Here is a 55519-nt window from a genome sequence, read left to right as displayed (position 1 = left end):
CTCGCTGCCGTCCGGTGCGGCACCGGCGGTCGGCGGAGGCAGCGGATTGCCATCGGCATCCACGCCGGTCACGCCGTCATCGGGCTGACCGAAATAGCTCTCCTCATCGGGCTCCAGCTGCCATTCGGGCAGCGTGACCTGCGTCTCGAACTGTTCGATCGGCCGGTTGGCGACCGCGACCTTCATATAATCGGCCCAGGCCTTGGCGGGGGCGGTGCCGCCGTGCAGCCCGGCGACCGGCCGACCATTGTCGCGGCCCATCCAGACACCGGTCGTGATCCCGCTGGAGAAGCCCAGGAACCAGCCGTCCTTGGAGTTGCTGGTCGTGCCCGTCTTGCCCGCGACCGGCCGGCCGATCTGCGCGGCGCGGCCGGTGCCGGTGTTGACGGCGGTCTGCAACAGGTCGGTCATCTGCGCCGCGACATAGGGCGCGACCAGCACATGGCTGCGATCCACCTCATGCGTATAGATCGTCTCGCCATTCGCCATGACCTTGGTGATGGCATAGGGGGTGACCTTCACCCCCTTGTTCGCGACGCTGGCAAAGGCGCTGGTCATGTCGATCACCCGCACCTCGGACGTGCCGAGCACCATTGAGGGGTGGGTGTTGACCGGCGTGGTGATGCCGAAACGGCGCGCCATGTCGGCGACCGTCTGGAAACCCACTTCCTGGCCCAGCTTGGCGGCCACGGTGTTCAGCGAATAGGCGAAGGCGGTGCGCAGCGTCACGCTGCCCGAATTGCGGCGCGAATCGTTGCGCGGGGACCAGCCGTCGATGGTGACGGGCTCGTCCACCACCCGGTCCTCGGGCTTGTGCCCCGCCTCCAGCGCGGCGAGATAGACGAACAGCTTGAACGCCGACCCCGGCTGGCGCACCGCCGTGACCGCGCGGTTATAGTTGGTGGCGACATAGTCCTTGCCCCCCACCATCGCGCGCACCGCGCCGTCGCGGTCCAGGCTGACCAGCGCGCCCTGCGTGCCCTCGGGCGCATCGGCGCGGATCGCGCTATCCGCCGCGCGCTGCATGTTGAGGTCGAGCGTGGTCCACACGTCGAGCGGTGCGGTCTGCTCGTCGATCAGCGTGTCGAGCTGCGGCAGCGCCCAGTCGGTGAAATAGCGGACCGAATTCTGCTTCGGCTCGGGCGCGAGTTTCAGCGCCTGTGGATCGGCCTGGGCGGCCTGCTCCGCGGTGATGAAGCCGTTGCGCTCCATCTGCCCGATGACGACGCCGGCGCGGCCGACCGCGGCCTCGGCATCGGCGGTGGGTGAATAGTTGGACGGCGCCTTGACCAGTCCGGCGATCACCGCCGCCTCGGACAGGCTCAGATGATTGGCGCCATGGCCGAAGAATTTCCGGCTGGCGGCATCGATGCCGTACGCACCGCCGCCATAATAGACCTTGTTCAGATACAGCTCGAGGATCTGGTCCTTGGAGAATTTCAGCTCCATCGCCAGCGCCAGGATCGCCTCGCGGAACTTGCGGCCGAACTTCTTCTGGTTGTTCAGGAAGATCGTGCGCGTAATCTGCTGGGTGATGGTCGAGCCACCCTGTTTCCAGCGGCCCTTTTCCAGCCGGACCTCGACCGATCGGGCGATGCCGATCGGGTCGACGCCGGGATGCTGGCGGAACCGGCGATCCTCGACCGCGATGGTGGCGTCGCGCATCACCCGGGGGATGCGGTCATAGGGCAGCCATTCGCCATAGCTCGGCCCGAGCGAGACGATCACCGTGCCGTCGGCGGCATGGACGCGGATCATCTGGCCGTTGGGCGAGGATTTCAGTTCGTCGAAGCTGGGCAGTTGCGACTTGGCGACGAAGACCGCGATGGCCAGCGCACCGATCGCGAGCACGGCCAGGCCGATCAGGACCTGCAGGGTTACGACGATCCGGCGCCGCCAGGGAGAGCGGGGCTTGGACGAACGAGGCCGGGAAGACCGGGAAGACGGTGCGCGAGGCATGGGACGCCCCGCGAATTACAGGGCTTTGCCGGCGACGACAAGCGGTGCGGTCATGGCCTTGCGACGGGCCGCCTGTCGACGCAGGGAGCAAGAAAGCGCGGTCGGCCGCCGGATATGGTGCCAAAGTTGGTATTTTTTTACAGTTGATCGATTAATAACGGCGGCGGGCCGTGTCGTGGGAGTTGGCGACCGGCGGAAAGGGCAGGGATGGAGCAGGTCGAACAACAGGAGGACGCCTCGGTCGAACGGCGGTCCGGCAAACGGCATTCGGCCGTCCTGTTGCTGGGCAAGCTGTGCGGCGACGTGCCGGGCGTCTGTCTGGTCCACAATATTTCGGCGACGGGTCTGATGGCGCGATTCGTCGAAGTGCCGTCGGTCGGCGATTCGCTGACCATCGAGGTGCGCGGTCTTCCGCCGGTGCGCGGCACCGTGCGCTGGGTGCGCGGCGCGAAGGCGGGCCTCGAATTCGATTCGCCCCAGCCCTATGAACAGATTTTCCTGCACGAGGACGACGAGGGCACGATCCCGCGCGCCCCGCGCTTCCCTGTCTCGCTGACCGCCGATGTCAAGCTGGGCGACCGCAAGCTGACGGCGGAGCTGCTCGACATCTCGGCCGGCGGCGCCAAGCTGCGCGCGGACGGCGAGGTCTTGGTGGGCGGTGCCGGGCAGATCATCGTACGGCCGATGGGCACCGCGATCTTCGGCACCATCTGCTGGGTGCGCGACGGACGATTCGGCTTTCGCTTCGTCTCGCCGCTGCCGATCGATACGCTAGCGGGAATCGTCACCCGCCGCTGAATCCTCCATCTCCCCGGCCGGGTCTGTTAAGCCGCCTTCATTCCTCCCCTGCAAGGGGAGGGGGACCAGCGAAGCTGGTAGAGGGGTATCACCCCTCTCGATAGCGGGACACCCCTCCGTCAGGCCTTCGGCCTGCCACCTCCCCTTGCAGGAGAGGAAAGGGATGGAGATGTCTGGCTTGCCATATGGCTGGCGACACCGCTTCGCGTACGATCCACCTGCGCTTGTGGGCAAGAGCAGAGCAGGCTCGCGCCCATCACGATGTCTGGAAAGATCCGCTCGCCCGGAGCGGAGATTGGTGCGGTCGAGAAGACTCGAACTTCCACGGCCTTTCGGCCACAACGACCTCAACGTTGCGCGTCTACCAATTCCGCCACGACCGCACTCGATAGTCACCACCGGCAAGCCGGAGGGCTGGTAGGCGGGTGCCCCTAGCAAAGCGATACGGGCAGCGCAAGGGGGCTTTCATGGGATATGACGGGTTTCCCCGCACGACCGGCCCGACTAGGCAGGCGGCATGACCGCGCCGCTTCCCCGCCGCCCTTCATCCCCACGCGCGGAAGTCTTCCGCCTGCTGGGGCTGGCCTGGCCGGTCGTGCTGACCAGCCTCAACTGGACGATCCTGCACGTCACCGATGTGATCGTGGTCGGCATGGTCGGCGAGCATGAGGTGGCGGCGCTCTCGGCCAGCCGGTCGCTGACCTATATCGCGATCGTCACCGGGCTGGCCTGGCTGTCGGGCGTGCTGGTGCGGGCGTCGCGCGCCGACGGGGCGGGCGACCTGCCCGCGACGGGGCAGGCGCTGCGCGACGGCATGGTGCTGGGCCTGATCCTGGGCGTGGCGGCAATGCTGATCCTGGGGCTGGGCGGGGCCGCCCTGTTGCGCGGGATCGGCGTCGCGCCCGCGCTGATCGAACCCGGCGCGCGGGTCGTGGCGGTCATGGCGCTGGGTTATCCGTTCCAGATGGTGCTGATCGCCGCCAGCTTCTTTCTGGAGGGGATCAGCCGCCCGCGCCGGGTGACGGCGGTCAATCTGTCGATCCTGCCGATCAACGCGGTGCTCGCCTGGGCCCTGGCGGGTGGGGAACTGGGCCTGCCGGCGCTGGGTGCGGTCGGTGCGGCGCTGGCGACCGTCATCGCCTCGGCATTGGGCGCGGTCGCGATGGTGGTCAGCGCGGTCACCCTGCCACGCGGCGCGGCGCGCGGCGTCCGCCGGCTGGACCGGGCCGCCTGGGCGCCGACGCTGAGTGGGGCATGGAGCCTGGCCAGGTTCGGTACGGTGCCGGCCATCGCCTCGGGGCTGGAACTGGCCGGCTTCGCCATCCTGATCGCGCTGTCGACGCGGCTGGGCGATGCCACCGCGCATGGCTTCCAGATCGTCTTCTCGGTCCATAACGTCACTTTCGCCCTGGCGCTCGGTCTGGGATCGGCGGCCGGCGTGCGCGCGGGCAATGCGGTGGGCGAGGGCGAGGCCGCGCGGGCGGTGCCGCGCACCCTGCTGGCGGTCGGACTGGCGGCACTGGCTATGGGGCTGTGCGGGCTGGCGCTGGTCCTGACGCCGGGACCCGTCGTCACCTTGTTCCCCGCGCTGCCCGAGGCGCATGCGGTGGCGATCGCCATGCTCGCCATCTGGGCGCCCTTCATCCTGTTCGACGGGATGCAGGTGGTGCTGGTCTATGCGCTGCGCTCGCTGGGGGATCAGGTGGCGGCGGGGATCAACAGCATCATCGCTTATTTCCTGGTAACCGGCGGCATCGGCTGGTGGCTGGTGGCGGCGGGCTGGGGCGCCAGCGCGCTCGCCTGGGCCTCGGCGGCGGGGATGCTGGTGGCGGCGCTGCTGCATGGCGCGCGGTTCGCCATCGTCGCGCGGCGGCTGGGTTCGTCGCTTGGCCTTCGCCTTCGCTCAGGTTGAACGGGGGGCGGTAAAAGGCCGCATCTCTTTTCTATTTAGAACAGGATGACATGTGATGGAGCCCCCCCTCCCCTTCAGGGGTGGGGCGTATCCGCAAGCGCGGCGTTTGTGGACAGGCCCCACCCCAACCCCTCCCCTGAAGGGGAGGGACAGGTATGGCTTCAAGCCATTGTCATCATAATTCAGGCCGGGCGACGTCCAACCCCATGCCCCAACGCCTCAGTTCGCGCCGATACCCTCGCCCGCGAAGCTCAGGTCCAGCCGCTTGGAGCTGGGCGGCACGTCGAGCTTGGCCGAATTGAAGTCCATCGACGCGCCGGGGCCGAGCGTCCGCTGCTGCGGTGCGATCGTCCAGGAGAAGACGACGCGGCCCTGCGCGTCCTTCAGCTCGGCGCGCAGGTCGGGCACGCGCTGCTGGCCCGAGGAGGGGTTGATGATCTGCCCCGAAATGGCGAACAGCTCCGATCCGTTTTCCAACTCGCGCCGCTCGATCGGGTTGGAGCGCAGCTCCAGCGCCGATTCGGTCGACCCGAAGCCCAGCCAGCCGCCGATGCCCGGCATCCCCGTCCACAGGATCGCCGCCGTCGCGACCAGCATCAACAGGCCGGCGGCGACCGCGCCGATCGTCCAGCGGCGCACCGGATTGCGCCGTGCGCGGAAGGGCGGGCGATGGGCGAAGGCGTCGAAGCCGGGATCGCCCGGCGACAGGATCGGGGGCGCGGGCGGCGGCACGAAGACCGGCGGCGGCGGGGGAGCGGGTTCGTCGACGACCGGTGGTTCGGCGGGCGGCACGGCCGGCGTCTCGCGAACCTCTTCGACCGGGGCCGGCGCGTCCGGATCGGCGGGCTCCTGAAACCAGCTATGCCGGCAATGGGCGCAGCGCACGGTCCTTCCCTCGGGCCCGATCGCGCTGTCGGGCACCAGATAGCGGGTGCGGCACTCAGGGCATTCGAGGATCATGCGGAACGGCACTTCAACGGACAGGGCGAGGCCATCCGGATCAGGCCCCCATGATTTCCAGTAAGCACGCCGCCCCCGGGCGTGGCAAGCGTGAAGCGCGGAACTTGAAGCGCGCGGCGCGCCATGCCAAGGCCAGCAGGGCATGGCGAACATCGTCCAGTTCGAGAATGTCGGTCTGCGATACGGCGCGGGCGAGGAAACGCTGTGCGACGTCAGTTTCACGCTGCGCTCCGGACAATTCTATTTCCTGACCGGGGCCAGCGGCGCGGGCAAGACCTCGCTGTTGCGGCTGCTCTATCTGGCCCAGCGGCCCAGCCGGGGCATCATCCGCCTGTTCGGCGAGGACGCCGTCATCCTGCCGCGCGACCGTCTGCCCGGCTTTCGCCGGCGGATCGGGGTGGTGTTTCAGGATTTCCGCCTGATCCCGCATCTGTCGGCCGCCGACAATATCGCGCTGCCGCTGCGGGTTGCGGGCATGGCCGAATCGGAGATCGCGCGTGCGGTGCGCGAGATGCTGGCCTGGATCGGCCTGACCGAGCGCGCCGGCGCGCGTCCCGCCACGCTGTCGGGCGGCGAGCAGCAGCGGGTGGCGATCGCGCGCGCGGTGATCGCGCGCCCCGAAATGCTGGTCGCCGACGAACCGACCGGCAATGTCGACCCCGCCATGGCCGAGCGGCTGCTCCATCTGTTCCATTCGCTCCACCGGCTGGGCACCACGGTCGTCATGGCGACGCATGACTGGCACCTGATCGACCGGGTGCCGGGTGGCCACCGGCTGCATCTCGATCGCGGGCGGCTGGTCGATCCCGAACCGGTGCCGCCCATGCCGGAGCCGCCGCCCTCGACGCTGGTGCGGAGCGGCCTGTGATGCGCGGAAGCAAGCGGAAGGGGGGCGGGGCGGAGGCGCGGGCGCTCGACGATGTCGGCGGCGCGCACGTCATGAGCTGGGTCATCGCGATCATGCTGTTCCTGACGCTGCTGACCGCCGCCGCCGGACTGGCGACCGCGCAGGCGGCGGGCGCGCTCGACCGGCAGATGGCGGGGCGGCTGACCGTGCAGATCGTCGAGGGCGAGGCACAACGGCGCGATGCCGCCGCCGCGCGCGTGCTGGCGGTGTTGCGCGGCCAAAGCGACGTCGCGCGCGCGACTCCGGTGCCGCAGGCCGATCTGGCGCGGATGCTCCAGCCCTGGCTGGGCAGCGATGCCGCCGCCGCCGAACTGCCCGTGCCGGCGTTGATCGATGTCGATCTCGACAGCGATGGCGGGGACGCGGTGCGGCGGGTCACGGCGGCGGTCACGCAGGCCAGCGCGGCGGCGCGGGTCGATTCGCATGCCACCTGGCTGGGGCCGGTTGGGCGGCTGCTCGACACCGCCGCATGGCTGGCCGGCGGCATCATCCTGCTGATGCTGGGGGCGACGGCGGCGGTGGTGATGCTGGCGGCGCGCGCCGGGCTGGAAGCACATCGCGGCACGATCGAGGTCATCCACATGCTGGGCGCGACCGATCGCCAGGTCGCCCGGCTGTTCCAGCGGCGCATCGCGCTCGACGCCGGGATCGGCGCGGGCGTGGGTAGCGTGATGGCGGCGATCGCGATCTGGATCGTCGCGCGACAGGTGGGGGCGCTGGAATCGCAATTGCTCGGCGGCCTGACGCTGGGCGCGCGCGATCTGGCGATGCTGGTCGCGTTGCCGCTGGGGTTCGTCGCGCTGGCGGTGCTGGCGGCGCGGCTCGCAGTGCTGGCGCAGATGCGGCGGATGCTCTGATGCTGCGGCTGATCGGTCTCGTCGCGCTCGGCTGGTGCCTGGGGTTCGCCGCCTTCATGCTCAGCCTGCCGCACCCGTTGGAGAACAACACCACCGATGCGATCGTGGTGCCGACCGGCGGGGCGGGGCGGATCGATCGCGGCATCGCGCTGCTCCAGGCGCATCAGGCCAAGCGCATGCTGGTAACGGGGGTCGCGCCCGGCGTGCGGCCGATCGACCTGGCGCGCACCTATCGCACCGCGCCGTCGCTGTTTTCCTGCTGTATCGATCTGGGGCTGGAGGCGGTCGACACGCGGTCCAATGCCGAGGAGACGGCGCGCTGGGTGCGCGAGCATGGCTATCGCACGGTGCGGCTGGTCACCTCCGACTGGCATCTGCCGCGCGCGCGGATGGAGCTGGTCGCGGCACTCGGGCCGCAGGTGGTGGTGCTGGGCGACGGGGTACCGTCGGAGCCACGGCTGGGCACGCTGGTGAATGAATATAACAAGCTGATCCTGCGCAGGATCGCGCTTTGGACGGGGATTGGCGCGTGATTCTTCTTCGCAACATCATGTTCGTCGCGATCTTCTATCCGGTGTCGGCGGTGATGGCGCTGCTGTCGCCGCTGATCGCGGTGGGGGGACGACGGGCGGTGATCCACTGGGCGACGAGCTGGACGCGATTTCATCGCATCTGCACGCGCTGGATTCTGGGTATCCGCGTGCGCGTCGAGGGCACGCGGCCGACCACGCCGGCGCTCTACCCCGCCAAGCACCAGGCGATGTTCGAGACGATGGAGCTGCAACGCATCCTGGGCGCGCCCGCCATGGTGCTGAAGCGCGAGCTGGCCAATATCCCGCTCTGGGGCTGGGCGGTACGCAAATACGGCGCGATCGTCGTCGACCGCTCGGCCTCGGCCAAGGCAATGCGCGGCATGATGCGGGATGCGCAGGTCGCGGTGAAGCAGGGGCGGGCGATCATGATCTTCCCCGAAGGCACCCGGGTGAAGCCCGGTGAGACGCCGCCGCTCAAGCCCGGTTTCGCCGGGCTGTACCGGATGCTGAACCTGCCGGTGGTGCCGGTGGCAACCGATTCGGGGCTGGTCTGGCCGCGAAAGGGGCTGAAGCGGCCGGGGGTGGTGACGCTGCGCTTCGGCGAGGTGATCCCACCGGGCCTGCCGCGCGCCGAGGCGGAGGCGAAGGTGCATGCGGCGATGAATGCGTTGGAATCCTCCCCGGCACGGGGAGGTGGCAGGGCGTAAGCCCTGACGGAGGGGGGCTTGCCACATAGGTCATCCCTTGCGGTGAGCCCCCCTCCACCACCGCTTCGCGGCGGTCCCCCTCCCCGTGCCGGGGAGGATTGTCACCCCTCGTGGCTGCGCCCGAAATCCTCGCGGGCATCGTCCTGGCCCTGGTCGATGATCGAGCGGCGAATGGCGCGGGTGCGGCTGAACAGGTCGAACAGCTCGTCGCCCTTGCCCCAGCGGATCGCGCGTTGCAGCTGGCTCAAATCCTCGGAAAAGCGCTGGAGCATCTCCAGCACCGCCTCGCGATTGGTCAGGAACACGTCGCGCCACATGGTCGGGTCGGACGCTGCGATGCGGGTGAAGTCGCGGAAACCACCGGCCGAATATTTGATGACCTCGGACTGGGTCACTTCCTCCAGGTCGCTGGCGGTGCCGACGATCGTATAGGCGATCAGGTGCGGCAAATGGCTGGTGACGGCGAGCACCCGGTCGTGATGGTCGGGGGCCATCAGCTCGACATCGGCGCCCAGCCGCCGCCAGAATTCCGCGACTCGCTCGACGCTGAGTGCGTCCGCACCCTCGGGGGGCGTGACGATGCACCAGCGCTTCTGGAACAGCGTGGCGAAGCCCGCCTCCGGCCCGCTGCGCTCGGTGCCCGCGACCGGGTGGGCGGGGATGATCGTCGCGCCGGGCAGTGCCTCGGTCAGCGCGGCCAGGACCGAGCCCTTGCAGCTGCCTACGTCGGACACGATCGCGTCTTCGGGCAAGTCGTCGACAAACTCGGCGGCGACCGCGCCCATCGCACCGACCGGCACGCACAGGATGACCAGATCGGCGTCGATCACACTCGCACCCGCCGTGTCGGCGACGTCATCGGCCAGATCGAGCGCGCGCACCGTCTCGCGCACCTGCGCGTCGGCGTCATAGGCAGTGATCCGCGCGGTCGGCATCGCCTTGCGCGTCGCCCGCGCGACCGAGGAGCCGATCAGCCCCAGCCCGATGATGGTGATCCGCGCGAAGGGCAGCATCAGGCCCCCTTCGCCTCCGACTCGACCATCTCGCGCAGCGCGGCGACGACGCCCTTCACCTCATCCTCGGTGCCGATGGTGATGCGCAGGCCATGGCCCAGCCCCTGGCTGGGCAGCCAGCGGACGATGTACCCGGCGTCCATCAGCCCGTGATAGGCGCGCTCGGCGGTCAGCCGACCCTCGAACAGCACCAGCGAGAAGTTGGCCTTGGACGGCACGCAGCGCAGGCCCGCATTGCCGAGGCTTGCGATCTGCGCCTCGAACCAGCCGAGCCACTTGGCATTGTGCGCGCGCGATGCCTCGACGAAAGCGCGGTCGCGGATCGCCTCGATCGCGGCGTTCTGGCCCGCGATGGTCACGTTGAACGGCGCGCGGATGCGGTGCAGCGCGTCGATGATCGGCGCGGCGGCATAGCCCCAGCCGATCCGCTCGGCGGCCAGGCCGTGAATCTTGGAGAAGGTGCGCGACACCAGCACGTTGGTCGCGGACTCGGCGAGCGCCAACCCGCCATCATCCTCGCCCACGTCCAGATATTCGGCATAGGCCTGGTCTAGGACCAGCAGGACATGGGGCGGCAACCTGGCGTGCAGCCGCGCGATCTCGCCCGCGCCCGCATAGGTGCCGGTCGGATTGTTGGGGTTGGCGACGAAGACGACCCTGGTCTTGTCCGTCACGGCGGCCAGGATCGCGTCGACATCGGTCGCGTAATCATGATCGGCGACCACCACCGGCTCTGCACCGACACGGCGGGTCGCGATCTCATAGACCGCAAAGCCGTAGCGGACATGGATGATCTCGTCCCCCGGCCCCGCGAACGCACCTGCCGCCAGATGCAGGATCTCGTCCGAGCCGGTGCCATAGATGATCCGCGCCGGGTCCAGCCCATGGACCGCGCCGATCGCCTGGCGCAATTCGGTCGCCCCCGCATCCGGATAGCGTTCCAGCTTCGCGGCGGCGGCGGCGAAGGCGGCGCGCGCCTTTTCGCTGGTGCCCAGCGGATTCTCGTTGGACGAGAGTTTGGCGACCTTGCGCCCGTCATCGGTCGTCGCGCGGCCGGGAACATAAGGCGCGATGGCCTTGACCCAGGAGATCGGTTCGGGGGCGGTAAGCTCGGTCATGGCACCCGCCATAGCGGCCTCGCCCTTGCGTTGCCAAGCATCGCGGCCTAGCGGATAGGGTTCCATGGCCGCTTCCGTTTCCGCTTTCTCTCCCGGCGACGACCGGCGTTTCGGTCTGTCGCGCCATATCGTCCTGCCCGGCCCCCTCCGGCTCGATGGCGGTGCGCTGCTGTCGCCGGTCGAGATCGGCTATGAAACCTATGGCACGCTGAACGCCGATGGCTCCAATGCCATCCTGATCTGCCATGCGCTGACCGGCGATCAGCATGTCGCCTCGCCCCATCCGCGCACCGGCAAGCCCGGCTGGTGGACGCGTCTGGTGGGGGAGGGCAAGCCGATCGATCCGACGCGACATTTCATCATCTGCTCGAACGTCATCGGCAGCTGCATGGGATCGTCCGGCCCCGCGACCATCGACCCCTCGACCGCCGAGCCCTGGGGCATGCGCTTCCCGGTCATCACCATCCGTGACATGGTGCGCGCGCAAGCCATGCTGCTCGACCATCTGGGCGTCGGCCAGTTGAAGGCAGTAGTCGGCGGATCGATGGGGGGGATGCAGGCGCTGAGCTGGGCCGCGACCTTCCCCGAGCGGGTGCGCGCCTGCGTCATGGTCGCCTCGACCGCGCGGCATTCGGCGCAGAATATCGCGTTTCATGAGGTCGGGCGGCAGGCGATCATGGCCGACCCGAAATGGCGCGGCGGCGCCTATTACGAGTCGAACGATCCCCCCGCCGCCGGCCTCGCGGTCGCGCGGATGGCGGCGCACATCACCTATCTGTCCGAGGCTGGCCTCACCGAGAAGTTCGGGCGGCGGCTCCAGGCGCGGCCCGACCGGCCCGATGGCGCCAAGAGCTTCGGCTTCGACGCCGATTTCCAGGTTGAGAGCTATTTGCGGCATCAGGGATTGAGCTTCGTCGACCGGTTCGACGCTAATAGCTACCTCTACATCACCCGCGCGCTCGATTATTTCGACCTCGCCGAGGAACATGGCGGGCTGCTCGCCAATGCGTTCCGGGGCACGAAGACCCGCTTCTGCCTTGTCAGCTTCGACACCGACTGGCTCTACCCGACCTCCGAGTCGCGCGCCGTGGTGCAGGCGCTCAACGCGGCGGGCGCGGCGGCCAGTTTCGTCGAATTGTCCAGCCCGTACGGCCATGACGCCTTCCTGCTCGAGGCGCCCGAGATGAACCGGGTGATCGACGGCTTCCTGCGGGCCGAGCCATGAGCGAACCGCTGCGCCCCGACCTCGCGATCATCGCGCGCCATGTCGCGCGCGGTGCCCGCGTGCTGGATGTCGGATGCGGCGACGGGCAGTTGATGGCGGCGCTGCGCGACGACGCGGGAGTGGATGCGCGCGGGCTGGAGATCGATCCGGCCAATGTCGCCTCGGCGGTGGCGCGCGGGCTGGCGGTGGTGCAGGGCGATGCCGATGTCGATCTGGCGGGCTATCCCGACAAGGGGTTCGACTATGCGATCCTCAGCCAGACGCTCCAGACCGCGCGCGCGCCCGACCAGGTGCTCGACCATCTGCTGCGCATCGGCGGGCGCGCCTTCGTCTCCTTCCCCAATTTCGCGCATTGGCGGGTGCGGCTGTCGCTGCTGTGGGGCGGGCGGATGCCGGTGACGACGCTGTTGCCCGAACAATGGTATGACACGCCCAATATCCACCATGTGACGATCGACGATTTTCGCGCCTTCGTCCGCGAACGACGGATCACTGTCGAGGGAAGTTGGTTCCTGTCGCGCGGCCGCCCGACCAGCGCGGCGGCGGCGAATTTCCGCGCCGAACATGCCGTCTTCCTGTTGCGTCACTAAAATCACGACAGTTCAGGAACTTTATCTGGATCAAGACTGTTGATGCGCAAAGTGACAGGAATCTAACATGAGCAAAACCGCCTTGATCGTGGAGGACGAAATCTTCGTCGCTCTCGATCTGGAGCGCATCCTGACCGACGCGGGCTATCAGGTGGCGGGGATCGCGGCGGACAGCCGCACCGCCTTCGAGGTCGCGCCCGGATGCGCCTTTGCCTTTGTCGACGTCAATCTGCGCGACGGCGCCACCGGGCCCGAGATCGCGCGCCGGATCGCGCAGGAACACGGCGTCAAGATCGTCTTCGTCACTGCCAATCCCGCGCAGATCGCGACCGACATCCAGGCGCTGGGCTATATCCGCAAGCCGTTCAGCGAACAGTCGATCCTGGCGGCGGCGGCGCTGGCGACGGGGAATGGCGCGGTGCAGACCAGCGACGTCATCCCGCTGGGCGCCCACGCCTGAACGTTCGAGCCGGTCGCCGCATCAGCGGCCGATCCCGATCCCGGCCTGCCGACTGAACGACGCCAGCGGCACATCGATCGTCACCCTCAGCCCCTCGGGCCGCCATTCGCGCGCGACCTGACCACCCAGCTGACGCACCGCCGACAGTTCGACCAGTTGCGAACCGAATCCCGCATGGGCCGGTGGCGTCGTGACGGAGGGGCCGCCATGCTCGCACCAATAGAGCCGGACCATATCCTCATGCCGTTCGACGCGTAGATCGACCGCGCCGGTCATCACCGATAGCGCGCCATATTTGGCGGCATTGGTCGCCAGTTCGTGGAACAGCAGCGCCAGCGGCGTCGCCGATCGATCGTCGACACGCACATCGTCACCCGAGAGATGGACGCGCGGCGCTTCGTCCTGGCGATAGGCGTCGAAGAGATCGCCGAGCAGCCCGTGCAGGCTGTCCTGTCGCGCCTTTGGGCGAGACTGCGGGCTGTGCGGACGGACGAAGTCGTGCGCGCGGCCCAGCGCCATGATCCGGTCGCGCAGGTCGCTGGCGATACCGGCAAAGGCGGGATTGTTGCGCGCGGCAAAGGCGATCAGGCCGGAGATCACCGCGAAGATGTTCTTGATCCGGTGGCTCAGCTCCTGACTGACAATTTCACGCTCTTCCAGCGCCAGCTTCTGCTCGTGGATGTCGGTACAGGTGCCGAACCAGCGCGTGATCCGCCCCTCGTCGTCGCGGATCGGCAGCGCACGGCCCAGGACCCAGCGATACAGGCCGTCACGATGCCGCAGCCGGTACTCGATCTGATAGGGATCGCCGGTGGACAGGCTGTGCCGCCAGGATGCCCAGGCGCGGGCCTGATCGTCCGGGTGGAACATGCCGTTCCACGCCTCACCATCGGTCGACCCCTCGGGCATGCCGGTGAAATCATACCAGCGCGCATTGTAATAATCGTGGAAGCCATCGGGCAGCGTCGACCACACCATTTGCGGCATGGTGTCGGCCAGCGTGCGGAAACGCTGTTCGCTGTCGGCGATGCGGGCGTCGGATGCCGCGACGGTCTGGCGATGCTCCAGCCGGGCGCGGCGATCCTGCAGCCGGCCCATGACCGCCGTCGCCAGCACGGCCAGCCCGCGCCGTTGAAAATCGGTTAGCCCCTCGCGGCGCGGCGTGCCCGAAATGACGCAGATCGCGCCGAGCGGCACACCCTCGCGCGAGAGCAGTCGGGCGCCGGCATAGAAGCGGATATGCGGCGGCCCGACGACCAGCGACATCTGGGCGAAGCGCGGGTCGTCGCGCGCATCGGGCACGACCATGACCGCCTCGTCGCCCAGCATGGCATGCGCGCAGAAGGAGGTGTCGCGGTGGGTGTCGGGCTGATCGAAGCCGATCGCCGCCAGGAAACGCTGTCGCGCTTCCTCGACCAGGCTGACCAGCGCGACCTCGGTCTGGCAGAGTTCGGCCGCAAAGCCCGCCAGATCGTCCAGCCCGCCGGCCTGATGATAGCCGGCCAGGTCATAGGACTGGATGACGTCGGCACGCTCTGCCTCGGACACCGCCAAGGGGCAAGGACGAGTCCCATCTGCCTGGCCGGTCGCCATCCTGTCCTGCGCCTCCGTAATCAGCATCCGCGTATCGTGGCCGTTATCCGCGTCCGATCAGAACGGCACGTCGTCGTCCAGATCGTCGGCGAACCCGCCGCCCTGTCCGAACCCGCCACGGTTGCCGCCGTTCCCGGCGCCACCGCTCTGGCCACCCGCGGCGCCACGATTGCCGCCGCCATAGCCGCCACCCGACGAACCGCCGCCATAACCGCTCGACCCGCCACCGAAGTCGCCGCCGCCGAAATCATCGCCGCCGCCAAAGTCGCCACCGCCGCGCGAACCGCCGCCGCCCTGGCCGCCGCCGGGGCCATCGAGCATGGTCAGCACCGAGTTGAAGCCCTGCAGCGTCACCTCGGTCGAATAGCGGTCGTTACCCTGCTGGTCCTGCCACTTGCGGGTGGTCAGCGCGCCTTCGATGTATACCTTGGAGCCCTTGCGCAGGAAACGCTCGGCGACATTGGCCAGGCCTTCGTTGAAGATCTTGACCGTGTGCCACTCGGTCTTTTCCTTGCGCTCGCCGCTGTTGCGGTCCTTCCACGATTCGGAGGTCGCGATGCGCAGCTCGACGACCTTGCCGCCATTCTGGAAGGAGCGGCTCTCGGGATCGCGTCCCAGATTGCCGACGAGGATCACCTTGTTGACGCTGCCCGCCATATATCAGTCCCGTTTGATGTCAGAGGCCAGCGAAAACCGCCAACCAGTACGTGATCCCTGCCATGACATAGGCGGTCACGAAAAGGTACCCCACCATGAAGGCCGGCCATTTCCAGCCGTTCGTCTCCCTGCGCGTCACCGCGATCGTCGAGATGCATTGCGGCGCGAAGACGAACCACATCAGAAAGGCCAGCGCGGTGGGCAGCGACCAGTTGCGCTTCAGATTGTCGGTGATCGCCTTCTGCCCGCCCTGGTCCTCGGTATCGTCGATGGCATAGACGGTGCCGATCGCCGCCACCGCCACCTCACGCGCGGCCATCGCCGGGACCAGCGCCAGCGCGATGTCGCGGTTGAAGCCGATCGGGCGCACCGCGACCTCGATGCCGTTCGCGATGCGGCCCGCGATCGAATAGTCGACCGGCGAGATACCCGACCCTTCCGGCGGCTTGGGGAAGGACAGCAGCGCCCACAGGATGACGGTGGTCAGCGCGATGGTGGTGCCGGCGCGCTTCAGGAAGATCAGCGCACGGCTCCACAGCCCGATCAGCACGTCGCGCATATGCGGCCACTGATATTTGGGCATCTCCATCATGAAGCCCGACGACGCGCCCTTGGTGACGGTCCGGCGGAGCAGCAGCGCAGCGACGAACGCGCCGACGATGCCCATCAGATAGAGGCCCAGCAGCACCAGCCCCTGCAAGCCGACAAAGGGCAGCACCTGACGATCGGGAATGAAGGCGCCGATGATGATGGTATAGACGGGCAGCCGTGCCGAGCAGGTCATCAGCGGCGCGATCAGGATCGTGGTCAGCCGGTCCTTCTCGTCATCGATCGTGCGCGTCGCCATGATGCCGGGCACCGCGCAGGCGAAGGAGGAGAGCAGCGGGATGAAGGCACGCCCTGACAGCCCGACCTGCGCCATCAGCCGGTCCATCAGGAAGGCGGCACGGACCATATAGCCGGTCGCCTCCAGCACCAGGATGAACAGGAACAGGATCAGGATCTGCGGCAGGAAGACGATGACCGCGCCGACACCGGCGATCAGGCCGTCGGTGATGAGACTCCGGACCCAGCCCTCGGGCAGCAGCGCGCCGACCTGTGCCTCCGCCCAAACGAAACCCTGCTCGATCCAGCCGATCGGCGCCTCGGACCAGGCGAAGACCGCCTGGAACATGATGAAGAGCAGGCCGACCAGCAGGATCGGTCCGGCAATGGGGTGCAGCGCGACCGAGTCGAGCATGTGCGTCCAGCGGCGCGTCGGCGTCTCGGCCACGGTCGCGGCGGCGGCCAGCTGGCGCGCGCGGCGTTGCAGCGTGACGATGTCGTCGATCCGGTCGGCGGCGGTGACCGGCTGCACGCGCCCTTCGGTCACCAGCCGGTCGATCTCGGCCTTCAGGGTATCCAGCCCCCGGCGGCGCACCGCGACGGTGGGGATCACGGTCACGCCCAGCTCGCGGGCGAGAATGTCGGCGTCGAGCGTCAGCCCGTCACGCTCGGCCAGATCGACCATGTTGAGCGCGACGACGACCGGCAGGCCGAGCGCGATGAGTTGCAGCGCGAAACGCAGGTGGTTGTCGAGATTGGCGGCGTCGACCACGACGACCAGCGCATCGGGGCGGCGCTCGCCCGCCTGCGACCCCATCACGACGTTGCGCGTGACCTGTTCGTCCAGGCTGCCGGGATCGAGGCTATAGGCGCCGGGCAGGTCGACCAGCTCGACCGGGCGGCCATCGTCGAGCACGAGTCGGCCCGAATGACGCTCGACCGTGACGCCGGGATAATTGCCGACCTTCTGCCGCGCGCCGGTGAGCGCGTTGAACAGGGCGCTTTTGCCGGCATTGGGATTGCCGACGAGCGCGACCAGCGGTGCGGCGTTCATTATGTCTGGCTGGGCCTCAAGCGCCCGTCGCGACGCGGATGGAGGCGGCGACCCGGCGACGCAGCGCCACGGTCATGCGGCCGATCCGGCAGGCGATGGGACCGCCACCCAAGGTCGCGCGGTGCAGCACCTCGATGCCGACGCCTTCGTCGAAACCCAGTTCGCGCAGACGCCGCGCCTCGGGGATCGCCAGCTGAGCCCAGTCGATCGCGGCCACGGTCGCCGGTTGCCGGCGGGGAAGGGTTTCGAGACTGCTCAACATCGCCATGCGGTGTACATAACCCCCGTGCGACTGATTATCAATTACCCGTTGATGAAATGGGTGTCGGGTTTGGGGGTGGGGTTGGGTTCGGGGCGTGCACTTCGACTTCGCTCAGTGCGAACGGAGGACGGTATTCAGAACCATTCCCTGCTCCGTTCTGCCATTCCTACGCTCCGTTCAGCCTGAGCGAAGTCGAAGGCCAAGGGAATTCCTCACCCCAATGGAGTCTCTCACCCCGCGTCCCCCTCAAACCGCCGGATACCGCAACCGCCCGATAAACCGCGACAGGCTGGGCATATTCTCGCCGCGCTTGACCATGCCGGCCTTCCACTTCTCGAACCGCATGATCCCCTCGATCCGGCGGGCAAGGAAGGCACGCGTATCCGCATGGCCTTCGCTGTCGTCGTTCAGGAAGGCGGCGATCGTCGCGGCATAGACGGCGAACAGCGTCGCGCGCTTGGTGTAATGATTATAGTCGGTCGCGGTGTCGCCCGCCTGCGCCCAGATCGCATCGACCGTCCGCCAGCCGAGTCGCGCGCCCGTAGCGGCGTTCTGCGGCATCGCCAGGATGGTCAGCGCACGGCGCAGCGCCTCGCGATTCGGCGCGGCGGCGTCCAGCCGTGCCTCGACCAGCGCGGTGATGCGCTGGCGGATTTTCATCGCGGCGGCCTGTTCGACCGGCACCGCCGCGACCATCGCCCCGTCGATATGCGCGAACCAGGCGTCGATCATCGCGACCGGCCCGTCCTTGAAGGCGAGGCGGGCGATGTCGCGGTCGACGCCCGCCGCATCCGCCGCCATGTCGCGCGCATCGTCGCCCCAGCCATCGAAGGCGGCGTTGGACGCGATTCCGTCCGCCAGCAGCGCGCGCACCTCGTCGAGAGTCAGGTCCTGAACATCGGTCATGGCAGCCTCGGTCATATGCGTCTCTCGTCGTCCATGTCGGCGGGCTTGGCAACAGTCTTACCGGGCGTCTTGCCCGATCCGCGCCGTACCAGCACCAGCGCCACGGCGACCATTGCCACGCCGATCAGGTCGGGCAGGGCCAGCGTCTCGCCATAGACCAGCCAGCCGATCGCCGTCGCCACCATCGGCTGGACCAGCAGGGCGAGGCCGACGACCAGCGGGCTGAGCAGCCCCAGCGCGTAGATCATCAACCCCTGACCGATGATCTGGCTCCCCAGCGCGAGCAGGATCAGCGCGCTCCAATGCTCGGGCCAGACCCGCTCGCCCAATAGCGTGGCGAAGACGAACAGCGGCACGATGCTGGCCACGGTCGACCAGGCGAGCGCCGGGACCGGGGGCATGAGGCTGCGCACCCGCGACATCAGGATGAAATAGACCGCATAGAGCAGCCCGGCGAGCACGCACAGCAGATCGCCGACCAGATGGCGTGGATCGACCTGATAGCTGCGTCCCATGAGCAGCCCCGCACCCACCGCCGCCAGCAGCAGCGCGATGCCTTGCGTCCGCGAGGGCCAGGCGCGCGCGACCAGGAAGCCGTAGAGCGGGAAGATGAAGGTCGCCGAATTGCCGAACAGCGTGGCATTGGCCATCGTCGTCTGGCGGATGCCGATATGCCAGGTGCCCAGATCGCCGGCAAAGGCGATGCCGCTGATCAGCAGGACCGACCACAGCATCGCCTGCCCCTTGCCCGGCATGCGCGGGCGGGCGGGCGAGAGGAACGCGACGATCGCCAGCACGGGCGCGGCCAGCGTGATCCGCCAAAAGGCCGAGGCCACCGGCCCCGTATCGGCCATGCGCACCAGAAGCGGACCGAAGGCGAGCGCGACATTGGCCAGGATCACGGCGGCGAAGGCGAGCGGCGGCGGCGCGGCGGGTGGCGTCACGATGGTGCCGTCCCGGTCCGAAAGACGTTCGCTTTCAGCGTGTTCACTTTTTCTTGGGGGGCGGGACACGGGCATAGGGTCCCTTAACGCCCTATCTGCGTTGCGTCAGGCCGGAAAGGCCGCAAAAGGATTGCAATTCCATGCCAACGCTGTTCGATCCCATCGATCTCGGGGCGATCCACGCCCCCAACCGTATCCTGATGGCGCCGCTCACGCGCGCCCGTGCCACCCGTGAGGCGGTGCCGACCCCGATCATGGCGGAATATTATGCCCAGCGCGCCGGTGCGGGCCTGATCATCTCCGAAGCCACCGGCATCAGCCGCGAAGGTCTGGGCTGGCCCTATGCGCCCGGCCTGTGGACCGATGAGCAGGTCGCGGCCTGGAAGCCGGTGACCGACGCCGTGCACAAGGCGGGTGGACGCATCGTCGCGCAGCTCTGGCATATGGGCCGTCAGGTCCACAGTTCGGTGACGGGGATGCAGCCGGTATCCTCCTCGGCCACCCGTACCGAGGGGCAGGCGCACACCTTCGAGGGCAAGCAGGATTTCGAAACCGCGCGCCCGCTCGAACTGTCCGAAATCCCGCGTCTGCTCGACGACTATGAACGCGCGACGCGCAACGCGCTGGCCGCCGGGTTCGACGGGGTGCAGATTCATGCCGCCAACGGCTATCTGATCGACGAATTCCTGCGCGATGGGGCCAACCACCGCGAGGACGAATATGGCGGTTCGCCGGAAAACCGCATCCGCCTGCTGCGCGAGATCGCCGAGCGGGTGATCTCGGTCGCCGGCAAGGAGCGTGTCGGCGTCCGCCTCTCGCCCAACGGCGCCAGCCAGGGCGTGGACGACAGCGATCCCGCCTCGGTCTTCGTGCCCGCCGCCCGGATGCTGTCGGATTTGGGCATCGCCTTCCTCGAACTGCGCGAAATCGGCCCGGACGGCACCTATGGCCGCACCGACGTGCCCAAGCTGTCGCCGCAGATTCGCGAGGTCTTCCAGGGCCCGCTGATCCTGAACAGCGATTTCGACAGCCGCGCCAAGGCGCAGGCCGCACTCGATTCGGGTGTGGCGGACGGCATCGCCTTCGGCCGCACCTTCCTGGCGAACCCCGACCTGCCCGAGCGCCTGCGCATCGACGCGCCGCTGAACCAGAGCGACATGGCGACCTGGTATAGCCAGGGTCCCGAGGGCTATATCGACTATCCGACGCTCGACGAACAATCGCGCGCGGCGTGATGGAAGGGGGGCGGGTGCTGCGGCAGCCGCCCCTTTTTCTTTCCTCCCCTTGCAGGGGAGGTGGCAGGCCGAAGGCCTGACGGAGGGGTGTCCCGCTATCGAGAGGGGTTACACCCCTCCACCAGCTTCGCTGGTCCCCCTCCCCTTACAGGGGAGGATTTCGAGCTGTATCAGCCCCGCCGCGCGATACCCTGCGCGATGATCGTCGCTTCCGCCTCGGCCAGCACCGCGCCGGCATTGCCGGGTGCCATCACCGCGCGTTCGGCGGCGCGGATGCGGACCAGCGCGCGGGCCAGCATGGCGGGCGTCCAGCGGCGCAGCGCGCGCGCCGTCTTCGCCTCGTCGCGGAAGAAGACGCGGTGGCGCTTCATCACCGCCTCGACCGGTTCGCCCTTGTCGATATCGGCGCGCATCTCGGCCAGCGTGACCAGCCGCCGCGCCAGTGCGCGCAGCCAGGGGATGGGCGATGCCCCGCCTTCGTCCAGCAAGGCCAACTCGCCGCCCAGATCGCCGACGCGGCCCTCGACCACCGCCTCGACCGCGTCGCCCATCTCCGCCTCGCCCAGATCGGCGCCGATCGCGTCCATCGCGGCGTGATCGACCTCGCGCGGGCGGTCGGTATCGGCGTCGAGATAGAGCGCCAGCTTCTCCAGTTCGCGGGTGATGACCGCACGGTCCGCGCCCGCCGCCTCGACCAGCCGGGCGGGCACGCCGGCGGCCAGCCGCAATCCCATCTCGCCCGCCATGGTCACGGCCAGCCGTTCGGCATCGGCGGCGGTCGGCGCATAGCAGCCGAACGCCATCGCCCGCGGCGAATCGAGCGCGAGCTTGACGATCTTGGCGGTGGTCTTGACCATGGGGGCGATGGCGACGACCGGATTGCCCGCCGATTCCGCCTCCAACAGCGCGGTGAACGCCGCCAGTCCTTCCTCGCCGACGCTGGCGATGCGGATGAAGCGCGGGCCGCCGAACAGCGACAGCGCCGCCGCCTCGTCGGTCAGCCGTGCAGGGTCGCTCTTCAGCGTCGCCGAGTCGAGGTCGATCCGCTCCGCCTCGCGCCCCATCGCCTGGGCGAGCAGCCGCGCCAGTTCGTTCGCACCGGCCTCATCGGGACCGTGCAGCAGATAGAGCCGGACATCGGCCGACGGGCGGCTTAGCGCCTGACGGATTTGCCCGGCATTGGCTTTCATGGGCGGGCGACCGGCGCCTCGCCGGCGGGACGCGCCCGGGCATAGGTCGCCAGCCGCGCGACGATCTCATCCGCGACGATCACCGCCAGCCGTTCGAGCGCGGTGTTCTCCGCCGCGATGGTGGCATATTCCGAGCGGACGACGTCGATGCCGGCATCCGACCCGGCGGTCGAATCGACCAGCACCGCGTTGCTGGTCTGGTCGATCAACTGATAGCGCGCGCGCAGCACCCGGCGCTCACGCGTGACCGAGTCGTCGCGCCGCACGCCCAGGCCCTTGATCTGGTCGTCGAGCTTGACGTCCAGCCGGTAACGTGCGCTCCCGCCCTGGCCATTGCCCAGCCGATCGCGCAGCGCATTGGCCATCAGCCAGCCCGCCTTGCCCTGAATGGGGGCGACCTCGACCCCCGACAAGGCGGTCGCCACCGCGCCCTGGCTGCCCCCGGCATAAAGCGGGTGCAGGCCGCAGCCCGACAGAGCGAGCGTCAGCCCAAGGGCGGCGGTGAGCAGGATGGGCGCGCGCATCATGCGACGATGTTTACCAGACGATCGGGCACCACGATCACCTTTTTCGGGGTGGCGCCGTCGAGCGCGCGGACGATCTTGTCCGACGCCAGCGCGGTCGCCTCCAATTGATCCTTAGGCAGTCCCTTGGCGACGGTCAGCGTGTCGCGCAGCTTGCCATTGACCTGCACCGCGACGGTTACCTCGTCCTCGACCAGCAGGCTTTCGTCGACCGCCGGCCAGGCGGCGTCGGCGATCAGGCCATCCTGACCCATCCCGGCCCAGGCTTCCTCGGCCAGATGCGGGACCATCGGTGCGACCAGCAGCATGGTGGTACGGATCGCCGCGTTGCGCGACGCCGAAGGCTTGGCCTTCTCGATCGCGTTGACCAGCTCGTACAGCTTGGCGACCGCCTTGTTGAAGGCCAGCGCCTCGATATCCGCCGCGACGCCCGCGATGGTCTGGTGCAGCTTGCGGGACAGCGCCTTGTCCTCGCCCTCGGCCGCTTCCGAACCATCGAACAGACGCCACAAGCGCTGGACGAAGCGCCACGACCCCTCGATGCCCGATTCGGACCAGGGCAGGTCGCGCTCGGGCGGGCTGTCGGACAGCATGAACCAGCGTACCGCGTCCGCGCCGTACTGATCCACGATGGGCTCGGGATCGACGGTGTTCTTCTTGGACTTGGACATCTTCTCGACGCGGCCGACGGTGATCGGCTGTCCGGTCGCGATCTCGATGCCGTCGCGGATTTCACCCGGCGCGAGCCAGCGGCCGTCCGAGGACTTGTAGCTCTCGTGCGTCACCATCCCTTGCGTGAAGAGCCCTGCAAAGGGCTCCGCCACGTCGATCAGGCCGATATGCTTGAGCGCGCGGGTCCAGAAGCGGGCATAGAGCAGATGCAGGATCGCATGCTCGACGCCGCCGATATACTGGCCGACCGGCAGCCACTTCTTGACCACCTCGGGATCGAACGGGCGATCCTTGGGCTGGCTGGCGAAGCGGATGAAATACCAGGACGAATCGACGAAGGTGTCGAGCGTGTCGGTCTCGCGCCGGGCGGGCTTGCCGCAGGCCGGGCAATCCACGTGCTTCCACGTCGCATGACGGTCGAGCGGATTACCGGGGACGTCGAAGGTCACGTCCTCGGGCAAGGTGACCGGCAGCTGGTCCTTGGGCACCGGCACCGCGCCGCAATCCTCGCAATGGATGATCGGGATCGGCGTGCCCCAATAGCGCTGGCGGCTGACGCCCCAGTCGCGCAGGCGGTACACGGTCTGGCCCTGGCCCCAGCCTTCGCCCTCGGCCCGCGCGATGACGGCGGCCTTGGCAGCCTCGACATCCAGCCCATCGAGCGGGCCCGAGTTCACCAGCTGTCCGCTACCGGTATAGGCGGTGTCGCCCTCGAACACCGGCGCGGTCACATCGCCATCGGCGACGACGCGGGTGACGGACAGGCCGTATTTGCGCGCGAAATCCAGGTCGCGCTGGTCATGCGCGGGCACGCCCATCACCGCGCCCGTGCCATAGTCCATCAGCACGAAGTTCGCGATATAGACGGGCAGCGTGATCGCTGCGTCCATCGGATGCTGCATCCGATAGCCGGTGTCGAAGCCCAGCTTTTCCTGTGTCTCCAGCTCGGCCGCTGTGGTGCCGCCCGCCTTGCACCGCTCGATGAACGCGGCGGCATCGGCGTTGGTCTCGGCCAGTTCGCGCGCGATCGGATGATCCGCCGCGATCGCGACGAAGCTGGCGCCGAAGATCGTGTCGGGACGGGTCGAATAGACCTCGATCGGCGTCGCGAAGGGCGCGACGGGTGCAAAGCGGAACTGGAGGCCCTTGCTGCGGCCGATCCAGTTTTCCTGCATCAGCTTCACCTTTTCGGGCCAATGCTCGAGCGTCGTCAGCCCCTCCAGCAGCTCGTCGGCAAAGTCGGTGATCTTCAGGAACCACTGGTTCAGCTTGCGCTTCTCGACCAGCGCACCCGAGCGCCAGCCGCGCCCGTCGATCACCTGCTCGTTGGCCAGCACGGTCATGTCGACCGGGTCCCAGTTGACCGCCGATTCCTTGCGGTACACCAGCCCGCCCGCATACAGGTCGAGGAACAGCGCCTGCTCATGCCCGTAATAATCGGGCTCGCAGGTCGCGATCTCGCGCGTCCAGTCGAGCGCGAAGCCCAGCCGCTTCAGCTGCGCCTTCATCGTCGCGATATTGTCGCGGGTCCAGCCGCCCGGATGGACGCCCTTTTCCATCGCGGCATTCTCGGCGGGCATGCCGAACGCGTCCCAGCCCATCGGGTGGAGCACCTCATGCCCGATCATCCGCCGATAGCGCGCCAGCACGTCGCCCATCGTATAGTTGCGGACATGCCCCATATGGATGCGCCCCGACGGATAGGGGAACATCTCGAGGACATAGGAACGCGGCTTGGAGCTGTGATCGTCGGCGGCGAAGGTGCGCCGCTCTTCCCAGATCCGCTGCCAGGTCGAATCCGATTTCAGGGCGTTGAAACGCGAGGCCATTCTTCTCGTCTTTTACTTCGTGATCGAGGCACGGCGCAGGTCGCGCGCCTTGGTGAGGATGATGTCTTCCAGCTTCTGCGTGGTCGCGGCCTGGACGGGGGCGGCGACCCACTGGCCACCGCGATTGACCTCGCGCAGCGCGGTCACGCGCAGCGCGTCGGCGCGCAGATCCTGATCGAGGATGGTGACGGTCACCTTCATCCGCTCGGTCGGAACCTGCGGGTTGATGTACCAATCGGTTACGATCACGCCGCCGTTCGAATCGGTCTCGGTCAGCGGCATGAAGCTGAGCGTGTCGAGGCTGGCGCGCCACAGATAGGAGTTCACGCCGATCGTCGTCACCTTCGACGCGGCCAGATCGGCCTGCGGGCGGTCCTTCTTGCCGGCACAGGCGCCGAGCGACAGGGCGGCGATAACCGCGAACGCGGTGGCGGAACGGCGAAGCATCGGCATTATCCTGACTGCGAATAAGGACTGGGAATAAGGGTTGCCTATCGCTCTACAGGGGCCCCGCCACCCCGGCAAGCGCGCGTGCGATGAGGGCGATTCTGTGGATACCGGGCAACAGTCGGACAAGATTCGCGATCGGGCGCGTAACAATGGGATCACTCCGACATGATTCCATGTTAGGACCGATCTCCAGAGGGATTGTCATCTAAAGGGGTGGATCGTGTCGTTCGGGCGTGTGGTGATCGGACTTGCTATCGGGGCGCTGGCCGCCACGACGGCGATGGTCGCGCCCGCCATCGGTGCGGTCGATCAGGGCACGCGCGTGCCGAAGCGGACGCTGAGCCTGCGCGGCACCGGGGGCTTCACGCCGGCATCGGCCGATCCCCGCCTCGCCGCCATCTTCGCGCGCGGCGGCCTCGACGCCGGCGACCTGCGCTTTACGCCTGCCGAAAGCCAGCGTGGCACCAGCCGCCCGGTCACCGTCGCGGTGCGCGCCCGGACCAGCCGTACCAATGACGAGCGGATCGCCGCCAATGTCGCGCCGACGGTCGGCCTGGCGCCGATCTCGTACAATCTGGGCGTCGCGGTCGGCTGGAAGCGGCTGGCGGTGTCCAGCGACATCGCGCGCATCGACCTGGCCGGCATGCCGGGCAGCCGCGAGACCGCCGATGTCGCGGTCAGCTATACCGCCAATCGCTTCACGGGTCGCGTGAAGGCCTCGACCGATCGCCCGATCGAGGGCGTGGCCAAGCTGATCGACACGCCGTCCAGCTATTCGCTCGACATGGGCGGCTCCTATGCGCTGACCCGCAATCTCGATGTGACGGCGGGCGTCCGCTATCGCTCGGACCGCGAGCGCCTGGCCCGCCTGGACGACGATCGCCGCAACAGCCAGGCGGTGTATCTGGGAACCGCCTTCCGGTTCTGACCCTCGTGTAATGCGGTTTTGCGGGTGTGACGCTCCGTCGGAGCGTCGCTGCTTTGTGCCTTGCGCGTCTTCTGCATGATCGCCGGGGGCAACAAGACGCTCGTCCATGAGCGGATGATTGCCGGCGTTTGGTTTGCGTCTTCAAAATAAGATTGTTCGCGCAGAGGCGCAGAGGACGCGGAGGGGTCTCGCGCGGGGCAACGGCTTGCCTTCCCATCGGGCATGGTAAGTGCGCGGACATTTGATCTAGGGCCTGTGGGGATTCACAAATCGTGATGGATGTGATTCACACTACGGATGGATCGGGACATACTGACGGACGCTCAATGGGCGAAGATCGAGCCGCATTGTTTAGGCAAGCGGACTGACCCTGGCCGAAGCGGCCGAGACAATCGGTTATTTGTGGAGGCGGTGTTGTGGATCGCGCGCACGGGCAGCCCGTGGCGTGATCTGCCGGAGCGGTTCGGCAACTGGAGTACGGCCTTCCGGCGCTTTCGCGACTGGCGCAAAGCCGATGTCTTCAAACGGATATTTGATGAACTGTCGGACGAGCCGGACCTCAAATATGCCATGGTCGATGCGACGATCGTCAAGGTCCACCGCCACGGCCAGGGCGCAAAAGGGGGACTCAGAGCCAGGCCATTGGACGCTCCAAAGGCGGCATGACGACCAAGATCCTCGCGCTGACTGATGCGCTGGGCAACCTCGTGCGCTTCCACCTGATGCCGGGACACCGCTTCGACACCGTCGGCGTTCCGCCGTTGATCGACGGGATCGCGTTCGATGGCCTGATCGCGGACAAGGCATTCGACAGCAACGCGATCATCGCCGACCTCGACGAGCGTGGAGCGGCGGTGATTATCTCGCGGCACCCACGGCGCATCGGCGCGCGCAAAATCGACCCCGCCATCTATGCGTGGCGGCACCTGATTGAGAACTTCTTTTGCAAGCTCAAAGAGTTCAAACGCATCGCCATGCGTGCCTGCAAAACCGATCGCAGCTTCGAGGCTATGATCTACCTCGCCGCCGCCATCATCAATTCACGATGAATCCCCACACGCCCTAGTCCCGCACCCTCTGCGTCCTCCGCGCCTCTGCGCGAACAAAATCCATTTGCGCCGAGGGTTGGCCATCAACGTGGTACGACTCGCATTGGCATGGCGGGCCCAGCCACTTCGCTTCCATTGGCACGTCGAAATCTCGCCGGTGATCGGATGCGATCCTTCGCGCTCGATCCAAGCAGTTCGGAAGACGTTGTTGTTCGCGCGGAGGCGCGGAGAACGCGGAAGGTGCTGGGCCAGATCGAATGTCTGTCCTCTTTCCACGCCTGTGGTGAGGATCTGACGTTGCCCAACGCCGGACACCTCCGCGTATTCGCGTCTCCGCGCGAACACATTCATTCGCGCAACGAGACTGCCGGCAAAGAGAGCGCAGTTCGCTTCTGAATGACTCAGCCCGCACCGCCCCAGGCATCGATCGCGGCCCAGCCTTCGAATCGCCCCCGCAGGCGACGAAAGCGCTGCGTGTTCATGCCGCCCAGCGCGATCAGGGGCAGGCCCAGCCTACGCCCGATCCGTGCCGCGCGCGCCGGGCCGATGCCAGGCGCGTCCGGATGCGACCGGGTGGCGAAAAGCGGCGAGACGAACAGCAGATCGGCCCCGGCCTGCCACCCCGCAACCGCTTCCGCCCGGTCATGCGCGGGCCAGCTGCGCAATCCCTTGCCTCTGCCCGACTTGTGCACGCCGTCGCCGGGCAGACCGCCGCCGGCCACCAGCAGCACCAGCCGCCGCGCCCGCGCGATCCGCCAGACCCTTCGGTGGATCGCCCGGCGCGCGGCCGGGGGCGTCGCGTGGTGACGGAACACGACCCCCGACCCCGGCGGCAACCGTCGCAGCGCGGTCCATAGCCCGTCGCCCAGCCGCTCATCGGTCATCAGCCATGTCACGGGGTATCGGTCGGCCATGCCAGCGACTATAGCGCCGGGCATGACCGACGACAGCGTTTCCCGCCTTGCCACCGTCTCCGCCGAGCTTCAGCGTGCCGCCAAGCTTGGGGACCATGCGACCCCGACCCTGATCGCGGTGTCGAAGACGCATGATGCCGACACGATCCATCCGCTGCTGGAGGCCGGCCACCGCGTGTTCGGTGAGAACCGCGTGCAGGAGGCCGCCGCCAAATGGCCCGCGCTGCGCGACGGCTATGACGGCGTCGAACTCCATCTGATCGGGCAGTTGCAGTCGAACAAGGCGGCCGACGCGGTGGCGCTGTTCGACGTGATCCACACCGTCGACCGCCCCTCGCTGATCACCGCGCTGGCCGAGGCGATGGACAAGAGCGGACGGCGGCCCGATTGCTTCCTCCAGGTCAATATCGGCGAGGAGGAGCAGAAGGGCGGCTGCGCCATCGCCGAGGCGCCCGTCATGCTGGAACAGGCGTGCGCCGCCGGTCTGCCGATCGTGGGGCTGATGGCGATCCCGCCGCACGGGGTCGACGCCGCGCCCTATTTCGCGCTGCTCGCCAAGATGGCGCGCGAGTTGGGCGTGGAAAAGCTCAGCATGGGCATGTCCGAGGATTACGAGGTCGCCGCGATGCTGGGCGCCAGCCATGTCCGCATCGGCAGCGCGCTGTTCGGGGCACGCGGATGACCCGCTTCGCCGCGCTGCTGTTCGATTTCGACGGCGTCCTGATCGACAGCGAATATGAGGGCAATCGCCATCTCGCCGAATGGCTGACCGCCAATGGCCATCCGCATACGCCGGAAGAGGCGATGCATCATTATATGGGGCTGGCGGGCAAGGACTTCATCGCGACGATCGAGGGGCGGATCGGCCATGTGCTCCCGGAGTCCTTCTACGAGGCGCGGCGAGTCGAGGATGTCCGCGCGATGGACGAGGGCGTGATGGCGATCGCCGGCGCGATCGACTTCGTCCGGTCGCTGCCCGCCGACTTTCCCAAGGCGGTGGTGTCGTCCAGCCCGACGGTGTGGATCGACCGCCATTTGCGCCATCTCGGCCTGCGCGAGGCGTTCGGCGAACATATCTATAGCGGCCGCGAGCATGTGACGCGCGGCAAGCCGGCGCCCGACCTGTATCTGTACGCCGCCGACCGGCTGGGCGTGGCCATCGCGGATTGTGCGATCCTGGAGGACTCTCCCGTCGGTGCGACCGGCGCGGTGGCGAGCGGGGGTTATGTCATCGGCATGTGCATGGGCACGCATTGCGCGGTCGGGCACGACCAGCGGCTGCGCGACATCGGCGTGTCGGCCATCGCGCAGGATTATGCGGACGTACGGCGCGCATTGGGGGTCTAGAGCGAGATGACGTCGTACTGAATGAACGCGAGCCCCTCCCCTTCAGGGGAGGGGTTGGGGTGGGGCGTCACCGCAAACTGTTGGCCCGTGGAAGCGCCCCACCCCCTGCCCCTCCCCTGAAGGGGAGGGGTGAGTTCATCTCACGTCATCCCGCTATAACGCTCCGCCACCGTTGAGCTTGAGCGACGTCGAAGGCCAAGGGACTGACCTTTGTGGCCAAGCGTGGAACGTGCACTTCGACTTCGCTCAGTGCGAACGGAGGGTGGGGCTTGGACGTGCGGGCTCGGGAAGCGCGGCGTGCATGGGATGATATGAGAGATTGAGCCTCCCTCGCCCCATCCCCAACCGCCGTTCCCGCTGAGCGAAGTCGAAGCGCACGCCCGGCGATTTCCCGATTCCCTTGGCCTTCGACTTCGCTCAGGCGGAACCGATGTTCGAGGTGGTTCCCCTACAACTGGTGCCCGGTCCGGTCCCGCTTCGTCGCCAGATAGCGTTCGTTATGCGGATTGGGCGGCAGACTGTGCGCCACCCGCTCGACCACGCGCACGCCCGCCGCGTTCAGCCCGGCCACCTTGGCGGGGTTGTTGGTCAGCAGCCGCACCTTGTCCTGTCCCAGCAGCGTCAGCATCCGCGCCGCCACGCCGAAGTCGCGCGCGTCGATGGCGAAGCCCAGCCGGGTGTTGGCGTCGACCGTATCGAAGCCCTGATCCTGCAACTGATAAGCGCGCAGCTTGTTGACCAGCCCGATCCCGCGTCCTTCCTGGCGCAGGTACAGCAATATGCCCCAGCCCGAGTCGGCGATGGCATGGATCGCGGCATGGAGCTGCGGCCCGCAATCGCATTTCAGGCTGCCGAGCACGTCGCCGGTCAGGCATTCGCTGTGCAGCCGCACCAGCGGCGGCTGGCCATTCGGCTGGCCGATCAGCAGCGCGACATGCTCGCCCGCCGCATGGGGCGAGCGGAAGGCGACGATCTCGGCATCCTCCGCCCCCGCCACGGGCAGGCGCGCGCGGGTGGCGATGGCCAGCGCCTCGGCATTTTCATGCGCGACGATGTCGGCGACCGTCAGCGACGCCTCCACGCCCGTTCCGCCGACGAAGAAGGCCGGCAGCAGCCCCGCGATCCGCGCGAACCGGATCGCCGCCGCCGCGACCGCCGGATCGGGCAGGGGAAGCGCGCGATAGGGGCCTTTGAGCGGTGTTGCGAGGTCGAATTGCGGATCGGCGAGCGCGGTCGCGGCCGGAAAGTCGATCCAGGGCGCGCGTTCGACCAGCACGGCGGCATCCGGGTCGGCGGCCTCCATCTGGTTGGTCAGCTTCAACGTCGCGGCGCGGCCCGCCGAGATCAGGACCGGCGCCTGCCGCTCGGGATCGAAACCGGCCAGACGCATCGGATCGGCCGTCTCGACCGCCAGCAACGCGACGCCGTCGATCGCGATCGGCCACCCCCGACGCAGCGCGTCGATGGCGCGCGCCGCCGCCCGCGCATCAGGTACCTTCGGATCGGCGCTCAAAAATCGAATTCCGTCATGATCGGGATATGGTCGGAGGGCTTGAGCCAGCTGCGGCACCCCTCGAACACGCGGTGGCCGGTCGCCTTGTCCGCCACGTCACGCGTCGCCCACATATGGTCGAGCCGCCGCCCGCGATCCGACGCCGCCCAATCCTTCGCGCGGTAGCTCCACCAGGTATAGAGCCGCTCGGGCGCGGGGATGAAGTGGCGGCCGAGGTCGACCCAGTCGTTCGAGGCCTGCAGCCTGGCCAGCGTCTCGACCTCGATCGGCGTATGGCTGACCACGTCGAGCAACTGCTTGTGGCTCCACACGTCCGACTCGAGCGGGGCGATGTTGAAGTCGCCGGTCAGGATGGTCGGGCAGTCGAGCCGGCCCGACCAGTCGATCATGCGGCCGAGGAAATCGAGCTTCTGGCCGAATTTCGGATTCACCTCGCGGTCGGGCACGTCGCCGCCCGCCGGGATATAGACATTCTCCAGCCGCACGCCGTTCGGCAGGCGCACGCCGACATGCCGCGCCTCGGCATTGGCCTGCCAGTCGAGGCGGTCATCCTCGACGATCGGCACGCGGCTGGCGATCGCGACGCCGTGGTGCATGCGCTGGCCGTGGATGACGATGTGGTCGTAGCCGAGCGACCGGAATAGCTCGAAGGGGAAGTCGTCATCGACGACCTTCGTCTCCTGAAGACACAGGATGTCGGGCGCAGCCTCGGTCAGAAACTGTTCGACGATGGCGGCGCGGAACCGCACCGAATTGATGTTCCAGGAGGCGATTTTCACGCGACGCGATGTAGCGGGGGGCAGGGGGTGAGACAAGGTTACCGCCACCCTCATTCCTCCCCTGCAAGGGGAGGGGGACCATGCGCAGCATGGTGGAGGGGTGTCCCCAGTCGTTAGAGAAGGCTGCTCATCCCGCGGGGACACCCCTCCGTCAGGGCTTCGCCCTGCCACCTCCCCTTGCAGGGGAGGAATAGATGTACATACGGAAAGGCCCTCGCTCCGGGGGCATGGAGCGAGGGCCGACCTAGCGTTCGTCACGCAGGCGGGATGAGGGTGCTCATTCAAGCAACAGGGGGGAATCTCGAATGCCCCTCAACCGCAACGCCCTGATAGGACAGGAAACCTGTCGCCCGGATGAATGAAATTGCCCGGAAGCGTTCAGTTACGCGCCGCCGACCTCCGTGGGTCGTTGAATCGGAACGCCTTGTCGTCCACCGCGACGCCGTAGCGCTGATTCGACAGGCGAATCGTGGTCCGGTTGTTCTGGCTGTCGAGCGCAACCCAACCCTGGAGCATCAGCCCGCCGGGCGCGGCGGCGTCGCGGGCGAAGACAAGCGTGATCTTGCCATATTCGGGATGCTTGGGGTCGTTCGCCTCGACCGAGAGCAGCCGCGAGTCGGCGCTGGGCACGACCTTGGCATAGCGACCGATGTCGCGGCTGGGGTCGATCAGCACGCCCAGCGGCGAGTTCTTGATCGGCCAGCGCTGCACCTGCCGCACCGAATAGTCGATGAAGGTCAGCGCGCCGCCATCGGCGACGATCAGCAGCGGCACGCCCTTTTCATATTGGAAGCGGATCTTGCCCGGCTTCTTCATGGTCAGCGTCCCGGTCAGCACCTTGCCGGCGCGGTCCGTCTGGGTGAAGTCGGCGGTCATCGTCGTCAGCGCCTGAAGCGAGCGCTGCACCGCCGCCAGATCGCCGCCGGCCTGCGCCATGGCGGGCACGGGCGCGGCGACCATCGCCATGGCGGTCGGCGCCAGCAGGGCGGACGCCATCATCGAACGGATCATCAAAACACTCCTTTGGAGCCGTCACTCATGCGGGCGGCCTATTGAACGGGTCGTGAATCGCGGAATCAGGGTCGGCTTGGGAACTCGCTGAAAGCGAGTGTCGGACCGCTCCCCCAAAAACGTGCCTCCGGCATGTTTTCAAAAAGTCTCTTACAGCGTCAGCGCGGCCTTCAGGCCCAGCGCGGTGACATCGTCCGCCTGGGCATAGCCGCCGGGATGATGGATGAACTGGACATTGGGGCGCATCTCCAACCAGTCGGCGGGGTGGATGCTGTAATACACCTCGGCGGCATATTCCGATCCCTGCACCGCCCGCCGCGTGGGATCGAGCCGTTGCCCGTCCGCGACCCGTCCGTTCACATGGGTGCGCGCGACACCGATGCCCAGCACGTCGCCGGGCACGGCGGGGACCAGCCCCTTGTAGAACAGCCCGGCGGCGACCTGATTGTCGGTGACGCTGGTCGCACGGTCCGCTTGGGTGGCGTTCAGGAAGACGCTCAGGCCGTTCTCCGCCTTGCCGTCCTTGGTCTCGCCGGTCAGCTGCTGCTGGATATTGATATAGACGCCGTAGCGGCTACTCCGCTCCAGCGGGGCGAGGCCGGTGATCGCGAGCGGGCGACGGTTGATGTCGAGGAAGACGTCGGCCGCGTCGGCGGTGCTGACCCAGCCGCCCAGCTTGTACGACCCGATCCGCCCGGCGGTGGGATGGTTGATCCAACCCACTTCGGCAGGGACCAGCACCCCGGTCGCGCCCCGGAAATGGCCGATGAAGAAGTCGGTATCCAGATTGCGCGGATTGACCTCATAGACCGCGCCCTGGGCATACAGGTCGTCACGCGGTTCGTAGCGCAGCCGTACGCCCCATTGGCTGACCGGCCAGTTCTGCCAGTAATCGCCGACCAGATTGCCTGGCTGCGCGCCGCAGAAACTGAGATTCATGAAGTGGCAGGAGAAGATTGCGAAATCCTCGCCCGGATTGGTGCGGCCCAGCTTCACCTCGAACCGCTCGCCGATCCGCTGTTCGTACCAGAATTGGGTGAGGCGCAGAGTCTGGCCCCGGCCATAGACCTCCTGCACCTGTTGCAGCGTGCCCAAATTTGCATCGTCGCTGAGGTTGCGGCCCCGGCGATAGGTGAGCGTGGCCTGGAACGCCCCGCCCTTCAGCCCCATGACCTTTTCCAAGTCGAACAGCGCGCCGGCGTCGAACTGCCCGGTTTCGCGGAACAGCGTCTTGCGCCCGCCCGTCACATTGACCGCGCTTTCCGAGGCATAGCGCGCGGTGACGGTGATTCCCCGCCGGCCCAGCCGGGTGCGGATGTCGTGCCAGTCGCCGATCAGCCCGGGCGGCGGCGTGCGGCGCGTGTCGGCGGTGATCGCCGAGGGCGCGCTGTCGGAGGGGCGCACCGCACGGCGCCGGGGCGGGCGCTGCGTATCGCCGGTGGCGGCTTCTGGTACGACACGCGAGGCCGAGGGGACGGGGTCGGTGGTCTGCTGCGCCCAAACCGGTGCGGCGACCAGTAAGGGGGCCCAGCCCCAGATCATCGCCTTCATCATAGCCCCTTTCCCCGACCCTTATCGTTTCGCGTTGCAAACGATCGATCCGGGGAAAGGTGCCGTATGCGTCAAGCGCCTATTCCTCCCCTGGCAGGGGAGGTGGCAGGGTAAAGCCCTGACGGAGGGGTGTCCCACGCCCGAGAGGTAACTCTATCCTCGCAACCGGTTACACCCCTCCACCAGCTTCGCTGGTCCCCCTCCCCTTGCAGGGGAGGAAAGAGGTCACCCCTGCTCCGCCGCGCGGACCTGGTCGACATAGTCGCCATAACCTTCCGCCTCCATATCCCCCAGCGGTACGAAGCGCAGCGAGGCGGAGTTGATGCAGTAGCGCAGGCCGCCACGATCGCGCGGGCCGTCGGGGAAGACATGGCCCAGATGGCTGTCGCCATGCGCCGAGCGCACCTCGGTGCGGATCATGCCGTGCGTGGTGTCGCGCAGTTCGTTGACATGCGCCGGCTCGATCGGCCGGGTGAAGCTGGGCCAGCCGCAATGCGAATCGAACTTGTCGGCCGAGGCGAACAGCGGCTCGCCTGAGACGATGTCGACATACAGGCCCGGCTCGCGGGTGTGCAGATATTCGCCGGTGCCGGGACGCTCGGTGCCGCTCTGCTGGGTCACATAATATTGTTCGGGGGTCAGCCGCGACAGGGCTTCCTCGGTCTTGGCATAACGGGTGTCGGCCATGGGGGCTCCTTTCGAAAGGGGATCAGGCTTGAACGGGTTCGGCGGCGATCTGGCGCAGCGCCTGCTCGAACGATTCGGGCGGTTGGCCGCCCGAGATGAGATAGCGATTGTCGATGACGATCGCGGGCACCGACTGGATGCCGCGCCCCTGCCACAGCCGCTCGGCCTCGCGCACCTCGGTGGCATAAAGGTCGGAGGACAGCAGCGCGCGGGCCTGCTCGGCGTCGAGCCCGGCGCGGGTGGCGGCGGCGATCAGCACGTCATGGTCGGAAATATCCTCACCGTGCGTGAAATAGCTGTCGAACAGCGCATGCTTCAGCGCCGCCTGCCGCCCCTCGATCCCCGCCCAGTGGAGCAGGCGATGCGCGTCGAAGCTGTTGTAGATACGCGATGTGTCGGTCATCGCCATGGTGAAGCCGACCGAGGCGGCGCGCTCGCGGATATTGGCGCGGTTGGCCGCCGATTGTTCGGGCGTCGCGCCATATTTGCGGCCGATATGCTCGACGATATTCTCGCCCTCGGGCGCCATCGCCGGGTTCAGCTCGAATGGCTGGAAATGGATGTCCGCCTCGACCGCGTCGCCCAACCGCTCCAGCGCGATCTCCAGCCCGCGCAACCCGATGATGCACCAGGGGCAGGAGATGTCGGAGACGAAATCGATACGGATCGGGCGGGGCATGGATGGTCCTGACTGACGCGACGGGGCGCGGGGGGATGGACCATGATGTGGGGAGGGGGCTTGCCCGTGCAAAGGGGCGGCCCGGGAAACGCTGCGTCAGTAAATCCGCGTCCACCGCTCGGGGCCGTCGGGCGCGCGCGGATAGACGACATGCAGCGGTTCGTCGTCCGCCGGGGTCATCTCCCCGGCGGGCCGGAACAGGCACCGGCCACCCTGCGCGCGCGGCGACAGCGTTTGGCCGGCGGGCACGCGCGTCAGGTCGGTATTGGCGACATAGCCCATGATCCGCTCCCTTCGGCCGATAGAGTGCGATACCCGGCAAAGGGATGCCATCCGGGAAAAGCCCGGAAAACAAAGGGCTGGAACGAAGCGGGGGCTGACCGCTTTCGTGGCGGTGCCATTTGCGCCACATCAGGCGCGCCTAAGCCTTTCCATGGAGATCGACCGATGACCCGAACCGCCCTCATCACCGGAGCCACCGCCGGAATCGGTGCCGGCGCCGCACGCGCCTTTGTCGCGGCTGGCTGGCGGGTGATCGGGACGGGGCGGCGCGCCGACCGGCTTCAGGCGCTGGCCGACGAGCTGGGGACGGCGTTCCATCCGCTCGCCTTCGACATTACCGACGAGGGGGCGCTCGATGCGGCGCTGGCGGGCTTGCCGGAGGCGTTCGCGGACATCGACCTGCTGGTCAACAATGCCGGACTCGCGCTTGGCACCAAGCCGGCGCAGGACAGCGATCTGGCCCAGTGGCGAACGATGATCGCGACCAATATCGACGGGCTGATCACCATCACCCACCGGCTGCTGCCGCGCCTGATCGAACGGCGCGGGGGGATCATCAACCTGTCCTCGGTGGCGGCGAACTATCCCTATACCGGCGGCAACGTCTATGGCGGGACCAAGGCGTTCGTGAAGCAATTCTCGCTGAACCTGCGCGCCGACCTGCATGGCAAGGGGGTGCGCGTCACCTCGATCGAGCCGGGCATGGTCGAGACCGAGTTCACCACCGTCCGCACCGGCGGCGACCAGGCGGCGTCGGATGCACTCTATGCCGGCTCGGACCCGATGACGGCGGACGACATCGCCGCTACGTTGCTCTGGGTCGCCGAGCTGCCGCCGCACCTCAACATCAACCGGCTGGAGCTGATGCCGGTCAGCCAGTCCTTCGCCGGCTTCCAGGTCGCCCGCACAAGCTGAACCCTACAGCGGTCGGTGCATCACCAGCGCATCGACCGCCCCCAGGCGCGGATGCCGGAAGGCGCCGGGCACCCGCCCGACCGTGGCGAAGCCCAGCGCCGTCCACAGATGCACGGCGGCGGCGTTGGCGCTGACCACGAAGTTGAACTGCATCGCCACAAAGCCCCGCGCCCGCGCTTCGTCGAAGGAATGCAGCGCCATCGCCCGCGCCACCCCGCGCCCGCGCGCGGCGGCACCGGTCATATACCCCGCATTGGCGACATGATCCCCGCCCCCGGCCTGATTGGCGCGCAGATAATAGGTGCCGAGAATCTCGCCCCCCTCTTCGAACACGAATGTCCGCTTGTCCTCCCCCAGCCAATAGGCCAGCGCCGCCGCCTCGGTCATGGCGGGATCGAGCGCATAGGTCTCGCCCGCCCGGATCACCGGCAGGATGATCGCGGCGATGGCGGGCGCGTCGGCAGGGGTGGCGGGGCGAATCGGCATGGGCACTCCGATGGCGAGGACAGGGATGGCAATCCGGCTTTCTCCCGGATGGTGCCGGACCAAAGCCCGCTCCTAACGCCGCGCGCGGGAGGAAGATCATGCCATATTCAAACGATGTTCGCGCGCAGTTGCTGGCGGAGGCCAAGGCGGACGTCCGCCGCTGGTGCTGCCCCAGGGATCAACGCGTCGAGGGAGGGCGCTTGCCGGATACGCACTGGCTGGCGTTGTTTACCGGTGAGGTGACCGAGGATGATGCACATCGCTTCCTCATCACCTTTCAGTTGAACCGCGTGGCGTGGGAAAGGGCGGGCGTCGCGCGGGAGATTGCGCGTTTGCGGTTGCTATCGACTTTCGATCCGCTGACGGACGTGCCCGAATTGGCTGAAAAACTGCCAACAAAAACGAAGCAAAGTCGGCGGCATAGTTCCGCGGCGAGCAAGATCGCGACGTTTGCCCGGCCAGAGGCCGATGTCTTCATCTGGGACCGTTTAGCCAGCAAAGCAGCGCGCTATCGGGACTGGCATCGCGCTGGAGGCACCGGATGGAAACGATTGAGCAGCCTGTATCGTAACGCCGACGGCCATGACTATCCCGCCTTCTGGCAGGCCTGCGCACAGGCGCGCGAGGATGAACGGCAAAAGGTCGATTTCCAGGCAGCACGCGATCGGCTGATCGCGGATTTCCGTGCCGGCGCAGGGGGTGCAGAGATGGCCGATCCCGTGCATGTGCCCGATGGTTTCATCGAACGCCGACTGCTCGACAAGTTGATGTTCGCCGAAGGGCGCTGGATCGAACGCCATCGTCCATAACGGGGAAGCGCCGGTGGGGCGGGGCTATCCGCCCCGCCGGCCATTCTGCGCAACCGCGAGCACCACGGCGGCCAGCAGGCCGAGTGGGAACCACAGCCCGAACTTGCCCGTCAGCAGGCCGATGAACCCGAAGATCAGAAGCGCGCCGAAGGGCGACAGGTTTTTCATCGCCTGAGTGTATGCGCAGGCCGACAAAACACGCCATGCCTGATGCATGCGATCCAGGTTATATTCGGTGGGTTGTGATGGACCGTCCCTGACGATCGGGCGACTTGCTAAGCAAATCGCTGGAGCGGGCGAAGGGATTCGAACCCTCGACCCCAACCTTGGCAAGGTTGTGCTCTACCCCTGAGCTACGCCCGCTCTGGCGTTTCCGAACCGGCTGACCGGCTGGGGTGAGGCGGGCTATTAGATGTGGGTTTCGAATCCGGCAAGCACTTTTTTCAGAAATTTTACATTGGCGACTCCAGCAAGAGAACATTACAAGAACATATATGGAGGAACCCTTTGCCCTGATCGACCGTCTGCGTCGTGCCGCCTGTCTGGCGACGCGGATGGAGGAGGGTGAGCGGGGGGCGGGTGACGCGCTGACGCGGGGCCTTGCCCCCGCGCAACTCCATGAGATCCATGCGCTTTCGCAAGGCGAGGCGGCCAGCGGCGCGGGCTTTGCGATCGGATGCGTGCTGGCCGCCGGGGCTCGGCCGATCCTGTGGCTGCGCACCGAAGCGGCCGAACGGCAGGGCGGGCGACTCCATGGGCCGGGGCTGATCGCGATGGGGCTCGACCCCGCCGATCTGGTCGTGGTGGTGGTCGGTGATGATTCGGCGTTGCTGCGCGCGGCGGCGGATGGCGCGCGCTGTCCGGGGCTGGGCACGGTGATTGCGGAGGGCTGGGGCGCGATGCGCGGGCTGGACCTCACCGCCTCGCGGCGGCTGATGCTGGCGGCCGAGGCCTCGGGCGTGGTGATGATCCTGCTGCGCGTCGGCGGGCAGGTGGTGCCCAGCGCGGCGACGACCCGCTGGGCGGTGGCGCCCGCCCCGTCGCGCGCGCTGGCGGCGGAGGCGCCGGGCGCACCGGCCTATGATCTGGAATTGCTGCGCCGACGGGGAGCGCCCGCGGGCACCCGGTGGCGTGTGGAGTGGAACCGTGACACGCAAAGCTTCGATCCCGCGCCGCTATCTGGCGCTCGTCTTCCCCTGGTTGCCGATCGAGCGGCTGCGGATCGGCCGCCCGCACCTGTTCGTGGGACGCGATGAGGCACCGATCGCCTTTGCCGAATCGGTGGGCGGTGCAGTCCGCCTGGCAGCGCTCGATCCGGCGGCGCGGGGGGCGGGGCTGTCGGTCGGGCTGACGCTGGCCGATGCGCGGGCGCGGGTGCCGGCGCTGGAGATATTCCCGCATGACCCCATCGCCGATGCCGACTGGCTGGAGCGGCTGGCCGAGGGCGCACGGCGCTATAGCCCGGCGGTGGCGCTCGATCCGCCGCAGGGGCTGGTGCTCGACAGCGCCGGCGCGGATCATCTGTTCGGCGGCGAGCGAGGGTTAGCCGAGGATATCGAGACGCGGATGGCCAGGCGCGGCATCACCGTGCGACTGGCCTATGGCGACACGCCCGAGGCGGCGCGCGCGCTGGCCCGCTATGCCGGCACCCCCGCCCCGGACGAGATGGGGGCGATCCGCCGCCTGCCCGTCGCCGCGCTGGAGCTGGACGAGGATGCGGGCGCGGCGCTGATCGCGGCGGGGCTGAAGACCATCGGCGATGTGCTGGCGCGGCCGATGGCGACGATCGCGGCGCGGTTCGGGCGCGAGGCGGCGACCGCGCTCAGGCGGCTGACCGGCGAGGAGGACAGCCCGCTGACCCCGCGCGTGGTCGCCGCTCCGATCGGGGTGGAGCGGCGCTTCGCCGAGCCGGTGGCCCGGACCGAGCATATGCTGGGCGTGCTGGAGGAACTGGCGGGGGAAGCCGCACGGGCGCTGGAGGAGCGGCATGAAGGCGGCCGTCGCTGGGATGCGCGACTGTTCCGCGCGGATGGCGAGGTGCAGGCGCTGCGCGTCGAGACCGGGCAGCCGACGCGCGACCCGGCGGTGCTGTTGCGGCTGTTCCGCGAGCGGATCGAGGCGCTGGCCGATCCGCTCGATCCCGGTTTCGGATACGATCTGATCCGGCTGGATGTCGGGCTGGCCGAGAAGCTGGATGCGGTGCAGCTGCGGCTGGAGGGGGGCGAGGCGAAGGCGGAGGCGGTCGCCGCGCTGATCGACCGGCTGGGGACGCGGCTAGGGCGCGAGCGGGTGCGGCGAATCCATCCGCGCGACAGCCATATGCCCGAACAGGCCGAATTGCTGCTGCCTGCGACCGAGGCCGCGCCCAGGGCGGAGTGGACCCGCCCCGAACCGGGCGAGCCGCCAATGCGCCCGATCCATCTGTTCGACCCGCCCCAGCCGATCGAGTCGCTCGCCGCCGAGACGCCCGATGGTCCGCCGGCGCGCTTCCGCTGGCAGCGGAAGATGCATGACGTGGCACGCGCCGAAGGGCCGGAGCGGATCGCGGGCGAATGGTGGCGACGCGCCGACATGACGCCGCCGACCCGCGACTATTACCGGGTCGAGGATGTGCGCGGGCGGCGTTTCTGGATCTTCCGCCATGGGCTTTATTCGGAGACCGAGCGGCCGCGCTGGTATGTGCACGGGCTGTTCGCGTGAGGGGACTCGCTCCAATCCTCCCCGGCACGGGGAGGGGGACCATGCGCAGCATGGTGGAGGGGGCGTGCGGCAAGGGATGCCCTTTGTGGCACTCCCCCTCCGTCAGCGCTTACGCGCTGCCACCTCCCCGTGCCGGGGAGGATTAAGTGTCCGACTTCGCCGAACTGGTCGCGGCGACGCATTATTCCTTCCTCGACGGGGCAAGTCCGGCCGAGGACATGGTCGCGCAAGCCTATGCGTTAGGCCTCAAAGGCATCGGCATTGCCGACCGCAACACCGTCGCAGGGGTGGTGCGGGCGCTCAAGGCGTGGCGAAAGACTTGCGCCTCGGCGAAGGAGATCGGCGCTCCGCCACCGCCGACCCTCGTCGTCGGCGCACGCCTCGTCTTCGCCGATGGCACGCCGGACATCGTCGCCTATCCGGTGAACCGCAAAGGCTGGGGACGGCTGACCCGGTTGCTGACGCTGGGCAACAAGCGGGCGCGGAAAGGGGGCTGTATCCTGGGGCTGGGCGACCTGAACCGGCATGCCGAGGATCTGCTGCTGATCGCCTTGCCAAAATCGAGCGCCCGGCCCTGCGAGCCGATGGCGGACGCGATGCTGCCCCCTCAGCGCGCCGATCCGGGACTGGCGGCGACGCTCGACCGGCTGGTGGCGGTGGCGCCGGGGCGGGTCTGGCTGGGGGTGACCATGCCGCGATCGGGGGCGGACCGGCGGCGGCTGGTGGCGTATGCCGCACTGACCGAAGCGCGGGGCGTGCCGCTGCTCGCCACCACCGATGCGCTGTTCGCGACGCCCGCCGACCGACCGGTACAGGATATACTGACCTGTATCCGCGAAGGCCTGACCATCCGTACCGGCGGGCGCCGGCTGGCGGCCAATGCCGAGCGGCATCTGAAGCCCGCCGCCGAGATGGCGCGGCTGTTCGCCGATCGCCCGGCGGCGGTGGCGGAGAGCATCGCGATCCTCGACCGGATCGAGTTTCGGCTGGATCATATCTCCTACCAATATCCCGACGAGCCGATTCCACAGGGGTGGAACGCGCAGGACTGGCTGGAGGAGCTGGTTCGACGTGAAGCCGCGGTGCGCTATCCGGGTGGTGTGCCGGTCAAGCTGCGCGGCTTGCTGGACGAGGAACTCGCGCTGATCCGCCGGTGCGGATATGCCCATTATTTCCTGACCGTGCACGACGTCGTCCGCTTTGCGCGTAGCCTGACGCCGCCCATTCTCTGTCAGGGGCGCGGGTCGGCGGCCAATTCGGCGGTGTGCTGGGTCCTGGGCGTCACCTCGGTCGATCCGGTGCGGTACGACCTGTTGTTCTCGCGCTTCGTCTCGGAGGAACGGCGCGAGCCGCCCGATATCGACATCGACTTCGAGCATGAGCGGCGCGAGGAGGTGATCCAGTATATCTACGAGCGATACGGCCGCCACCGCGCGGCCATCGCCGCGACCGTCATCCATTACCGCCCGCGCAGCACGGTGCGCGAGGTCGGCCGCGCGCTGGGCCTCAGCGAGGATGTCACGCAGCGGCTGACCAGCACCGTCTGGGGCAGCTTTTCCAAACAGTTCGAGGAAAAGCGCTTCCACGAAACCGGCTTCTCGCCCGACAATCCCGAGATCGCGCGGCTGCGCACCCTGGTCGACCGGCTGCTCGGCGCGCCGCGCCATTTGTCGCAGCATGTCGGCGGCTTCGTGCTGACGCAAGGGCGGCTCGACGAGACGGTGCCGATCCATAACGGCGCGATGGAGGGGCGCACCTTCATCGAGTGGGACAAGGACGATATCGACGAGCTGAAGATCATGAAGGTCGACATATTGGCGCTGGGGATGCTGACCTGCATCCGCAAGGCATTCGACCTGATGGAGGCCCATGGCCTGCCGCGCCCCGATCTCGACACGCTGGCCCAGGATGAGGACCACCGTGTCTATGAGATGCTGCAACGGGGCGACAGCATCGGCGTATTCCAGGTGGAGAGTCGGGCGCAGATCAACATGCTGCCCCGGCTGAAGCCGAAGGAATTCTACGACCTGGTCGTACAGGTCGCGATCGTCCGGCCGGGGCCGATCGAGGGCGATATGGTCCATCCCTATCTGCGGCGGCGGGCGGGAACGGAGGTCGTGACCTATCCCTCGCCCCATCCCGACCATGGCCCAGCGAAAGAATTGGAAGAGTTGCTCGGTAAGACCTATGGCGTGCCGCTGTTCCAGGAACAGGCGATGAAGCTCGCCATCACCGCCGCCAAATTCACCCCCGACGAGGCCAACCAGCTTCGTCGCGCCATGGCGACGTTCCGCAAGGTTGGGGGGATGGACAATTTCCAGCAGAAGATGGTCGGCGGGATGGTGCGACGCGGCTACGAGCTCGAATTCGCGGAACGCTGTTTCAAACAGATCGAGGGGTTCGGCTCCTACGGTTTTCCCGAAAGCCATGCGCTGTCCTTCGCGCGGCTGGTCTATGTCTCGGCCTGGCTGAAACGGCATCAGCCCGCGATTTTCACCTGCGCGCTGCTCAATGCGCAGCCCATGGGATTCTACGCCCCCGCCCAGCTCGTCCGCGACGCGCGCGAGAATGGCGGGGTCGAGGTGCGGCCGGTCGATGTGAATTTCAGTGGCTGGGACAATCGGCTGGAGGCCTGCGCGGACGGGGCGTTTGCGCTACGGCTGGGCTTTCGCCAGATCGACGGGTTTCGCGAGACATGGGGCACGGACATCGCGGATCATGCCCCCTATGAGACGATCGAGGCGGCCGCGATCCGTGCCCGGCTTCCGCGCCGCGCACTCGACCTGCTGGCGCAGGCGGATGCCTATCGCTCGCTGGGGCGCGGGCGGCGCGAGGGACAGTGGGAGGCGCGGCGGATGAAGTCGGCGCAACTGCCGCTGTTCGCTGCGATGGAGGCGCCCGAAATGGCCGCCGAACCCGATGTCGCGCTGCCGCCCATGCCGCTGTCCGAACAGGTCAGCGCCGATTACCGCGCGACGCGGCTGTCGCTGAAGGGCCATCCCATGGCCTTCCTGCGCGCCGAACTGGCAGCGGAAGGTATCCTGTCGGCTGCCGAGCTCAACCGGCTGGCCGATGGGCGGCGGGCCAGGGTCGCGGGCGTGGTGCTGGTCCGCCAGCGGCCGGGCAAGGGCAATGCGATCTTCGTCACGATCGAGGACGAGACGGGCATCGTCAACGCGCTGCTCTGGGCGCGCGATTTCGAGGCGAACCGGCGCGCGGTGATGGCCTCGCGGCTGATGCTGATCCACGGCGTCGTCCAGCGCAGCGAGGAGGGCGTCGTTCACCTGATGACGGCGGGCGTCGAGGATCGCAGCGCGATGCTCTCGCGGCTGGAGGACGTACCCGTCGCGCCCACCCGCTCGCACGATCCGCGCGGAACCCCGGCGCAACGCGGCGTCCATCCGCGCGATGTCCGCCTGCTGCCGCGCTCTCGCGATTTCCATTGAGGCGGGGCGATGCCTTCTTTCCCTCTCCCCTGGATAGGGGAGAGGGTTAGCGCAGCTTGCCAGCCTGCTGGCTGGGGCCAATCGATATTCGTCTTGTTCCTCCCCTGGAAAGGGGAGGTGGCAGGCCGAAGGCCTGACGGAGGGGTGTCCCGCTCTCGATAGGGTGACACCCCTCCACCATGCTCCGCATGGTCCCCCTCCCCTTCCAAAGGAGGAATGACGGCGGCATTGTTTGAATGTCGATGAGGCCTAGCGCAGCTTAGGTGAGGGCTTGAGCGAGCTCTCGGCTCGCGCGCGCTATGCGCGCTCACCCCTCACCCAGCTCCGACTAAGTCTTTGCTCTGGCAAAGACCAAGTCTGCGCAACCCTCTCCCCTCTATGAGGGGCGAGGGGGAGAAGGGCTCGCTGCAATGTCGATCCGGCGTGGCCGGCAAAACATGCCGAATTATCCCATCGCCCCCAGCCCCAAGGGCTTGTGCGCACCCCCCGCCATGCCATATTTTAGCGCCATGGCCCAGAACAGCGACATCCTCACCCATCCTCTGGGAATGGCCGGCAATGGTCCCGGGCAAGGCCCCGATCATGGCGACGATGAGGGCAACGGCCTGGGCGTCGCGACGCGTACCCGCACGCGGACCAAGCAGCCGACGCCGTACCGTGTCCTGATGCTTAACGACGATTACACCCCGATGGAATTCGTCGTGCTGTGCCTGCAGCGCTTCTTCCGCATGAGCATGGACGACGCTACCCGCGTGATGCTCCACGTCCACCAGCGCGGCGTCGGGGTCTGCGGTGTCTTCTCCTACGAGGTCGCGGAGACCAAGGTGGCGCAGGTGATCGACTTCGCCCGCGCCAACCAGCACCCGCTGCAATGCACGCTGGAGAAGGCGTAGCCCAGGACCGATCCTCCTTGATACGGGGAGGTGGCGGGCTGCAGGCCTGACGAAGGGGGGGCGTCCACGCAGGACGTTCCTATCGGCCAACCACTACCGCGTTACTATGGTCACCCTCTTCGTACCGGAGAGGACTTATCCGATCAGCCGTTCCGCCGCCTGCCGCCCGGAAAGCCAGGCGCTCTCCACCCTCGGCGTGATCAGCCAGTCGCCGCAGGCCGCCAGTCCGGTCTCGGGTCGTGCATAGGCGCCGGTCCCCGCCTTGCCCGAACGGGCATAGCGCCAGCGATGCGCGGCCGCGTGGACAGGGGCGGGATGCGGTCCCGTCTGGTCCGCAAACGCCCGGCTTAGCGCCGCCACGACCGCCTCACGCTCGCTCTCCAGATGCTGGCGCGACCAGTCGGCGGTCGCATGGATCGTCCAGGCCTCGCCGCCGTCATGGCCGGGCTTGGCGGGGTTTCGCGCGGCAATGTCGATCGGGGCGCCGACCTCCGGCAGGTCCGCCACCGCCAGCGGCGTGTCGAAGCCCAGCATCACCGTCCAGCATGGCGCGGACGGATGCGCCCTGGCCAGGTCCGCCAGCGCCGGGTCGATCGAGGCGGCCAGGTCGGCGGTCTGTTCGGCGGGCAGGGCGAGCACGGCGATGTCGAACGGCCCTTCCACCCCGTCGTCATGCGTGAACCGCCAGCCGTCTCGATCTTGCGCGATGGTGCGGATATGGCTCGACCATCGGACATCCCGCAGCCCGGCCATGTGCGCGACGATGCTGGCCATGGTGGGTAGGCCGACCCAGGTGTCCTCGCCGGCGGCGGGCCAGCGTGTGACGATACCTGCTCGCTCCCATTCGGCGACCTGCGTCCGGAAGGCTGGATCGCGCGTGGTCAGATATTGCGCGCCATAGTCGAAGACGAAGTCATGGCCCGCCGCCGATACGGGCTTGCTCGACATGCGTCCGCCCGGGCGGCGGCCCTTATCGAACAGACGGACCGCATATCCCGCCGCCGCCAGTCGCGCGGCGCAGGCCAGTCCGGCGATGCCCGCGCCGATGATCCCTGCCGATCGTGTCATACGCCCCTTGCCCCCGCCATGCCCGTGGATGGACGAAGGTACGCGTGGTCGCGGCAAATGATCCGCATTCTTCGCCAAGCACCCACCTTGATCCATGATCATTTTTTGCCGGGTACGCCCCCGAAACGAGGATCAACCGCACGGCGGACACGTTGTAGCGCGCGAGAAGCGGCGGCTTTGCCCGCCTTTGAGTCAGGGCATGCCGCTATTTTCACCACGCAGCACCGATCGCATGGGAACCGGGCAGGATGGGCATTGCCCTTCATCTTGTCCGCCTTTGCCGGCGGCCGCGCAATTTTCTTTCCCGCTATGGCGAGCATGAGGCGAAGGCATGGAAGACTATAAGACGGTACTCGAAGGCAAGTGCCCCTTTGGCGGCGACCGGATCGGCGGTGCCTTCACCACGCCGCCGACGCTGGCCGAATGGTATCCCAACCGGCTTCGGGTCGAGCAGCTGCACCGCCACGGTCCGCGCGCCAATCCGCTGGGGGAGGATTTCGACTATCGCGCCGAGTTCGCCAAGATCGACCTCGATGCGCTGAAGGCCGCGATCAAGCGCTTCCTGACCAGCTCGGTCGCGTGGTGGCCGTCCGACTATGGCAATTACGGGCCGCAGATGATCCGCATGTCGTGGCACTCGGCGGGCAGCTATCGCATCGCCGACGGGCGCGGCGGGGCGGGCGAGGCGATGCAGCGTTTCGCGCCGATCAACAGCTGGTGGGACAATGGCAATGTCGACAAGTCGCGTCGCCTGCTCTGGCCGATCAAGCAGAAATACGGCGCGGCGCTCTCCTGGGCCGACCTGATCGTCCTGACCGGCAATTGCTCGCTCGAGATCATGGGGCTGCCGACCTATGGCTTCGGCGGCGGGCGCGAGGATGCGTGGGAGGCCGATGACGCGACCTATTGGGGCCCCGAAGTCTTCGACATGACCAAGGTCGACAGCTTCGACGAGATGGTCAATCGCGACAAGCGTTGGCGGGGCAAGAACGGCGACGCCGATTACGATCTGGAGCAGCCGCTCGCCGCCTCACACCAGTCGCTCATCTATGTGAACCCGGAAGGGCCCTATGCCAGCGGCGATCCGATGGCCTCGGCGCGCGACATCCGCATCACCTTCACCCGCATGGCGATGAACGATGAGGAGACGGTGGCGCTGATCGCGGGCGGCCATGCCTTCGGCAAGAGCCACGGCATGGTGAAGGCCGACCGCATCGGCGCGCCGCCGGAGATCGCACCGATCGAGGAAATGGGCCTGGGCTGGCACAACCCGGAAGGCACCGGCAATGCCGAGTTCACCATGACCAATGGCATCGAGGGCAGCTGGACTCAGAACCCGACCCAGTGGGACAACAGCTATCTCGAAAACCTGCTGGGCCTGGAATGGGAACAGACGCGCAGTCCTGCGGGCGCGCTGCAATGGACGCCGGTCAGCGGTGACGCCCCGCGCACGCCAGACGCGCATATCGAGGGCAAGACCCACGCGCTGATGATGATGACCAGCGACATCGCGTTGAAGGTCGATCCCGTCTATCGCCCGATCTGCGAGCGGTTCCTCAATGACTTCGACTATTTCACCGAGCAGTTTTCCAAGGCGTGGTACAAGCTGACCCACCGCGACATGGGACCGCGCGAGCGCTATGTCGGGCCGGAGGTGACGATCGAGCCGGACCTGTTGTGGCAGGACCCGATCCCCGAGCGCGACTACGAGCTGATCGACACCGCCGACATCGCGCAGCTGAAGCAGCAGATCCTCGACAGCGGCCTGTCGGTGTCGGACCTGGCCTTCACCGCCTTTTCCGCCGCCGTCACCTACCGCGACAGCGACAAGCGCGGCGGCGCGAATGGCGCGCGCCTCGCGCTCGCGCCGCAAAAGGACTGGGCGGTCAACCGTCGCACCGTGCCCGTCATCGCGAAGCTCCGCGAGATCATGGGCGCGTTCAACGACGGGGCGACCGGCGGCAAGCGCGTCTCGCTGGCCGACCTGATCGTGCTGGGCGGCTGTGCGGCGGTCGAGAAGGCGGCGGCGGATGCGGGCGTGGCGCTGGAGGTGCCGTTCACCGCCGGGCGTCGCGACACCACCGATGAACTGACCGATGCCGACAGCTTCGAATGGCTCAAGCCCGTGGTCGACGGCTTCCGCAACTATGTCGACGAACAGTTCGACGCCATCACTCAGGGCCGCGTCGCGCCCGAGGAACTGTTCCTCGACAAGGCGGCGCTGTTGAAGCTCAGCGCCCCCGAATGGACGGTGCTGACCGGCGGCCTGCGCGCGCTGGGCGCGAATTGGGACGAGAGCGAGGCGGGCGTGTTCACCGACCGGGTGGGCGTGCTGAGCAACGACTTCTTCCGCGTGCTGACCAGCATGGACTATGTCTGGACCAAGCAGGACGAGGGCGGCCTGCGCTTCACGCTCGACGACCGCGACAGCGGTGAGACGCGCTACACCGCCACGCGCAACGACCTGATCTTCGGGGCGAACTCACAGCTGCGCAACATCGCCGAATTCTATGCCGCCGAGGACGGCCATCCCCGCATGGTCCGCGACTTCGTGACGGTGTGGAACAAGGTGATGACCGCCGATCTTTTCTGATGGCGATGGGGGCGGTCCGGTTCGGGCCGCCCCGACCATCGGTGGAGGCGATATGGCGCGGGTGACGGTCTGGTATGACGGCGGCTGCCCGCTGTGTCGGCGCGAGATCGCGGCGATGCGGCGGCTGGACCGCCGCGGTCGGATCGCATTTGTCGATGTCGACCGGAATGACGGCGGCTCCTGCCCGATTGATCGTGCCGCGCTGCTCGCGCGCTTCCATGCACGGGAGGGTGGCGTGATGCTGTCGGGTGCGGCGGCCTTCGCCGCGATGTGGCGCGCGATCCCGCTGCTGCGCCCCTTGGGACTGCTGGCCCGGCACCGCCCGGTGCTGGCGCTATTGGAGCAGGGCTACCGCCTGTTCCTGCGCGCGCGTCCGACCCTGCAACGCTGGGCGAGGCATTAGCGCGCGGCGGGCAGCCAGCTCAGGTCCAGCCCCTCGAACCGGTCGACATAGCGCGCCTCGTTCACCAGCCGCGCCTCGTCGAGCAGCTGGACCCGCCCGCCTTTGCGGGTGATCAGCCCTTCCTCCTCCAGCTGGCGCAGCATTCGGTTCACATGCACCGCCGTCAGGCCGATCGCATCGCCCATCTCCTCCTGCGTCAGCCCCAAAGCGAAAGAATCGCCGACCTCCACCCCCGCCTGGCGCATCTGGGCGCGCAGCGACAGGAGCAGCGTCGCGACCCGCTCGCGCGCCGAGGTGCGGCCCAGCCCCGCCAGCCGGTCGGTGGTGATCACCCGCTCGATCTGGTTGAGGACGAGCAGCAGGCTCATCAGCCGGGGATGATCCTCCGCCAGCCGCGCCATCTGCGCGCGTTCGAAGGCGCAGACGACCGAATGGGCCACCGCCACCACCGTGTCGAGCGATCGGCCATAGACCAGCGCGGACAGCGCGAAGAGGTCGCCGGGATACAGGAAGCGGACGATCTGCCGGCTGCCATCGTCGAGCAGGACATAGCACATCAGCACGCCCTGCTGGACCACGAACAGCTCGTCGTTGCGCGCATGCTCGTCCATCAGCACCGCGCCGCGCCGGAGCGACCGGGGCCGCTCCTCGAACCGGGCCAGCGTCTGGCGCTCGGCCGGGGTCAGCGCGATCCATTTGTCGAGGCGATCCGCAAGTCCGCTTTTTGACACTGACACTCCATTTCAACAGCGGATGCGTGCCTTAGCCACGGAGGACACGGGGGCGCATTAATATCGATCAACCGTCCCTTTTCGCGCGTGCGGGCGCGATTTCGCGAACCGATCCGGCCACCGTCACCGGCCGGCGGATTGCGGGGGCAAAAGCGTGTGCCACCCTTGGCGGTGGCGCGTGCGTCCGCTAGGAGGGCCGGTCTATGGACCGTATCCTCATTCGCGGCGGCAACCGGCTGTCGGGCCGCCTGAAAATCTCGGGCGCGAAGAACGCCGCGCTCACCCTGATGCCTTGCGCGATCCTGACCGACGAACCGGTCACGCTGCGCAACCTGCCGCGCCTCGCCGACGTCGACGGGTTCGGCCATCTGCTCAACCAGATCGGCGCGTCTACCCGCGTCGAGGGCACGCGTCCGGAGGATTTCGGCCGGGTCATGACGATCCGCGCGGGGCAGCTCTTCTCGACCGAGGCGCCCTATGACATCGTGCGCAAGATGCGCGCGTCGATCCTGGTGCTCGGCCCCATCCTGGCGCGCATGGGCGAGGCGCGGGTGTCGCTGCCCGGCGGCTGCGCGATCGGCAACCGTCCGATCGACCTGCACCTGAAGGCGCTGGAGGCGCTGGGCGCCGAGATCGAGCTGACCGCCGGTTACGTGAAGGCCAGCGCGCCGGGCGGTCGCTTGCCTGGTGGACGCTATACCTTCCCGGTGGTGTCGGTCGGCGCGACCGAGAATGCGCTGATGGCCGCCGTGACGGCCAAGGGCACCTCGGTCCTGGGCAATGCCGCGCGCGAGCCCGAGATTGTCGACCTCTGCCGGTTGCTGATCGCGATGGGCGCGCGGATCGACGGCGTCGGCACCGAGACGCTGACCATCGAGGGTGTCGATCGGCTGCACGGCGCGACCTATTCGGTGATGCCCGACCGGATCGAGGCGGGCTCCTATGCCTGTGCCGCGGCGATCACCGGCGGCGACCTGGAACTGGTCGGTGCCTGTGCCGAGGATATGCGCGCGACGCTCGCCGCGCTGACCGAGGCGGGCGTCACCGTCGAGGAGAAGCGCGATTCGATCCGCGTCACCGCGCACGGCCCGCTCCAGCCGCTGACCCTGTCGACCGCACCCTATCCGGGCTTCGCCACCGACATGCAGGCGCAGTTCATGGCGATGCTGTGCAAGGCGGGGGGCACCAGCACCCTGACCGAGACGATCTTCGAGAACCGCTATATGCACGTGCCCGAACTGGCGCGGATGGGCGCGGACATCCAGGTCCATGGCCGCACCGCGATGGTGAAGGGCGTCGACAAGCTGACCGGCGCGCCGGTGATGGCGACGGACCTGCGCGCCTCGATGAGCCTGATCCTGGCTGGCCTGGCAGCGGAAGGCGAGACGTCGGTCGCCCGCGTGTACCACCTCGATCGCGGTTATGAGCGGCTGGAGGAGAAGCTGTCGGCCGTCGGCGCGGACATCGAGCGCGTCGGGGACTAACCTCCTATTCCTCCCCTTGCAGGGGAGGGGGACCATCCGAGGGATGGTGGAGGGGTGTCCCCGCTGGCCGAGACACCCCTCCGTCAGCGCTGCGCGCTGCCACCTCCCCTTACAGGGGAGAAACGAGACGCCCTACGTCACCAACCGTTTCAACGTCTCCACCCGGTCCGCTTCGGCGGCGGGTTTGTCGGTGCGGATGCGGGCGATGCGGGGGAAGCGCATGGCGACGCCGGATTTGTGCCGCTTCGACTCGTGGATCGAATCGAACGCGATCTCCAGCACGAGTGTCTTTTCCACCTCGCGTACCGGGCCGAAGCGGTGGACCGTATGCGCGCGCACGAAACGGTCCAGTGCACGCAGTTCCTCGTCGGTGATCCCCGAATAGGCCTTGCCGACGGGCAGCAACTCGCCCTCCTCGGTCCAGCAGCCGAAGGTATAGTCGCTATAATAGCTCGACCGGCGACCATTGCCGCGCTGCGCGTACATCATCACGCAATCGGCGGTCAGCGGATCGCGTTTCCATTTGTACCACAGGCCGACACGCCGCCCGCCGCTATAGGGAGAATCTCGCCGCTTGAGCATCACGCCCTCGATCGCCGCGTCGCGGGCGGTGGCGCGTAAGGCTTCGAGGGCGGTGAAATCCTCCGCCTCGATCACCGCGCTGACGTCGAACCGGTCGGGATCGAGTTTGGCGGCGAAAGCCTCCAACCGCTGCCGCCGCTCGGTCCAGGGGAGGGCGCGCACATCCTCGGTCCCGTCGACCAATATGTCATAGAGCCGGACGAAGGCGGGATAATCGGCCAGCATCTTCGCCGACACCGTCTTGCGCCCGAGGCGTTGCTGGAGCGCGTTGAAGCTGGCGGCACCCCCGCCATCCTCCAGCGTGCCGCCCTGATGCTCGCCCTTGACCAGTAGCTCGCCGTCGACTGCACCGACCTTATCGAAGGCGCTGGCGACATCGGGAAAGGCGTGGGTCACGTCGTCGCCGGTGCGGCTATAGAGTCGCGTCTGGCCCGCGACATGGACGATCTGCACCCGGATGCCGTCCCATTTCCATTCGGCGGCATAGTCGGTCAGGTCGACCCGCAGATCCTCCAGCGGATGCGCGAGCATGAAGGGGCGGAAGACCGGCACATCGGCGGGTGTCGGCTGCGCGCCGGTGCCCTCGCCCCAGGCGAAGAGTTCGGCATAGGGCGGCGACAGGCCGTGCCAGACTTCCTCCACCGCCTCGACATCCAACCCAAAATGCTGGGCGAAGGCGGTCTTGGCGAGCCGGGCGGACAGGCCGATGCGCAGGCCCCCGGTCGCCATCTTGAGCAGCGCGAACCGCTCCTCCGCCGTCATCCGGTCGAGCATGTCGGCCAGCACGGCGGGTGCGTCCGAGCGCGACAGATGCCGCAATCGCTCCACCACCGCGCTGACCGACAATGGCATGGGATCGAGCGGGTGGTCGGGTGCGGGCCAGAGCAAAGCGACCGTCTCGGCGGTGTCGCCGACATAGTCGCGGCTCATGCGGAACAGCACGGGGTCGACCCGCTGTTCGATCAGCGCGCGGATCAGCGCGGGCTTGACGCCCGGCAGGTCGAGATCGCCCGTCAACGCCGCCATCGCCCAACCCCGGTCGGGATCGGGCGTGGCGGCGAGGTAATCCGCGACCAGCTTCAGCTTGGCATTGCGCGAGCGCGTATAGATCAGCGCATCGAGCAGGGCCGCGAATTCGCGCATCGACGCGTCAGTCGATCGCGTTCTTCACCGACTTGCCCGCGACCAGCCCGAGCACCAGGAAGATCACGAACAGCGCGATCGCGATGAAGAACAGGATCTTGGCGATCCCGACGAACGCGCCGCCAATGCCACCGAAGCCGAGCGCACCCAGCACGAGGCCGGCGACGAGAAAGATGATGGCGAGCTTGAGCATGGGGCAATCCTCCTGACCTGATAGGAGGGTAACCGGCGGGGAGGGTTGCTGTTCCGCTTACGGATCGTCAGAACGCCAGCGGATGCAGATCGGGTTCGGCCCAGTTCCGGCGCGCCGCCACGCTGAACAGGATTTCGCGGCTCCAATGAGCGAGAAGCCAATCCGGACTGCCGAGACGAGAGGTCATCAGCGCGGCATGAACGATATGCAGGGGCACCGTTTCCGCATGACCGGCAAGGCAGAATGCAGCGCCGCGCATCGATGCCAATGTGATCGTGTGATGATAGCCGCTCGTGTCGGTGTTCGCGATATGGGTTGCTTCGTTATATCGGGTGATGAGCGCTCGTATTGCGTCTGCCTTGGCCAAGTCTGGGCGATGGCGGCATAGCCAAAGCGCCGCGGCGAAGTGACCCGCATGGGTCCATTCGCTTTTGGGCAAGGTACGATCGATGATGCCGGATGCCACATGTTCGATGGCGTCGTCGTCGGTAAAATACATGGCCTTGTCGTCCTTGGGAAAAGGCCCAACCGGCATAAAAAACCCCGCCGATTGGGCGGGGTGGTCAGCATCGGACTGATGGATAGGGTTCAGCTATCCCATGAGCCGAGCGCGCACACAGACACCGCCGTCAGATTGCGGCGATCGTGTTGGGTCGGAACGAATGCGCGGTTCATGGGCCGATTTTATGGTTTTGCAATTTCGCCATCAAGCCGGTTTTCATGCCAAACGAGACGCAGAGAAAGGCCCCCCTTTTGCGCCCTGCGGGACGTTATCGGGTCCTGCCATGCACATGCGGGTTGGCTTGGGCAGCGGCATAACCGCAAGGCCGGGCGATACCACGCACCGCTACACGCTGCGTGCATGATGGCGTGCGTGTCAGGCGAGTCGCTGCGGTGTCGGGTCGCCACGTTCCTCGATAAGCTGCGCACGGGCGGTCACGAGGCATTCGGCATAATGGACGCGCACGGCATCCAAAGGCACGCCCGACAGGGCTGACAGGCGTTCCAGCGACGCCTCTTCAGTCAGCGTCGCCACGATCCCGGCCGCGATGTTGTCCGACAGGCCCAGGATTTGCACTAAATTCTTGGTCGCGCGCGAGCGCTGGCGGAACTCGAAATCCATCAGCCGCGCCGATTCGAACTCTTCCTTTTTCCGAAACGCGCGGCCGAGATCGAAGACCATGATCTCGATATAGGGGGAGCCGGTCATCGGGAAAAGCCGGCGGTATCGCCCGGTTCTCCCGGCAAGGCGGATATGAAAAAGCCCCGGCTTTCACCGGGGCTTTTCCTGCATCATCGAGCGGGTCGAATCACCCCTTGCGACCGGCCTCGAACAGGAACCAGGCGCGTTCCTCGGCCTGGTCGGTCCATTCGTCGACGATGCCGCTGGTAGCATTGTCCTTGGCTTCCTCGGCGGCGTCCTTCACCACGCGGAAGCGCTCGACCAGCTTGAGATTGTCGTCGCGCAGTTCGACCAGCATATCGGCGGCGGAGACGAATTCGCGGTCATTGTCGACGATGGTCTGGCGGCGCGCGATGTCGCCGATCGAGCGCAGCGTGACGTTGCCGGTCTTGCGCACGCGCTCGGCAATGGCGTCGGTCACGCCCAGGATCTGTGCGGCCTGATCGTCGAGCATCAGGTGATAGTCGCGGAAATGCGGGCCCGAGACGTGCCAGTGGAAATTCTTGGTCTTCAGGTACAGCGCGTAGCAGTCGGCGAGCGCGCCGTTCAGCGCATCGGCGACGCTGGCGGTGGCGTTGCGGCTCAGGTCGGTCGGCGTATCGAGCGCCGGATTGATATCGGACATGGATAGGCTCCCGCTATCGATAGTGTTGCTGTCTGGATCGTTGCGTGAACGATCCGATGACGCAAACGCTCCCGCAAATCCATGCGTAAAGCCCGCGCAGAGTGATCGACGCCCTAGATCAGGCCCCGCGCGGACAGGGCGATGATGGTGCCGGCAAGTAGCATCACCGCGCCGCCGCCGATCCGGATCAGGCGCAGCGGCAGGCGTCGCCAGTCCCGTTCGCCCAGTAGAATGGCGGGCAGTACCGCGCCCGCCGTTCCGATCAGCGCACCGGGCAGCGCCGCCCAGGGCAGCGGCGACCGCGCGGCAGCCATCGCGATGACGAAGGCGGGCGAATCGGCCAGC

General features: G+C 67.6%; 55 protein-coding genes and 2 tRNA genes (2 of these 57 only partly in view). 23 read left to right on the top strand and 34 right to left on the bottom strand.

Annotated features, from left to right (window positions below; all coding sequences use genetic code 11):
* Positions 1 to 1959, bottom strand: partial view of a transglycosylase domain-containing protein gene (locus ACQHGV_RS15205; protein ID WP_440978814.1) — the 5' portion only. It extends 255 nt beyond the left edge of the window; only the first 1959 of its 2214 coding nucleotides appear in the window; its start codon is at positions 1957 to 1959; its stop codon lies beyond the left edge, outside the window.
* Between the two features lie 207 nt (positions 1960 to 2166).
* Between ACQHGV_RS15205 and ACQHGV_RS15200 the strand changes: the two genes are divergently transcribed.
* On the top strand, positions 2167 to 2757 hold the full coding sequence (locus ACQHGV_RS15200) for a PilZ domain-containing protein (protein ID WP_440978813.1): 591 nt from the start codon (positions 2167 to 2169) through the stop codon (positions 2755 to 2757).
* A gap of 296 nt (positions 2758 to 3053) precedes the next feature.
* Here ACQHGV_RS15200 and ACQHGV_RS15195 read toward each other — a convergent pair.
* Positions 3054 to 3140: transfer RNA gene (locus ACQHGV_RS15195), tRNA-Leu, on the bottom strand.
* Positions 3141 to 3274: 134 nt separating this feature from the next.
* On the opposite strand from ACQHGV_RS15195, the gene ACQHGV_RS15190 reads away from it, so the two are divergent.
* Entirely contained in the window at positions 3275 to 4669 is a 1395-nt protein-coding gene (locus tag ACQHGV_RS15190; protein ID WP_440978812.1) for an MATE family efflux transporter, read from the top strand.
* Positions 4670 to 4888: 219 nt separating this feature from the next.
* Here ACQHGV_RS15190 and ACQHGV_RS15185 read toward each other — a convergent pair whose 3' ends face one another.
* On the bottom strand, positions 4889 to 5629 hold the full coding sequence (locus tag ACQHGV_RS15185; protein WP_440978811.1) for a zinc-ribbon domain-containing protein: 741 nt from the start codon (positions 5627 to 5629) through the stop codon (positions 4889 to 4891).
* A gap of 142 nt (positions 5630 to 5771) precedes the next feature.
* On the opposite strand from ACQHGV_RS15185, the gene ftsE reads away from it, so the two are divergent.
* The 4 genes from ftsE to ACQHGV_RS15165 are packed head-to-tail and all read left to right on the top strand — an operon-like array spanning position 5772 to position 8633.
* A complete protein-coding gene (gene ftsE / locus ACQHGV_RS15180; protein WP_409793051.1) occupies positions 5772 to 6497 on the top strand; it encodes a cell division ATP-binding protein FtsE in 726 nt (241 codons plus the stop codon).
* Complete coding sequence (locus tag ACQHGV_RS15175; RefSeq protein WP_440978810.1) at positions 6497 to 7393, top strand: cell division protein FtsX; 897 nt, start codon at positions 6497 to 6499, stop codon at positions 7391 to 7393. The genes ftsE and ACQHGV_RS15175 overlap by 1 nt, the downstream gene beginning before the upstream one ends.
* Positions 7390 to 7926 carry a YdcF family protein gene (locus tag ACQHGV_RS15170; RefSeq protein WP_037569839.1) on the top strand — a complete coding sequence of 179 codons (537 nt, stop codon included), beginning with the start codon at positions 7390 to 7392 and terminating at the stop codon, positions 7924 to 7926. The genes ACQHGV_RS15175 and ACQHGV_RS15170 overlap by 4 nt, the downstream gene beginning before the upstream one ends.
* Positions 7923 to 8633: a lysophospholipid acyltransferase family protein gene (locus ACQHGV_RS15165; RefSeq protein ID WP_440978809.1), complete on the top strand. Its 711-nt coding sequence runs from the start codon at positions 7923 to 7925 to the stop codon at positions 8631 to 8633. Before ACQHGV_RS15170 ends, ACQHGV_RS15165 begins: the two co-directional genes overlap by 4 nt.
* Before the next feature lie 101 nt (positions 8634 to 8734).
* Here ACQHGV_RS15165 and ACQHGV_RS15160 read toward each other — a convergent pair whose 3' ends face one another.
* Together ACQHGV_RS15160 and hisC are read right to left on the bottom strand one after the other, a co-directional pair.
* Positions 8735 to 9646 (bottom strand): prephenate/arogenate dehydrogenase family protein, encoded by a 912-nt coding sequence (locus tag ACQHGV_RS15160; protein ID WP_440978808.1) that lies wholly within the window; start codon positions 9644 to 9646, stop codon positions 8735 to 8737.
* Positions 9646 to 10764 carry a histidinol-phosphate transaminase gene (gene hisC, locus ACQHGV_RS15155; RefSeq protein ID WP_440978807.1) on the bottom strand — a complete coding sequence of 373 codons (1119 nt, stop codon included), beginning with the start codon at positions 10762 to 10764 and terminating at the stop codon, positions 9646 to 9648. Before hisC ends, ACQHGV_RS15160 begins: the two co-directional genes overlap by 1 nt.
* 64 nt (positions 10765 to 10828) lie before the next feature.
* Between hisC and metX the strand changes: the two genes are divergently transcribed.
* The 3 genes from metX to ACQHGV_RS15140 all read left to right on the top strand — a co-directional run bounded on the left by metX (position 10829) and on the right by ACQHGV_RS15140 (position 13039).
* A complete protein-coding gene (gene metX, locus ACQHGV_RS15150) occupies positions 10829 to 11989 on the top strand; it encodes a homoserine O-acetyltransferase MetX (RefSeq protein WP_440978806.1) in 1161 nt (386 codons plus the stop codon).
* On the top strand, positions 11986 to 12579 hold the full coding sequence (gene metW, locus ACQHGV_RS15145) for a methionine biosynthesis protein MetW (RefSeq protein WP_440978805.1): 594 nt from the start codon (positions 11986 to 11988) through the stop codon (positions 12577 to 12579). The genes metX and metW overlap by 4 nt, the downstream gene beginning before the upstream one ends.
* A 67-nt stretch (positions 12580 to 12646) precedes the next feature.
* The gene (locus ACQHGV_RS15140; RefSeq protein ID WP_183952618.1) at positions 12647 to 13039 is read left to right on the top strand and encodes a response regulator; all 393 of its coding nucleotides are present in this window, start codon (positions 12647 to 12649) and stop codon (positions 13037 to 13039) included.
* 21 nt (positions 13040 to 13060) lie between these two features.
* Here the strand turns inward: ACQHGV_RS15140 and ACQHGV_RS15135 are convergent, their stop codons facing one another.
* From ACQHGV_RS15135 to ACQHGV_RS15110, 6 genes are all read right to left on the bottom strand, one after another.
* The gene (locus ACQHGV_RS15135; protein WP_440980220.1) at positions 13061 to 14632 is read right to left on the bottom strand and encodes a sensor histidine kinase; all 1572 of its coding nucleotides are present in this window, start codon (positions 14630 to 14632) and stop codon (positions 13061 to 13063) included.
* Between the two features lie 57 nt (positions 14633 to 14689).
* Complete coding sequence (gene ssb / locus ACQHGV_RS15130; RefSeq protein WP_183952620.1) at positions 14690 to 15289, bottom strand: single-stranded DNA-binding protein; 600 nt, start codon at positions 15287 to 15289, stop codon at positions 14690 to 14692.
* A gap of 19 nt (positions 15290 to 15308) precedes the next feature.
* On the bottom strand, positions 15309 to 17168 hold the full coding sequence (feoB, locus tag ACQHGV_RS15125) for a ferrous iron transporter B (RefSeq protein ID WP_440978804.1): 1860 nt from the start codon (positions 17166 to 17168) through the stop codon (positions 15309 to 15311).
* Between the two features lie 16 nt (positions 17169 to 17184).
* Positions 17185 to 17436 (bottom strand): FeoA family protein, encoded by a 252-nt coding sequence (locus tag ACQHGV_RS15120; protein ID WP_440978803.1) that lies wholly within the window; start codon positions 17434 to 17436, stop codon positions 17185 to 17187.
* Positions 17437 to 17676: 240 nt separating this feature from the next.
* Positions 17677 to 18351 (bottom strand): COQ9 family protein, encoded by a 675-nt coding sequence (locus tag ACQHGV_RS15115; RefSeq protein ID WP_440978802.1) that lies wholly within the window; start codon positions 18349 to 18351, stop codon positions 17677 to 17679.
* Complete coding sequence (locus ACQHGV_RS15110) at positions 18348 to 19355, bottom strand: DMT family transporter (RefSeq protein WP_440978801.1); 1008 nt, start codon at positions 19353 to 19355, stop codon at positions 18348 to 18350. The genes ACQHGV_RS15115 and ACQHGV_RS15110 overlap by 4 nt, the downstream gene beginning before the upstream one ends.
* Positions 19356 to 19420: 65 nt before the next feature.
* Here ACQHGV_RS15110 and ACQHGV_RS15105 point away from each other — a divergent pair, with 65 nt between their 5' ends.
* Entirely contained in the window at positions 19421 to 20515 is a 1095-nt protein-coding gene (locus ACQHGV_RS15105) for an alkene reductase (RefSeq protein ID WP_183952624.1), read from the top strand.
* Between the two features lie 170 nt (positions 20516 to 20685).
* Here the strand turns inward: ACQHGV_RS15105 and holA are convergent, their stop codons facing one another.
* From holA to ACQHGV_RS15085, 4 genes are read right to left on the bottom strand one after another with little or no spacing between them, the layout of a single operon-like run.
* The gene (gene holA, locus ACQHGV_RS15100) at positions 20686 to 21705 is read right to left on the bottom strand and encodes a DNA polymerase III subunit delta (protein ID WP_440978800.1); all 1020 of its coding nucleotides are present in this window, start codon (positions 21703 to 21705) and stop codon (positions 20686 to 20688) included.
* Complete coding sequence (gene lptE, locus ACQHGV_RS15095) at positions 21702 to 22232, bottom strand: LPS assembly lipoprotein LptE (protein WP_440978799.1); 531 nt, start codon at positions 22230 to 22232, stop codon at positions 21702 to 21704. The genes holA and lptE overlap by 4 nt, the downstream gene beginning before the upstream one ends.
* Positions 22229 to 24730 (bottom strand): leucine--tRNA ligase, encoded by a 2502-nt coding sequence (leuS, locus tag ACQHGV_RS15090; RefSeq protein WP_440978798.1) that lies wholly within the window; start codon positions 24728 to 24730, stop codon positions 22229 to 22231. The genes lptE and leuS overlap by 4 nt, the downstream gene beginning before the upstream one ends.
* A 12-nt stretch (positions 24731 to 24742) precedes the next feature.
* Positions 24743 to 25177 (bottom strand): DUF3576 domain-containing protein, encoded by a 435-nt coding sequence (locus tag ACQHGV_RS15085; protein ID WP_183952628.1) that lies wholly within the window; start codon positions 25175 to 25177, stop codon positions 24743 to 24745.
* A 223-nt stretch (positions 25178 to 25400) separates the two neighbouring features.
* On the opposite strand from ACQHGV_RS15085, the gene ACQHGV_RS15080 reads away from it, so the two are divergent.
* Both ACQHGV_RS15080 and ACQHGV_RS15075 read left to right on the top strand, forming a co-directional pair.
* On the top strand, positions 25401 to 26108 hold the full coding sequence (locus tag ACQHGV_RS15080) for a hypothetical protein (protein WP_338110547.1): 708 nt from the start codon (positions 25401 to 25403) through the stop codon (positions 26106 to 26108).
* A 297-nt stretch (positions 26109 to 26405) separates the two neighbouring features.
* Positions 26406 to 27157, top strand: a protein-coding gene (locus ACQHGV_RS15075; protein ID WP_440978797.1) for an IS5 family transposase whose coding sequence is annotated in 2 segments (ribosomal slippage) — positions 26406 to 26736 and positions 26736 to 27157 — 753 coding nt in all. Because the reading frame shifts where the segments join, the coding sequence is not laid out codon by codon here.
* Between the two features lie 401 nt (positions 27158 to 27558).
* Here ACQHGV_RS15075 and ACQHGV_RS15070 read toward each other — a convergent pair.
* Entirely contained in the window at positions 27559 to 28071 is a 513-nt protein-coding gene (locus ACQHGV_RS15070) for a thiamine phosphate synthase (protein ID WP_440978796.1), read from the bottom strand.
* A 22-nt stretch (positions 28072 to 28093) separates the two neighbouring features.
* Between ACQHGV_RS15070 and ACQHGV_RS15065 the strand changes: the two genes are divergently transcribed.
* On the top strand, positions 28094 to 28753 hold the full coding sequence (locus tag ACQHGV_RS15065; protein ID WP_440978795.1) for a YggS family pyridoxal phosphate-dependent enzyme: 660 nt from the start codon (positions 28094 to 28096) through the stop codon (positions 28751 to 28753).
* Positions 28750 to 29418 (top strand): HAD family hydrolase, encoded by a 669-nt coding sequence (locus tag ACQHGV_RS15060; RefSeq protein ID WP_440978794.1) that lies wholly within the window; start codon positions 28750 to 28752, stop codon positions 29416 to 29418. The genes ACQHGV_RS15065 and ACQHGV_RS15060 overlap by 4 nt, the downstream gene beginning before the upstream one ends.
* 448 nt (positions 29419 to 29866) lie before the next feature.
* Here ACQHGV_RS15060 and ribA read toward each other — a convergent pair whose 3' ends face one another.
* The 7 genes from ribA to ACQHGV_RS15025 all read right to left on the bottom strand — a co-directional run bounded on the left by ribA (position 29867) and on the right by ACQHGV_RS15025 (position 35920).
* On the bottom strand, positions 29867 to 30931 hold the full coding sequence (ribA, locus tag ACQHGV_RS15055; RefSeq protein ID WP_440978793.1) for a GTP cyclohydrolase II: 1065 nt from the start codon (positions 30929 to 30931) through the stop codon (positions 29867 to 29869).
* A complete protein-coding gene (locus ACQHGV_RS15050) occupies positions 30928 to 31764 on the bottom strand; it encodes an exodeoxyribonuclease III (RefSeq protein WP_440978792.1) in 837 nt (278 codons plus the stop codon). Before ACQHGV_RS15050 ends, ribA begins: the two co-directional genes overlap by 4 nt.
* 324 nt (positions 31765 to 32088) lie before the next feature.
* On the bottom strand, positions 32089 to 32721 hold the full coding sequence (locus ACQHGV_RS15045; protein ID WP_183952633.1) for a LolA family protein: 633 nt from the start codon (positions 32719 to 32721) through the stop codon (positions 32089 to 32091).
* 150 nt (positions 32722 to 32871) lie between these two features.
* Entirely contained in the window at positions 32872 to 34275 is a 1404-nt protein-coding gene (locus ACQHGV_RS15040; protein WP_440978791.1) for a carbohydrate porin, read from the bottom strand.
* Between the two features lie 222 nt (positions 34276 to 34497).
* Positions 34498 to 34959, bottom strand: coding sequence for a peptide-methionine (R)-S-oxide reductase MsrB (msrB, locus tag ACQHGV_RS15035; RefSeq protein WP_440978790.1), 462 nt, complete (start codon positions 34957 to 34959; stop codon positions 34498 to 34500).
* Positions 34960 to 34981: 22 nt separating this feature from the next.
* Positions 34982 to 35638, bottom strand: coding sequence for a DsbA family oxidoreductase (locus tag ACQHGV_RS15030; protein ID WP_440978789.1), 657 nt, complete (start codon positions 35636 to 35638; stop codon positions 34982 to 34984).
* Between the two features lie 96 nt (positions 35639 to 35734).
* A complete protein-coding gene (locus ACQHGV_RS15025) occupies positions 35735 to 35920 on the bottom strand; it encodes a hypothetical protein (RefSeq protein ID WP_440978788.1) in 186 nt (61 codons plus the stop codon).
* A 165-nt stretch (positions 35921 to 36085) separates the two neighbouring features.
* On the opposite strand from ACQHGV_RS15025, the gene ACQHGV_RS15020 reads away from it, so the two are divergent.
* Positions 36086 to 36835, top strand: a complete 750-nt coding sequence (locus ACQHGV_RS15020) for an SDR family NAD(P)-dependent oxidoreductase (RefSeq protein WP_440978787.1) — start codon at positions 36086 to 36088, stop codon at positions 36833 to 36835.
* A 3-nt stretch (positions 36836 to 36838) separates the two neighbouring features.
* Here ACQHGV_RS15020 and ACQHGV_RS15015 read toward each other — a convergent pair whose 3' ends face one another.
* On the bottom strand, positions 36839 to 37321 hold the full coding sequence (locus ACQHGV_RS15015; protein WP_440978786.1) for an N-acetyltransferase family protein: 483 nt from the start codon (positions 37319 to 37321) through the stop codon (positions 36839 to 36841).
* A 98-nt stretch (positions 37322 to 37419) separates the two neighbouring features.
* Here ACQHGV_RS15015 and ACQHGV_RS15010 point away from each other — a divergent pair, with 98 nt between their 5' ends.
* Entirely contained in the window at positions 37420 to 38130 is a 711-nt protein-coding gene (locus tag ACQHGV_RS15010; RefSeq protein ID WP_440978785.1) for a hypothetical protein, read from the top strand.
* Positions 38131 to 38154: 24 nt separating this feature from the next.
* Here the strand turns inward: ACQHGV_RS15010 and ACQHGV_RS15005 are convergent, their stop codons facing one another.
* Together ACQHGV_RS15005 and ACQHGV_RS15000 are read right to left on the bottom strand one after the other, a co-directional pair.
* The gene (locus ACQHGV_RS15005) at positions 38155 to 38298 is read right to left on the bottom strand and encodes a hypothetical protein (protein WP_440978784.1); all 144 of its coding nucleotides are present in this window, start codon (positions 38296 to 38298) and stop codon (positions 38155 to 38157) included.
* A gap of 120 nt (positions 38299 to 38418) precedes the next feature.
* Positions 38419 to 38493 (bottom strand) — tRNA-Gly (locus tag ACQHGV_RS15000).
* Between the two features lie 131 nt (positions 38494 to 38624).
* Between ACQHGV_RS15000 and ACQHGV_RS14995 the strand changes: the two genes are divergently transcribed.
* The 4 genes from ACQHGV_RS14995 to clpS all read left to right on the top strand — a co-directional run bounded on the left by ACQHGV_RS14995 (position 38625) and on the right by clpS (position 45169).
* Positions 38625 to 39386 (top strand): ImuA family protein, encoded by a 762-nt coding sequence (locus ACQHGV_RS14995; RefSeq protein WP_440978783.1) that lies wholly within the window; start codon positions 38625 to 38627, stop codon positions 39384 to 39386.
* Entirely contained in the window at positions 39277 to 40830 is a 1554-nt protein-coding gene (locus ACQHGV_RS14990) for a Y-family DNA polymerase (RefSeq protein WP_409790478.1), read from the top strand. Before ACQHGV_RS14995 ends, ACQHGV_RS14990 begins: the two co-directional genes overlap by 110 nt.
* 146 nt (positions 40831 to 40976) lie before the next feature.
* Positions 40977 to 44276 carry an error-prone DNA polymerase gene (locus tag ACQHGV_RS14985; RefSeq protein ID WP_440978782.1) on the top strand — a complete coding sequence of 1100 codons (3300 nt, stop codon included), beginning with the start codon at positions 40977 to 40979 and terminating at the stop codon, positions 44274 to 44276.
* 548 nt (positions 44277 to 44824) lie between these two features.
* Entirely contained in the window at positions 44825 to 45169 is a 345-nt protein-coding gene (gene clpS / locus ACQHGV_RS14980) for an ATP-dependent Clp protease adapter ClpS (RefSeq protein WP_042486836.1), read from the top strand.
* Positions 45170 to 45304: 135 nt separating this feature from the next.
* On the opposite strand, the gene ACQHGV_RS14975 is transcribed toward clpS, so the two are convergent.
* Complete coding sequence (locus tag ACQHGV_RS14975; RefSeq protein ID WP_440978781.1) at positions 45305 to 46237, bottom strand: NAD(P)/FAD-dependent oxidoreductase; 933 nt, start codon at positions 46235 to 46237, stop codon at positions 45305 to 45307.
* 331 nt (positions 46238 to 46568) lie between these two features.
* Between ACQHGV_RS14975 and katG the strand changes: the two genes are divergently transcribed.
* Entirely contained in the window at positions 46569 to 48830 is a 2262-nt protein-coding gene (gene katG / locus ACQHGV_RS14970; protein ID WP_440978780.1) for a catalase/peroxidase HPI, read from the top strand.
* Positions 48831 to 48882: 52 nt separating this feature from the next.
* On the top strand, positions 48883 to 49233 hold the full coding sequence (locus ACQHGV_RS14965) for a thiol-disulfide oxidoreductase DCC family protein (RefSeq protein ID WP_440978779.1): 351 nt from the start codon (positions 48883 to 48885) through the stop codon (positions 49231 to 49233).
* Here the strand turns inward: ACQHGV_RS14965 and ACQHGV_RS14960 are convergent.
* Positions 49230 to 49964, bottom strand: a complete 735-nt coding sequence (locus tag ACQHGV_RS14960; protein ID WP_440978778.1) for a Crp/Fnr family transcriptional regulator — start codon at positions 49962 to 49964, stop codon at positions 49230 to 49232. The genes ACQHGV_RS14965 and ACQHGV_RS14960 overlap by 4 nt on opposite strands.
* Before the next feature lie 203 nt (positions 49965 to 50167).
* On the opposite strand from ACQHGV_RS14960, the gene murA reads away from it, so the two are divergent.
* On the top strand, positions 50168 to 51448 hold the full coding sequence (gene murA / locus ACQHGV_RS14955; RefSeq protein ID WP_440978777.1) for a UDP-N-acetylglucosamine 1-carboxyvinyltransferase: 1281 nt from the start codon (positions 50168 to 50170) through the stop codon (positions 51446 to 51448).
* 132 nt (positions 51449 to 51580) lie between these two features.
* Here the strand turns inward: murA and ACQHGV_RS14950 are convergent, their stop codons facing one another.
* The 6 genes from ACQHGV_RS14950 to ACQHGV_RS14925 form a co-directional block, all read right to left on the bottom strand.
* Positions 51581 to 53173, bottom strand: coding sequence for a cisplatin damage response ATP-dependent DNA ligase (locus tag ACQHGV_RS14950; protein ID WP_440978776.1), 1593 nt, complete (start codon positions 53171 to 53173; stop codon positions 51581 to 51583).
* Positions 53174 to 53180: 7 nt separating this feature from the next.
* Positions 53181 to 53366, bottom strand: a complete 186-nt coding sequence (locus ACQHGV_RS14945; protein ID WP_183952338.1) for a DUF1328 family protein — start codon at positions 53364 to 53366, stop codon at positions 53181 to 53183.
* A gap of 67 nt (positions 53367 to 53433) precedes the next feature.
* Positions 53434 to 53865 carry a hypothetical protein gene (locus ACQHGV_RS14940; protein WP_440978775.1) on the bottom strand — a complete coding sequence of 144 codons (432 nt, stop codon included), beginning with the start codon at positions 53863 to 53865 and terminating at the stop codon, positions 53434 to 53436.
* A gap of 378 nt (positions 53866 to 54243) precedes the next feature.
* Positions 54244 to 54576: a hypothetical protein gene (locus ACQHGV_RS14935; protein ID WP_440978774.1), complete on the bottom strand. Its 333-nt coding sequence runs from the start codon at positions 54574 to 54576 to the stop codon at positions 54244 to 54246.
* Between the two features lie 100 nt (positions 54577 to 54676).
* Positions 54677 to 55174 carry a Dps family protein gene (locus ACQHGV_RS14930; RefSeq protein ID WP_409790506.1) on the bottom strand — a complete coding sequence of 166 codons (498 nt, stop codon included), beginning with the start codon at positions 55172 to 55174 and terminating at the stop codon, positions 54677 to 54679.
* Between the two features lie 113 nt (positions 55175 to 55287).
* Positions 55288 to 55519, bottom strand: partial view of a hypothetical protein gene (locus ACQHGV_RS14925; protein ID WP_440978773.1) — the final stretch only. Its footprint extends 326 nt past the window's final position; only the last 232 of its 558 coding nucleotides appear in the window; the start codon falls outside the window, past its right edge; its stop codon occupies positions 55288 to 55290.

This window comes from Sphingomonas pseudosanguinis, assembly GCF_052056765.1.
GTDB classification, from domain to species: Bacteria; Pseudomonadota; Alphaproteobacteria; order Sphingomonadales; family Sphingomonadaceae; genus Sphingomonas; species Sphingomonas pseudosanguinis.
The sequence above is the reverse complement of the archived record's forward strand: the minus strand, read 5'-3'. Positions and strand labels throughout refer to the sequence as shown.

Bases quoted from the DNA above. Each gene is read 5' to 3' on its own strand.
- ftsE (WP_409793051.1), top strand. From the start codon at position 5,772: ATGGCGAACATCGTCCAGTTCGAGAATGTCGGTCTGCGATACGGCGCG.
- ACQHGV_RS15160 (WP_440978808.1), bottom strand. From the start codon at position 9,646: ATGCTGCCCTTCGCGCGGATCACCATCATCGGGCTGGGGCTGATCGGC.
- hisC (WP_440978807.1), bottom strand. From the start codon at position 10,764: ATGACCGAGCTTACCGCCCCCGAACCGATCTCCTGGGTCAAGGCCATC.
- ssb (WP_183952620.1), bottom strand. From the start codon at position 15,289: ATGGCGGGCAGCGTCAACAAGGTGATCCTCGTCGGCAATCTGGGACGC.
- lptE (WP_440978799.1), bottom strand. From the start codon at position 22,232: ATGATGCGCGCGCCCATCCTGCTCACCGCCGCCCTTGGGCTGACGCTC.
- ACQHGV_RS15140 (WP_183952618.1), top strand. From the start codon at position 12,647: ATGAGCAAAACCGCCTTGATCGTGGAGGACGAAATCTTCGTCGCTCTC.
- ACQHGV_RS15105 (WP_183952624.1), top strand. From the start codon at position 19,421: ATGCCAACGCTGTTCGATCCCATCGATCTCGGGGCGATCCACGCCCCC.
- ACQHGV_RS14995 (WP_440978783.1), top strand. From the start codon at position 38,625: ATGGAGGAACCCTTTGCCCTGATCGACCGTCTGCGTCGTGCCGCCTGT.
- ACQHGV_RS15025 (WP_440978788.1), bottom strand. From the start codon at position 35,920: ATGGGCTATGTCGCCAATACCGACCTGACGCGCGTGCCCGCCGGCCAA.
- metX (WP_440978806.1), top strand. From the start codon at position 10,829: ATGGCCGCTTCCGTTTCCGCTTTCTCTCCCGGCGACGACCGGCGTTTC.
- ACQHGV_RS15015 (WP_440978786.1), bottom strand. From the start codon at position 37,321: ATGCCGATTCGCCCCGCCACCCCTGCCGACGCGCCCGCCATCGCCGCG.
- ACQHGV_RS15135 (WP_440980220.1), bottom strand. From the start codon at position 14,632: ATGGCGACCGGCCAGGCAGATGGGACTCGTCCTTGCCCCTTGGCGGTG.
- ACQHGV_RS15190 (WP_440978812.1), top strand. From the start codon at position 3,275: ATGACCGCGCCGCTTCCCCGCCGCCCTTCATCCCCACGCGCGGAAGTC.
- leuS (WP_440978798.1), bottom strand. From the start codon at position 24,730: ATGGCCTCGCGTTTCAACGCCCTGAAATCGGATTCGACCTGGCAGCGG.
- ACQHGV_RS14945 (WP_183952338.1), bottom strand. From the start codon at position 53,366: ATGCTCAAGCTCGCCATCATCTTTCTCGTCGCCGGCCTCGTGCTGGGT.
- ACQHGV_RS15045 (WP_183952633.1), bottom strand. From the start codon at position 32,721: ATGATCCGTTCGATGATGGCGTCCGCCCTGCTGGCGCCGACCGCCATG.
- murA (WP_440978777.1), top strand. From the start codon at position 50,168: ATGGACCGTATCCTCATTCGCGGCGGCAACCGGCTGTCGGGCCGCCTG.
- ACQHGV_RS15030 (WP_440978789.1), bottom strand. From the start codon at position 35,638: ATGCCCCGCCCGATCCGTATCGATTTCGTCTCCGACATCTCCTGCCCC.
- ACQHGV_RS15200 (WP_440978813.1), top strand. From the start codon at position 2,167: ATGGAGCAGGTCGAACAACAGGAGGACGCCTCGGTCGAACGGCGGTCC.
- ACQHGV_RS15175 (WP_440978810.1), top strand. From the start codon at position 6,497: ATGCGCGGAAGCAAGCGGAAGGGGGGCGGGGCGGAGGCGCGGGCGCTC.
- ACQHGV_RS14975 (WP_440978781.1), bottom strand. From the start codon at position 46,237: ATGACACGATCGGCAGGGATCATCGGCGCGGGCATCGCCGGACTGGCC.
- ACQHGV_RS14965 (WP_440978779.1), top strand. From the start codon at position 48,883: ATGGCGCGGGTGACGGTCTGGTATGACGGCGGCTGCCCGCTGTGTCGG.
- clpS (WP_042486836.1), top strand. From the start codon at position 44,825: ATGGCCGGCAATGGTCCCGGGCAAGGCCCCGATCATGGCGACGATGAG.
- ACQHGV_RS15065 (WP_440978795.1), top strand. From the start codon at position 28,094: ATGACCGACGACAGCGTTTCCCGCCTTGCCACCGTCTCCGCCGAGCTT.
- ACQHGV_RS14935 (WP_440978774.1), bottom strand. From the start codon at position 54,576: ATGACCGGCTCCCCCTATATCGAGATCATGGTCTTCGATCTCGGCCGC.
- metW (WP_440978805.1), top strand. From the start codon at position 11,986: ATGAGCGAACCGCTGCGCCCCGACCTCGCGATCATCGCGCGCCATGTC.
- holA (WP_440978800.1), bottom strand. From the start codon at position 21,705: ATGAAAGCCAATGCCGGGCAAATCCGTCAGGCGCTAAGCCGCCCGTCG.
- ACQHGV_RS15010 (WP_440978785.1), top strand. From the start codon at position 37,420: ATGCCATATTCAAACGATGTTCGCGCGCAGTTGCTGGCGGAGGCCAAG.
- feoB (WP_440978804.1), bottom strand. From the start codon at position 17,168: ATGAACGCCGCACCGCTGGTCGCGCTCGTCGGCAATCCCAATGCCGGC.
- ACQHGV_RS15005 (WP_440978784.1), bottom strand. From the start codon at position 38,298: ATGAAAAACCTGTCGCCCTTCGGCGCGCTTCTGATCTTCGGGTTCATC.
- katG (WP_440978780.1), top strand. From the start codon at position 46,569: ATGGAAGACTATAAGACGGTACTCGAAGGCAAGTGCCCCTTTGGCGGC.
- ACQHGV_RS15085 (WP_183952628.1), bottom strand. From the start codon at position 25,177: ATGCTTCGCCGTTCCGCCACCGCGTTCGCGGTTATCGCCGCCCTGTCG.
- msrB (WP_440978790.1), bottom strand. From the start codon at position 34,959: ATGGCCGACACCCGTTATGCCAAGACCGAGGAAGCCCTGTCGCGGCTG.
- ACQHGV_RS14930 (WP_409790506.1), bottom strand. From the start codon at position 55,174: ATGTCCGATATCAATCCGGCGCTCGATACGCCGACCGACCTGAGCCGC.
- ACQHGV_RS15040 (WP_440978791.1), bottom strand. From the start codon at position 34,275: ATGATGAAGGCGATGATCTGGGGCTGGGCCCCCTTACTGGTCGCCGCA.
- ACQHGV_RS15115 (WP_440978802.1), bottom strand. From the start codon at position 18,351: ATGACCGAGGCTGCCATGACCGATGTTCAGGACCTGACTCTCGACGAG.
- ACQHGV_RS15185 (WP_440978811.1), bottom strand. From the start codon at position 5,629: ATGATCCTCGAATGCCCTGAGTGCCGCACCCGCTATCTGGTGCCCGAC.
- ACQHGV_RS14940 (WP_440978775.1), bottom strand. From the start codon at position 53,865: ATGTATTTTACCGACGACGACGCCATCGAACATGTGGCATCCGGCATC.
- ACQHGV_RS14950 (WP_440978776.1), bottom strand. From the start codon at position 53,173: ATGCGCGAATTCGCGGCCCTGCTCGATGCGCTGATCTATACGCGCTCG.
- ACQHGV_RS15120 (WP_440978803.1), bottom strand. From the start codon at position 17,436: ATGGCGATGTTGAGCAGTCTCGAAACCCTTCCCCGCCGGCAACCGGCG.
- ACQHGV_RS15050 (WP_440978792.1), bottom strand. From the start codon at position 31,764: ATGAGGGTGGCGGTAACCTTGTCTCACCCCCTGCCCCCCGCTACATCG.
- ACQHGV_RS15070 (WP_440978796.1), bottom strand. From the start codon at position 28,071: ATGGCCGACCGATACCCCGTGACATGGCTGATGACCGATGAGCGGCTG.
- ACQHGV_RS15020 (WP_440978787.1), top strand. From the start codon at position 36,086: ATGACCCGAACCGCCCTCATCACCGGAGCCACCGCCGGAATCGGTGCC.
- ACQHGV_RS15110 (WP_440978801.1), bottom strand. From the start codon at position 19,355: ATGCCCGTGTCCCGCCCCCCAAGAAAAAGTGAACACGCTGAAAGCGAA.
- ACQHGV_RS15060 (WP_440978794.1), top strand. From the start codon at position 28,750: ATGACCCGCTTCGCCGCGCTGCTGTTCGATTTCGACGGCGTCCTGATC.